58 protein-coding genes and 1 pseudogene (1 of these 59 cut by a window edge) are annotated in these 55,183 nt (G+C 67.6%); 27 read left to right on the forward strand and 32 right to left on the reverse strand.

Features of this window, described 5'->3' with window-relative positions; genetic code table 11:
* From VGV37_RS27170 to VGV37_RS27180, 3 genes and pseudogenes are all read right to left on the reverse strand, one after another.
* A pseudogene (locus tag VGV37_RS27170) lies at positions 1–236 on the reverse strand (MFS transporter); the annotation flags it as partial.
* A gap of 37 nt (positions 237–273) precedes the next feature.
* Complete coding sequence (locus VGV37_RS27175; protein WP_326882946.1) at positions 274–762, reverse strand: peptidylprolyl isomerase; 489 nt, start codon at positions 760–762, stop codon at positions 274–276.
* Between the two features lie 81 nt (positions 763–843).
* On the reverse strand, positions 844–1,401 hold the full coding sequence (locus VGV37_RS27180) for a peptidylprolyl isomerase (protein ID WP_326882947.1): 558 nt from the start codon (positions 1,399–1,401) through the stop codon (positions 844–846).
* Between the two features lie 172 nt (positions 1,402–1,573).
* On the opposite strand from VGV37_RS27180, the gene VGV37_RS27185 reads away from it, so the two are divergent.
* Positions 1,574–2,134: a TetR/AcrR family transcriptional regulator gene (locus VGV37_RS27185; protein ID WP_326882948.1), complete on the forward strand. Its 561-nt coding sequence runs from the start codon at positions 1,574–1,576 to the stop codon at positions 2,132–2,134.
* 9 nt (positions 2,135–2,143) lie between these two features.
* Here VGV37_RS27185 and VGV37_RS27190 read toward each other — a convergent pair whose 3' ends face one another.
* Positions 2,144–2,788, reverse strand: a complete 645-nt coding sequence (locus VGV37_RS27190; RefSeq protein ID WP_326882949.1) for a glutathione S-transferase N-terminal domain-containing protein — start codon at positions 2,786–2,788, stop codon at positions 2,144–2,146.
* The gene (locus VGV37_RS27195; RefSeq protein WP_326882950.1) at positions 2,785–2,919 is read right to left on the reverse strand and encodes a hypothetical protein; all 135 of its coding nucleotides are present in this window, start codon (positions 2,917–2,919) and stop codon (positions 2,785–2,787) included. The genes VGV37_RS27190 and VGV37_RS27195 overlap by 4 nt, the downstream gene beginning before the upstream one ends.
* 66 nt (positions 2,920–2,985) lie before the next feature.
* Here VGV37_RS27195 and VGV37_RS27200 point away from each other — a divergent pair, with 66 nt between their 5' ends.
* Entirely contained in the window at positions 2,986–3,318 is a 333-nt protein-coding gene (locus tag VGV37_RS27200) for a nucleotidyltransferase family protein (RefSeq protein WP_326882951.1), read from the forward strand.
* A gap of 87 nt (positions 3,319–3,405) precedes the next feature.
* On the opposite strand, the gene typA is transcribed toward VGV37_RS27200, so the two are convergent.
* The gene (typA, locus tag VGV37_RS27205) at positions 3,406–5,223 is read right to left on the reverse strand and encodes a translational GTPase TypA (protein ID WP_326882952.1); all 1,818 of its coding nucleotides are present in this window, start codon (positions 5,221–5,223) and stop codon (positions 3,406–3,408) included.
* 19 nt (positions 5,224–5,242) lie between these two features.
* Positions 5,243–6,226 (reverse strand): adenosine kinase, encoded by a 984-nt coding sequence (locus VGV37_RS27210; RefSeq protein WP_326882953.1) that lies wholly within the window; start codon positions 6,224–6,226, stop codon positions 5,243–5,245.
* A 144-nt stretch (positions 6,227–6,370) separates the two neighbouring features.
* On the opposite strand from VGV37_RS27210, the gene VGV37_RS27215 reads away from it, so the two are divergent.
* The 3 genes from VGV37_RS27215 (at position 6,371) to VGV37_RS27225 (ending at position 8,525) form a co-directional block, all read left to right on the forward strand.
* Entirely contained in the window at positions 6,371–7,039 is a 669-nt protein-coding gene (locus VGV37_RS27215) for an EI24 domain-containing protein (RefSeq protein ID WP_326882954.1), read from the forward strand.
* Positions 7,040–7,138: 99 nt separating this feature from the next.
* Positions 7,139–7,873 (forward strand): polymer-forming cytoskeletal protein, encoded by a 735-nt coding sequence (locus VGV37_RS27220; protein ID WP_326882955.1) that lies wholly within the window; start codon positions 7,139–7,141, stop codon positions 7,871–7,873.
* 235 nt (positions 7,874–8,108) lie between these two features.
* Positions 8,109–8,525 carry a hypothetical protein gene (locus tag VGV37_RS27225; RefSeq protein ID WP_326882956.1) on the forward strand — a complete coding sequence of 139 codons (417 nt, stop codon included), beginning with the start codon at positions 8,109–8,111 and terminating at the stop codon, positions 8,523–8,525.
* A gap of 1 nt (position 8,526) precedes the next feature.
* Here the strand turns inward: VGV37_RS27225 and nth are convergent, their stop codons facing one another.
* Positions 8,527–9,165, reverse strand: coding sequence for an endonuclease III (gene nth, locus VGV37_RS27230; protein ID WP_326882957.1), 639 nt, complete (start codon positions 9,163–9,165; stop codon positions 8,527–8,529).
* Between the two features lie 108 nt (positions 9,166–9,273).
* On the opposite strand from nth, the gene VGV37_RS27235 reads away from it, so the two are divergent.
* On the forward strand, positions 9,274–9,780 hold the full coding sequence (locus tag VGV37_RS27235) for a DUF2244 domain-containing protein (protein WP_326882958.1): 507 nt from the start codon (positions 9,274–9,276) through the stop codon (positions 9,778–9,780).
* Here the strand turns inward: VGV37_RS27235 and dapB are convergent.
* Positions 9,747–10,553 (reverse strand): 4-hydroxy-tetrahydrodipicolinate reductase, encoded by an 807-nt coding sequence (dapB, locus tag VGV37_RS27240; RefSeq protein WP_326882959.1) that lies wholly within the window; start codon positions 10,551–10,553, stop codon positions 9,747–9,749. The two genes, VGV37_RS27235 and dapB, sit on opposite strands and share 34 nt — an antisense overlap.
* Before the next feature lie 111 nt (positions 10,554–10,664).
* Between dapB and murJ the strand changes: the two genes are divergently transcribed.
* Positions 10,665–12,215 (forward strand): murein biosynthesis integral membrane protein MurJ, encoded by a 1,551-nt coding sequence (gene murJ, locus VGV37_RS27245; RefSeq protein ID WP_326882960.1) that lies wholly within the window; start codon positions 10,665–10,667, stop codon positions 12,213–12,215.
* Positions 12,216–12,302: 87 nt separating this feature from the next.
* Positions 12,303–13,301: a tryptophan--tRNA ligase gene (gene trpS, locus VGV37_RS27250; protein WP_326882961.1), complete on the forward strand. Its 999-nt coding sequence runs from the start codon at positions 12,303–12,305 to the stop codon at positions 13,299–13,301.
* A gap of 27 nt (positions 13,302–13,328) precedes the next feature.
* Here trpS and VGV37_RS27255 read toward each other — a convergent pair whose 3' ends face one another.
* Positions 13,329–13,499, reverse strand: a complete 171-nt coding sequence (locus tag VGV37_RS27255; RefSeq protein ID WP_326882962.1) for an entericidin A/B family lipoprotein — start codon at positions 13,497–13,499, stop codon at positions 13,329–13,331.
* Positions 13,500–13,693: 194 nt separating this feature from the next.
* Here VGV37_RS27255 and VGV37_RS27260 point away from each other — a divergent pair, with 194 nt between their 5' ends.
* Positions 13,694–13,978 carry a hypothetical protein gene (locus VGV37_RS27260; protein ID WP_326882963.1) on the forward strand — a complete coding sequence of 95 codons (285 nt, stop codon included), beginning with the start codon at positions 13,694–13,696 and terminating at the stop codon, positions 13,976–13,978.
* A 52-nt stretch (positions 13,979–14,030) separates the two neighbouring features.
* On the opposite strand, the gene VGV37_RS27265 is transcribed toward VGV37_RS27260, so the two are convergent.
* From VGV37_RS27265 to VGV37_RS27285, 5 genes are all read right to left on the reverse strand, one after another.
* Positions 14,031–14,756, reverse strand: a complete 726-nt coding sequence (locus tag VGV37_RS27265) for an ABC transporter permease (RefSeq protein WP_326882964.1) — start codon at positions 14,754–14,756, stop codon at positions 14,031–14,033.
* Positions 14,757–14,766: 10 nt separating this feature from the next.
* Positions 14,767–15,438 (reverse strand): ABC transporter permease subunit, encoded by a 672-nt coding sequence (locus VGV37_RS27270; protein WP_326882965.1) that lies wholly within the window; start codon positions 15,436–15,438, stop codon positions 14,767–14,769.
* 60 nt (positions 15,439–15,498) lie between these two features.
* The gene (locus VGV37_RS27275) at positions 15,499–16,266 is read right to left on the reverse strand and encodes an ABC transporter substrate-binding protein (protein WP_326882966.1); all 768 of its coding nucleotides are present in this window, start codon (positions 16,264–16,266) and stop codon (positions 15,499–15,501) included.
* A gap of 106 nt (positions 16,267–16,372) precedes the next feature.
* On the reverse strand, positions 16,373–17,146 hold the full coding sequence (locus VGV37_RS27280) for an ABC transporter substrate-binding protein (RefSeq protein ID WP_326882967.1): 774 nt from the start codon (positions 17,144–17,146) through the stop codon (positions 16,373–16,375).
* 199 nt (positions 17,147–17,345) lie between these two features.
* Positions 17,346–17,567, reverse strand: a complete 222-nt coding sequence (locus tag VGV37_RS27285) for a hypothetical protein (protein WP_326882968.1) — start codon at positions 17,565–17,567, stop codon at positions 17,346–17,348.
* A 356-nt stretch (positions 17,568–17,923) separates the two neighbouring features.
* Between VGV37_RS27285 and VGV37_RS27290 the strand changes: the two genes are divergently transcribed.
* Positions 17,924–18,472, forward strand: coding sequence for a GNAT family N-acetyltransferase (locus VGV37_RS27290; RefSeq protein ID WP_326882969.1), 549 nt, complete (start codon positions 17,924–17,926; stop codon positions 18,470–18,472).
* 10 nt (positions 18,473–18,482) lie between these two features.
* Here the strand turns inward: VGV37_RS27290 and ccmI are convergent, their stop codons facing one another.
* The 14 genes from ccmI to acnA all read right to left on the reverse strand — a co-directional run bounded on the left by ccmI (position 18,483) and on the right by acnA (position 33,005).
* A complete protein-coding gene (gene ccmI / locus VGV37_RS27295; RefSeq protein WP_326882970.1) occupies positions 18,483–19,748 on the reverse strand; it encodes a c-type cytochrome biogenesis protein CcmI in 1,266 nt (421 codons plus the stop codon).
* Positions 19,745–20,206 (reverse strand): cytochrome c-type biogenesis protein, encoded by a 462-nt coding sequence (locus VGV37_RS27300; RefSeq protein WP_326882971.1) that lies wholly within the window; start codon positions 20,204–20,206, stop codon positions 19,745–19,747. Before VGV37_RS27300 ends, ccmI begins: the two co-directional genes overlap by 4 nt.
* A complete protein-coding gene (locus VGV37_RS27305; protein ID WP_326882972.1) occupies positions 20,203–20,760 on the reverse strand; it encodes a DsbE family thiol:disulfide interchange protein in 558 nt (185 codons plus the stop codon). Before VGV37_RS27305 ends, VGV37_RS27300 begins: the two co-directional genes overlap by 4 nt.
* Entirely contained in the window at positions 20,750–22,732 is a 1,983-nt protein-coding gene (locus tag VGV37_RS27310; RefSeq protein ID WP_326882973.1) for a heme lyase CcmF/NrfE family subunit, read from the reverse strand. The genes VGV37_RS27305 and VGV37_RS27310 overlap by 11 nt, the downstream gene beginning before the upstream one ends.
* Positions 22,729–23,226: a cytochrome c maturation protein CcmE gene (gene ccmE, locus VGV37_RS27315; RefSeq protein WP_326882974.1), complete on the reverse strand. Its 498-nt coding sequence runs from the start codon at positions 23,224–23,226 to the stop codon at positions 22,729–22,731. Before ccmE ends, VGV37_RS27310 begins: the two co-directional genes overlap by 4 nt.
* Entirely contained in the window at positions 23,223–23,396 is a 174-nt protein-coding gene (gene ccmD / locus VGV37_RS27320) for a heme exporter protein CcmD (RefSeq protein ID WP_326882975.1), read from the reverse strand. Before ccmD ends, ccmE begins: the two co-directional genes overlap by 4 nt.
* The gene (locus tag VGV37_RS27325; RefSeq protein WP_326882976.1) at positions 23,396–24,121 is read right to left on the reverse strand and encodes a heme ABC transporter permease; all 726 of its coding nucleotides are present in this window, start codon (positions 24,119–24,121) and stop codon (positions 23,396–23,398) included. Before VGV37_RS27325 ends, ccmD begins: the two co-directional genes overlap by 1 nt.
* Before the next feature lie 44 nt (positions 24,122–24,165).
* Positions 24,166–24,828, reverse strand: coding sequence for a heme exporter protein CcmB (gene ccmB / locus VGV37_RS27330; protein WP_326882977.1), 663 nt, complete (start codon positions 24,826–24,828; stop codon positions 24,166–24,168).
* Complete coding sequence (gene ccmA / locus VGV37_RS27335; RefSeq protein WP_326882978.1) at positions 24,822–25,466, reverse strand: heme ABC exporter ATP-binding protein CcmA; 645 nt, start codon at positions 25,464–25,466, stop codon at positions 24,822–24,824. Before ccmA ends, ccmB begins: the two co-directional genes overlap by 7 nt.
* 112 nt (positions 25,467–25,578) lie before the next feature.
* A complete protein-coding gene (locus VGV37_RS27340; protein ID WP_326882979.1) occupies positions 25,579–27,129 on the reverse strand; it encodes a DUF1800 domain-containing protein in 1,551 nt (516 codons plus the stop codon).
* Between the two features lie 11 nt (positions 27,130–27,140).
* Positions 27,141–28,358 carry a DUF1501 domain-containing protein gene (locus VGV37_RS27345; protein ID WP_326882980.1) on the reverse strand — a complete coding sequence of 406 codons (1,218 nt, stop codon included), beginning with the start codon at positions 28,356–28,358 and terminating at the stop codon, positions 27,141–27,143.
* Positions 28,359–28,540: 182 nt separating this feature from the next.
* Entirely contained in the window at positions 28,541–29,257 is a 717-nt protein-coding gene (locus tag VGV37_RS27350) for a DUF1223 domain-containing protein (protein WP_326882981.1), read from the reverse strand.
* Between the two features lie 66 nt (positions 29,258–29,323).
* Positions 29,324–30,157 carry a universal stress protein gene (locus VGV37_RS27355; RefSeq protein WP_326882982.1) on the reverse strand — a complete coding sequence of 278 codons (834 nt, stop codon included), beginning with the start codon at positions 30,155–30,157 and terminating at the stop codon, positions 29,324–29,326.
* Positions 30,158–30,302: 145 nt separating this feature from the next.
* Positions 30,303–33,005, reverse strand: a complete 2,703-nt coding sequence (gene acnA, locus VGV37_RS27360) for an aconitate hydratase AcnA (RefSeq protein ID WP_326882983.1) — start codon at positions 33,003–33,005, stop codon at positions 30,303–30,305.
* Between the two features lie 261 nt (positions 33,006–33,266).
* Here acnA and VGV37_RS27365 point away from each other — a divergent pair, with 261 nt between their 5' ends.
* The 8 genes from VGV37_RS27365 (at position 33,267) to VGV37_RS27400 (ending at position 42,659) form a co-directional block, all read left to right on the forward strand.
* Positions 33,267–34,241: a magnesium transporter CorA family protein gene (locus tag VGV37_RS27365; RefSeq protein WP_326882984.1), complete on the forward strand. Its 975-nt coding sequence runs from the start codon at positions 33,267–33,269 to the stop codon at positions 34,239–34,241.
* A 237-nt stretch (positions 34,242–34,478) separates the two neighbouring features.
* Positions 34,479–35,285, forward strand: coding sequence for an ABC transporter ATP-binding protein (locus VGV37_RS27370; protein WP_414638116.1), 807 nt, complete (start codon positions 34,479–34,481; stop codon positions 35,283–35,285).
* A complete protein-coding gene (locus VGV37_RS27375; protein ID WP_326882985.1) occupies positions 35,282–37,225 on the forward strand; it encodes an AMP-binding protein in 1,944 nt (647 codons plus the stop codon). Before VGV37_RS27370 ends, VGV37_RS27375 begins: the two co-directional genes overlap by 4 nt.
* 9 nt (positions 37,226–37,234) lie before the next feature.
* The gene (locus VGV37_RS27380) at positions 37,235–38,128 is read left to right on the forward strand and encodes a branched-chain amino acid ABC transporter permease (protein ID WP_326882986.1); all 894 of its coding nucleotides are present in this window, start codon (positions 37,235–37,237) and stop codon (positions 38,126–38,128) included.
* A 4-nt stretch (positions 38,129–38,132) separates the two neighbouring features.
* Positions 38,133–39,206, forward strand: coding sequence for a branched-chain amino acid ABC transporter permease (locus VGV37_RS27385; RefSeq protein ID WP_326882987.1), 1,074 nt, complete (start codon positions 38,133–38,135; stop codon positions 39,204–39,206).
* A 36-nt stretch (positions 39,207–39,242) separates the two neighbouring features.
* Complete coding sequence (locus VGV37_RS27390; RefSeq protein WP_326882988.1) at positions 39,243–40,526, forward strand: ABC transporter substrate-binding protein; 1,284 nt, start codon at positions 39,243–39,245, stop codon at positions 40,524–40,526.
* A gap of 24 nt (positions 40,527–40,550) precedes the next feature.
* The gene (locus VGV37_RS27395; protein WP_326882989.1) at positions 40,551–41,387 is read left to right on the forward strand and encodes an ABC transporter ATP-binding protein; all 837 of its coding nucleotides are present in this window, start codon (positions 40,551–40,553) and stop codon (positions 41,385–41,387) included.
* 45 nt (positions 41,388–41,432) lie between these two features.
* Positions 41,433–42,659, forward strand: coding sequence for a phenylacetate--CoA ligase family protein (locus tag VGV37_RS27400; protein WP_326882990.1), 1,227 nt, complete (start codon positions 41,433–41,435; stop codon positions 42,657–42,659).
* A 192-nt stretch (positions 42,660–42,851) separates the two neighbouring features.
* Here VGV37_RS27400 and VGV37_RS27405 read toward each other — a convergent pair whose 3' ends face one another.
* Entirely contained in the window at positions 42,852–44,696 is a 1,845-nt protein-coding gene (locus VGV37_RS27405) for a UvrD-helicase domain-containing protein (protein ID WP_326882991.1), read from the reverse strand.
* Positions 44,697–44,739: 43 nt separating this feature from the next.
* Positions 44,740–46,605, reverse strand: coding sequence for a molecular chaperone HtpG (gene htpG, locus VGV37_RS27410; RefSeq protein ID WP_326882992.1), 1,866 nt, complete (start codon positions 46,603–46,605; stop codon positions 44,740–44,742).
* Between the two features lie 142 nt (positions 46,606–46,747).
* Here htpG and VGV37_RS27415 point away from each other — a divergent pair, with 142 nt between their 5' ends.
* The 3 genes from VGV37_RS27415 (at position 46,748) to VGV37_RS27425 (ending at position 50,049) form a co-directional block, all read left to right on the forward strand.
* Entirely contained in the window at positions 46,748–49,237 is a 2,490-nt protein-coding gene (locus tag VGV37_RS27415; protein ID WP_326882993.1) for a helicase-related protein, read from the forward strand.
* Positions 49,234–49,563: an RNA-binding S4 domain-containing protein gene (locus VGV37_RS27420; protein WP_326882994.1), complete on the forward strand. Its 330-nt coding sequence runs from the start codon at positions 49,234–49,236 to the stop codon at positions 49,561–49,563. The genes VGV37_RS27415 and VGV37_RS27420 overlap by 4 nt, the downstream gene beginning before the upstream one ends.
* Positions 49,564–49,719: 156 nt before the next feature.
* Positions 49,720–50,049, forward strand: coding sequence for a hypothetical protein (locus tag VGV37_RS27425; RefSeq protein WP_326882995.1), 330 nt, complete (start codon positions 49,720–49,722; stop codon positions 50,047–50,049).
* Positions 50,050–50,059: 10 nt separating this feature from the next.
* On the opposite strand, the gene VGV37_RS27430 is transcribed toward VGV37_RS27425, so the two are convergent.
* Entirely contained in the window at positions 50,060–50,701 is a 642-nt protein-coding gene (locus VGV37_RS27430) for a DUF938 domain-containing protein (protein WP_326882996.1), read from the reverse strand.
* 115 nt (positions 50,702–50,816) lie between these two features.
* Between VGV37_RS27430 and VGV37_RS27435 the strand changes: the two genes are divergently transcribed.
* The 6 genes from VGV37_RS27435 to VGV37_RS27460 form a co-directional block, all read left to right on the forward strand.
* Positions 50,817–51,272 carry a TerB family tellurite resistance protein gene (locus VGV37_RS27435; RefSeq protein ID WP_326882997.1) on the forward strand — a complete coding sequence of 152 codons (456 nt, stop codon included), beginning with the start codon at positions 50,817–50,819 and terminating at the stop codon, positions 51,270–51,272.
* Between the two features lie 111 nt (positions 51,273–51,383).
* Entirely contained in the window at positions 51,384–51,719 is a 336-nt protein-coding gene (gene fdxA, locus VGV37_RS27440; RefSeq protein WP_326882998.1) for a ferredoxin FdxA, read from the forward strand.
* A 353-nt stretch (positions 51,720–52,072) separates the two neighbouring features.
* Entirely contained in the window at positions 52,073–52,570 is a 498-nt protein-coding gene (locus tag VGV37_RS27445) for a CarD family transcriptional regulator (protein WP_326882999.1), read from the forward strand.
* A gap of 139 nt (positions 52,571–52,709) precedes the next feature.
* Positions 52,710–53,525: a hypothetical protein gene (locus VGV37_RS27450; RefSeq protein WP_326883000.1), complete on the forward strand. Its 816-nt coding sequence runs from the start codon at positions 52,710–52,712 to the stop codon at positions 53,523–53,525.
* Between the two features lie 113 nt (positions 53,526–53,638).
* On the forward strand, positions 53,639–54,523 hold the full coding sequence (locus tag VGV37_RS27455) for an RNA polymerase factor sigma-32 (RefSeq protein ID WP_326883001.1): 885 nt from the start codon (positions 53,639–53,641) through the stop codon (positions 54,521–54,523).
* Positions 54,524–54,580: 57 nt separating this feature from the next.
* Positions 54,581–55,183, forward strand: the 5' portion of a protein-coding gene (locus tag VGV37_RS27460) for a thermonuclease family protein (protein ID WP_326883002.1). The gene runs 225 nt beyond the window's last position; only the first 603 of its 828 coding nucleotides appear in the window; it begins with the start codon at positions 54,581–54,583; its stop codon lies beyond the right edge, outside the window.

A 55,183-nucleotide genomic window follows, 5' to 3' on the forward strand; every position in this document is an offset into this window, starting at 1 on the left:
AGCGCAGTCAGGCCGGGAATACCCAGCCGATCGACCAGCGGTGCCCATAGGAACTTGAAATTATAGGAGACGGCGACCAGGGCGAAGACGCCGATCTCCTTCAGGGAGATATGCGCGTCGGCGAGCCAGAGGGCCAAGGTCGAGCCGCTGAGGGCCAGGGGCAGGCCGCTCGAAAAGCCCATGCCCAGGATCGCCAGCAGACGCGGGCGGCCGTAGATCTTGATCGTTTCAAGCATCGATGGCCGCCCGCCGGTGTCTTGTCGTGACGGCGGATCAGGCCGCCTCGACGTCGGCGGCGACCTTGAAGCTGACGATCTTGTCCGGATCGGTCACGCTGCCGTTGCGGGCGGAACTGCCCTTCTTGATCGCGTCGATGAATTCCATGCCCGACACGGTCTTGCCCCAGATGGTGTACTGGTTGTCGAGATGGGCGGAATCGCCCAGCATGATGAAGAACTGGCTGTCGGCCGAGTTCGGATCCGACGAGCGCGCCATGGAGCAGACGCCGCGCAGGTGCTTCTCCTTCGAGAATTCCTGCTTCAGCTTGCTGCCCGAGCCGCCGGTGCCGTCGCCGCGCGGGCAACCGGTCTGCACCATGAAGCCGTCGATCACGCGATGGAACGGGATGCCGTCGTAGAAGCCTTCACGCACCAGGCGCTTGATCTGGGCGACATGGTTCGGCGCCAGGTCGGGGCGCATTTCGATGACGACCCGGCCGGCCGGCACGTCGAGATAGAGAGTATTTTCGAGATCGGCCGCCATCGCGGTTCCTCCGGAGTTCTGGGATATGAAAATAACGCGGGACCTTAGCGGCCCCGCGCCGGGCTCACAAGCGACGAAGCCTCAGCTCTTCTTCTTGTCGGCGTCGGCGGCGACCTGCAGCCGGACGATCTTGTCCGGGCGGGCGACGGCGCCGTTGTTGGCCTGGGTGCCGGCCTGCAGCTTGTCGACGAACTCCATGCCCGACGTTACTTGGCCAAACACGGTGTATTTGCCGTCGAGGAAGCCCGCATCGCCGGTGGTGATGAAAAATTGGCTATCGGCGGAATCAACCGAACTCGAGCGCGCCATGCCGACGATGCCGCGGGCGAAATGCTCCTTGGAGAACTCGGCCTTGATGTTCTTGCCCGAGCCGCCCGAACCGTTGCCCAGCGGATCGCCGGTCTGGGCCATGAAGTCGGGAATGACGCGATGGAAGGTCAGGCCGTCGTAGAAGCCACGGCGGACCAGATCCTTGATGCGCGCCACGTGGTTGGGCGCCAGGTCGGGGCGCAGCTGGATCACGACGCGACCGGCCGGAATGTCGAGGTAGAGCGTATTCTCCGGATCGGCTGCCTGGGCGCCGAGCGGCGCCATGACGAGAGTTACGAGAAGGAGCAGGACGCGGAACAGCTTCTGCATGATCGATCCCTGGAGGGGTGATGAAAGGCCGCGACGATAGCGGAGCCTGCGCCGGCGGGAAAGCGCGGCATCTCGTCATCGGGCACCGCTGGCTTCCGCATTCCGCGCCGTGCTAGCCTCGCATGCTATGGCAACACAGGAAGAACGCACGGCCGCCTCGCTGGCCAGATTGATGGATGCCGCCCGCACCTTGTTCCGGGCCGAAGGCTATGCTGCGACCTCGGTCGACGACATCACGCGCCACGCGGCCCTGACCAAGGGCGCCTTCTATCATCATTTCACCGACAAGAAGGCGATCTTCCACGCGGTGTTCGAGGAGGCCGAGCGCAAGCTGATGGCCGACATCCTGGCGGCGGCCAAGCCGGGCGATCCCTGGACCATGCTGCGATCCGGCTGTCTCGCCTTCCTGGACCTGACCCTCGAGCCCGGCCTGCAGCGGCTGGTGTTGCGCGAGGGGCCGTCGGTCCTCGGCTGGGACGTCTGGCGCAGTGTCTGTACGACCTATTCTCTTGGCGTGATCTCCGGCGGCATCCGCGCGGCGATCAAGGCCGGCCTGATGCCGCCGCGGGCGCCCGAGCCGCTGGCGGCGGCGATCTATGGTGCGCTAACCGAGGCGGCGCGCTATCTGGCGCAGCTCGACGACCCGGCTGCCGCCTTGCCGGGCGTCCGGGCCGAGATCGAGCTGATGCTGCAGGCCCTGCGCACGCAGCCGGGAACCGTCCCGGCCGCGTGAGCGGAGATGCTAGGGACGCTGGCCGGCGAAGCGCACGTCGCGTTCCTCGGCCAGCACCGGCGCGATGGCCGGCCGTGCCGCCAACCGGGCGGAATAGGCGCCGATGCCGGGCCAGGGCGTCAGGTCGACCTCGGCATAGCGCGCCCAGATAAGCATGTTGAACAGGTAGGCATCGGCGACGGTGAAATATTCGCCCATCAGGAACGAGCCCCGGTCGAGCGTCCGGGCGATGTGGTCCAGCCGGGGCGGCAGCAGATGCTGGGCCAGGCGCCGCGTCGCGTCGGCGCCGGTCGGATCGAAAGCCGGCCCGGTGATCAGCAGCACGCCCAGAGTCTTGTGCACTTCGCCGGCGATGAAGCTCAGCCATTCCTGCAGCCGGTAGCGTTCGAACGAGGCGGGCGGCGGCACCAGCGGCAGGCCGGGCACCCGGTCGCCGACATATTGCAGGATCGCGCCGACCTCGGTCAGTACCGCCCGGTCGTCGAGCACCAGGGTCGGCACCTGGCCTTTGGGGTTGAGCGTGCGCAGGTCGCTGCCGTCCTGGGCCTGCTTGGTCTTGAGATCGACCCACACCACGTCCGCGGCGAGGCCGGCCTCGGCCAGGGCGACCCGGACGGTGAACGAACAGGCGAAGGGGCTGGCATAGAGTTTCATGGTGCTGCCCCCGGCGGCACGGCATCGACCGACGCTGTGGCCGAGACATTGGAGGGTGCCGGATCCTTGGCGACGCTGGCGGCGGTATCTCCGGCCGCGAACAGGGCGATTACAATCCATATGACGATCATCGGAAGCTCCCAGGCTATGCCCCGGATCGACCAGACCCAAGGTACATACCTTGAGTATGTATTATCATGCCGATGGTACGCAAGCGCCTCTTCCGTTCTCCGGGCTGCCTGTTTCAGGCGGTGTGGAACCGCCGGTCGGCGCGGCCGGTCGATGCCGGCATCAAGGGCTACGACGTGTTCTATTTCGACGATGGTGATCTCGGCTCGGAGGCGGAGGATCGGGTCATCCGGCGCTTCGGTGCCGGCTACCCGCCGCTGGTCTCGACCGAGGACGGGATCGGCCGCTATCTGGTCGCCTGCACCTGCGTCGGCATCCGCGTGGCGGACCTGTTCCAGGCCAAGGCTGAAAGCTACCGCGCCCGCTGGCCCTGGTCGCGGATTGCGCCTCCGGGACCGTGACGGGAGCATCACCAGAGAAGGGAGGCAAAGAAAAAGGAGCCGCGATCACTCGCGGCCCCTTCGTTCGACCGGCGCGCGAAACGCGCTTTACGAGGCTTCGGCCGACCGGCTGGCGCGCTTGCGCTCGTTCGGGTCCAGCAGCTTCTTGCGCAGGCGGATGCTTTTCGGCGTCACCTCGACCAGCTCTTCGTCCTGGATGTAGGCGATGGCCTGCTCCAGCGTCATGACGCGCGGCGTGGTCAGGCGGATCGCCTCGTCCTTGGACGTGGTGCGGATGTTGGTCAGCTGCTTGGCCTTCAGCGCGTTCACTTCGAGATCGTTCTCGCGGTTATGCTCGCCGATGATCATGCCTTGGTAGATCGCCGCACCCGGCACGATGAACATCGGGCCACGGTCTTCCAGGTTCCACAGCGCGTAGGCCACCGCATTGCCGTCGCCGTTCGAGATCAGCACGCCGACCCGGCGGCCTTCGATCGGGCCCTTGAAAGGTGCGTAGCCATGGAACAGGCGGCTCATCAGGCCGGTACCGCGCGTGTCGGTCATGAACTCGCCCTGATAGCCGATCAGGCCACGGGCCGGCGCCAGGAACGTCACGCGGGTCTTGCCGCCGCCCGACGGGCGCATATCGGTCAGGTCGGCCTTGCGCTGGCTCATCTTCTCGACGACGACGCCCGAGAACTCCTCGTCGACGTCGATCTGCACTTCCTCGATCGGCTCCATGCGCTGGCCGTTCTCGGTCTTGTACAGCACGCGCGGCCGCGAGATCGACAGCTCGTAGCCTTCGCGGCGCATGTTCTCGATCAGCACGCCCAGCTGCAACTCGCCGCGGCCGGCCACTTCGAGCGCGTCCTTGTCCGCGGTCTCGCGCACCTGGATGGCGATGTTGCCCTCGGCCTCGCGCATCAGGCGCTCGGCGATCATGCGCGAGGTGACCTTGGTGCCCTCGCGGCCGGCGAGCGGGCTGTCGTTGACCGAGAAGGTCATGGCCAAGGTCGGCGGATCGATCGGCGTCGAATGGATCGCGTTCATCACTTCCGGCGAGCAGATCGTGTCGGCCACGGTCGTCTCGGTCAGTCCAGCGACCGCGATGATGTCGCCGGCCTCGGCGAACTCGACCGGCACGCGCTCCAGGCCGCGGAACGACAGCAGCTTCGACAGGCGACCGCTCTCGATCGTCTTGCCGTCGCGATGCATCGACTTCACCGGCATGTTGACGCGCGCCGTGCCGGACAGGATGCGGCCGGTCAGCACGCGGCCCAGGTACGGGTCGGCCTCGAGCGTGGTCGCCAACATCGCGAACGGCGCATCCTTGTCGCCCTTCGGCGGCTCGACATGGCGCACGATCAACTCGAACAGCGGCGACAGGTCTTCGCGCGGCGCGTCCAGCGACTCGGCGGCCCAGCCGTTGCGGCCGGACGCGAACAGGGTCGGGAAATCCAGCTGCTCGTCGGTCGCGTCCAGCACGGCGAACAGGTCGAACACCTCGTTGTGCACTTCCTGCACGCGGGCGTCGGGCCGGTCGACCTTGTTGACCAGAACGATCGGCTTCAGGCCTTGCTTCAGCGCCTTGCCGACGACGAACTTGGTCTGGGGCATCGGGCCCTCGGCCGCATCGACCAGCACGACGACGCCGTCGACCATGCTCAAGATCCGCTCGACCTCGCCGCCGAAGTCGGCATGGCCCGGGGTGTCGACGATGTTGAGGCGCGTGTTCTTCCAGACGACCGAGGTGCATTTGGCGAGGATGGTGATCCCGCGCTCGCGCTCGAGGTCGTTCGAGTCCATGGCCCGTTCGGCCACCTGCTGATTGGTGCGGAAGGTGCCGCTCTGTCGCAGCAGCGCGTCGACCAGCGTGGTCTTGCCGTGGTCGACGTGGGCGATGATGGCGATGTTACGGATGTCCATGGGAATCTCGGATCTCTACTCAGGCCTGAATGAGGGCCGCGAGCGGCGTCTCGGGGCGGGCGCCGTAATGGCTGATGATTTCGGCGGCGGCGATGCTGCCGATCCGCCCGCATTCGGCGAGCGGCAGGTTGCGGGTCAGGCCATAGAGGAAACCCGCGGCGTAAAGGTCGCCCGCCCCGGTCGTATCGACGACACGGGTGACGGCGGCGGCCGGCACTTCGACGATCTGGTCGCGCGTCACGACGACCGAGCCCCGGGCGCCGCGCGTCACGGCGGCAAGCTCGGTCAGGCGACGGATCTGCGAGACCGCCTGGTCGAAATCCTCGGTCTCGAACAGCGCGGTCAGTTCCGCCTCATTCGCGAACAGCACGTCGACATGCCCTTCGATGAAATCGAGAAAGGCCTGGCGATGGCGATGGACGCAGAAGGAGTCGGACAGCGACAGCGCGACCTTGCGGCCGGCGCCATGGGCGATCTCGGCCGCCTTGCGGAAGGCTTCCTGCGCCAGCGGCGGATCGTAGAGGTAGCCTTCGAGGTAGGTCACCTGGGCGCTCGCCACGAAATCGGCGTCGACGTCGTCCGGACCCAGGTTCACGCAGGCGCCAAGGAACGTGTTCATGGTGCGCTGGGCATCCGGCGTCACCAGGATCAGGCAGCGCGCGGTCGCGGGGCCGGAGGTCGCGGCCGGCGTCGGAAACGTCACGCCCGTGGCGGTGATGTCGTGGCGGAACACCTTGCCCAGCACGTCGTCGCGCACCTTGCCGATGTAGCCGGCCTTGCCGCCGAGCGACGCCAGGCCGGCGATCGTATTGCCGGCCGACCCGCCGGACGCCTCGATGCCCGGGCCCATGGCGCCGTAGATCGCCTCGGCACGCGGCTCGTCGATCAGCATCATGGCGCCCTTGTCCATCGCCTGGGCGGCGAGGAAGGCGTCATCTGACTGACTGATCACGTCGACAATGGCATTGCCGATGCCGACGACGTCGAGCGGTGCGGTCGTCATAGACGGATATTTCCTGGTATGAGGGCGTATTTTGCGGCGCAGTATATGAATTTCCGCTCCGCTGGCAACCGACCCGGGCGCAGGGGTAGTATCCGCTAACCGCGACACCCTGCTTTCCCTTGCCGGTCGAGGCCCGTTTCGCCCATGGTTTCAGCTCTTTCCCGTGCTTTCGCTCAATTGCCCCGGCCCGAAATGCGCGGGCCGCTGCTGCGCTCGGTCGCGTGGGCCTGCCTGGTCTTCGCGGCCCTGTGGTGGCTTCTCGCCGTCCTGTTGCATCATTGGCTGGCGCAGACCCATTGGGTCGAGGTGCTCGCGGCCTTCCTCGGCGCGTTCGCGGCCCCGGTCCTGACCTGGCTGCTGTTCCCGAGCGTCGTCGTGATGATCCTCGGACTATACGCCGAAGCGATCATCGAGGCGGTCGAGCGCCGTCATTACCCCAATCTTGCCACGCCGCCCCCATCCCGCCAGATGGCAAACCTGTGGAGCGGCATCCGGCTGGCCCTGCTCGGCCTGGTGCTGAACATCGTCGCGTTGCCTTTCTACCTGCTGTTTCCGGGCTTGAATCTGGTTCTATTTCTCGGCCTGAACGGCTACCTTCTCGGCCGTGAGTATTTCGATGTCGTGGCGCTCCGCAGGGTCGATTGGCGCGGCACACAGCGGCTGTGGCGGGAACACCGGCTGAGATTCATCCTCACCGGCGTGGTCGTCGCGGGGCTGTTCGCTCTGCCGGTCGTCAATCTCGTGGCGCCGATCATCGGTCTCGCGGCTGCCGTCCATCTGGTCGAACGGTTCCGGGGGCTGGATCCGGTGTGACCCGGCCGCTACCGCATCATCTCGCCGGCGTTCGCCGGGCCGAAGTCGCTTCGAGTTCGGTATTCGACAATCGTACGACAAACTTTGGGGATCGAATACATGTTCCGCCGCAAGAAGACCGAAGGCGAAGACGGAGCGTCCGACCAGGCGCTCGCGCCGGAAAATCTCGTGGCCCCGGCCGCCAAGGTCGGACCGCGGCCGGGCTTCGGCCCCGGCGCATCCCAACCCGCTCAACCCACTCTGCCGAACCGCATCCCGGCCACGCCGTTGCGTCCCGTCACACCTGAGGTAATCCGTCCTATGGCTACTGAACTGCCCCGCCGCCCGGCCGAACCGTTGCCCACCGCGCCCGGCTCCAACGCCGCTTTCGGCGCCATGCCCGCCCCGGCTCCGGCGCCCGTCCGCCAGCAGCCGGAACTGCGGCAACTGCTGGTCGGCCGCGAGATCACGCTGTCCGGCGAGATCACGACGTGCGACCGCCTGCTGGTCGAAGGCAGCGTCGAAGCGAACCTGTCGAACTGCAAGGACATCGAGATCGCCCATACCGGCCTGTTCAAGGGGACGGCGTCGGTCGACCATGCCGAAATCCACGGCCGGTTCGAAGGCTCGCTGACGGTCAAGACCCGCCTGCTGATCAAGGCGACCGGCCGGGTGTCCGGCACGATCCGCTACGGCCAGCTGGAGGTCGAATGCGGCGGCCAGGTTTCCGGCGACGTGCAGTCGACCGGCCTGGACGCGATCGAGGTCAAGCCGTCGGGCAGCGCCTCCTCGGCCTCGAGCGCCACGAACAGCGATCTGCCGCTCCACGACCTGAGCGCGACCCGGATCGTCTGATCCGTCATCCTCCCCGGCATCCGCCGATGCCGGGGAGGATGACCCCTCAAATCACGTTCCCATTAGTCAAATTTAAAGGCCTGTTCCCTACCGTCCTGGGTTGTGGCGAAAAAGATCGTTGGGGGCCACGATTCCCGTTGCATCGGGGGATCGGATTCCGGCAAGTACCGATGGGGTGATTTTAGGGGATTTCATTGTGCATGCCACGTCCGGCTCGGCCGCGGGCATAGTCGAGATGGCGCGTCGGAACCTTCGGAATCCGGTCGGCGCCATCCTGCTGGCGACGCTGCTTGCCGCCTGCTCCACCGGGGTCAATGCGCCCGGAAATGCCGCCCTGTCTCCTACCGACGTCACCTACCGCACGCCCCAGGCCGCCCGTCCGCACTTCGCGCTGGCCGAGATGGCGTCGCTGCATGACATGTCCGACCGGCAGTTGATGCAGCGCCTAGGCTCTCCCGACTTCACCCGGCGTGATCCTCCGGCCGAGATCTGGCAATATCGCAGCGCGTCCTGCGTGCTCGACGTCTTCCTGTATCCGGAAGCCGGCGGCCTCAAGGTCGCCCATGCCACGACGCGGGACCGGGCCAGGCTCGGCACCCCTGACGATGGCTGCTCGCCCTTCCCCGATCAGCGCTCCGCCTCGGCCGAATAGCTCACGCGACCAGGGTCTTGGCCTTGTAGCGGCAGACGTCCGCGACCGGACAGGTCGGGCATTCCGGTTTGCGCGCCTTGCAGGTATAGCGTCCGTGCAGGATCAGCCAATGGTGGGCATGCAGCCGCCAAGGGGCCGGCACCCGCTTCATCAAGCCATCCTCGACGGCGCGCGGCGTCTTGCCGGGCGCCAGTCCGGTACGGTTGCCGACCCGGAAAATATGGGTATCGACGGCGATGGTCGGTTCGCCGAATGCCACGTTCAGCACCACGTTCGCGGTCTTGCGGCCGACGCCCGGCAGCGCCTCCAGCGCGTCCCGGTCGCGCGGCACGGCGCCGCCATGCTGGGCCACCAGCATCTCCGACAACTTCAGCACGTTCTTGGCCTTGGTATTGAACAGGCCGATCGTCTTGATGTGGCTGCGGATCGTCTCTTCGCCGAGCGCCGCCATCCCGGCCGGGGTGTCGGCGATCTCGAACAGCGCCTTGGTCGCCTTGTTGACGCCGATGTCGGTCGCCTGGGCCGACAGCACGACCGCGACCAGCAGGGTGAACGGATTGGAATAGACGAGTTCCGTCTCGGGCGCCGGCATCCGCTCGGCCAACCGTTGGAAGAACCTGTCGATGTCGGCTTTGGGCATCAGGGCGGCGGTCATGGCGCGCAGGATATAGGGCGACCGAACGCCGCGCCAGGGTGCCGCCGTGTGGCTTTACCCGCCCGCGCCGCCGGCCCTATGCTTGGGGCCATCATGAGCGAACCGGCATCCTCGCCCGATCCGACGCCCCGATATGAGGCGGTCCTGCGGCCGCACCGCAGCCTGCCGCCGCGCGGGTTCTTCTTTTTCATGCTGGCGGTGGCCGGGGTCAGTTTCGTGACCGGCGTCGGCTTCGTCATGATGGGCGCCTGGCCGGTGACCGGCTTCTTCGGGCTCGACGTGCTGCTGCTCTACGGCGCCTTCCGCCTGTCCTACCGCAGCGGCCGGATGCGCGAGACCATCCGGCTCGCCGGCGACGACGTGACGGTCGAGCGGGTGAGCGTGCGCGGCGAGATCCGGACCTGGCGCTTCCAGGCCTTCTGGCTGCGCATCCGCATGATCGAGCTGGGCAACCGCGGCAATCGGCTGCTGCTGGCGTCCCATGGTCGCGAGCTTGCCGTCGCCGGGTTCCTGACCCCGGAGGAACGGCGCGCGCTCGCGGCCGACCTGGACGCGGCCCTCGTGCGCTATCGCAACCCGAGCACGTCCTTCATGCCGTAGAGACCCGGGGGCCGGCCCACGGCCCACAATGCCGCGCGCACCGCCCCCCGGGCATAGATGCGCCGGTCGGCCGCCTTGTGGGTCAGTTCCAGCCGTTCGCCCAGCCCGGCGAACATCACGGTGTGATCGCCGACCACGTCGCCGCCGCGCAGGGTGGCGAAGCCGATGCTGCCGCCCGCGCGCGCGCCGGTATGGCCGTCGCGGCTCTTGACCCAGACATCCTCCAGCGGCACCCCGCGACCGGCCGCGGCCGCGCGGCCGAGCGCCAGCGCCGTGCCAGACGGCGCGTCGATCTTCATGCGGTGGTGCATTTCCTGGATCTCGATGTCGTAGTCGGGCCCGAGCCGGGCGGCAACCTGCTCGACCAGGCCCAGCAGCAGGTTGACGCCCAGGCTCATGTTGGCCGACCAGACGATCGGCGCCTGCCGGGCCGCCGCCTCGATCGCCCTGGTCTGGGCGGCGTCGAGCCCGGTCGTGCCGATGACCAGGATCTTGCCGGCGGCGGCGGCCAACTCGGCATGGCGCACGGTCGCGGCCGGCACGGTGAAATCGATGATGGCGTCCGAGGCGGCGATCAGTGCCGCCGCATCCGTACCGGCGGCAACGCCGAGCGGCCCGAGGCCGGCGAGCGTGCCCAGGTCCTGACCCGCCAACGTCGCGGTCTGCTCCGTGCCGCCGGCGACGACGGCGCCTTCGGTCTGGGCGATCTCGGCGATCAGCATGCGGCCCATCCGCCCGCCACAGCCGACGATACCGATCCGGCACTGATTCATCTGAACGCTCCCAAGATGTCCGAGGCCGGCTTTGCGCGGGCAATGGCCATGTGTATGGTTGCGCCCGCCGCTAGACAAGCCCCGTCACCGACCGGAAGCCGTCCCTTTTCCATGTCCCTGTTCCGCTCCGTCGCGACCATCGGCGGCAATACCATGATCAGCCGCGTGCTCGGCCTGGTGCGCGACATGCTGACGGCACAGGCGCTGGGGGCGGGGCACCTGTCCGACGTGTTCGTGGTGGCACAGCGCCTGCCCAACATGTTCCGGACGATCTTCGCCGAGGGCGCGTTCTCGACCGCCTTCGTGCCGCTGTTCGCCCATCGGATCGCCGACGAGGGCGAGGCGGCGGCCCGGGCCTATGCCGAGCGCGCCATGGCGGTGCTGCTGACCGGGCTGCTGGCGATCACGGTCTTGGCCGAGGCGTGCATGCCGCTGCTGATCCCGGCCATCGCCTGGGGCTTTACCGAACGGCCGGAGCAGTTCGCCGCCGCCACCTCGCTCACCCGCATCACCTTTCCCTACCTGCTGTTCATCTCCCTGGTCTCGCTCCAGGGCGGGATCCTGAACTCGCTCGGCAAATTCGGCGCGGTCGCCTTCACCCCGGTGCTGCTGAATGTGTTCATGATCGCGGCCGTGTTCTGGGGCCGGCGGTTCGGCCATGTCGTCGAGGCCTTGGCCTGGAGCGTCAGCATCGCCGGGCTGGTCCAGTTCCTGTGGCTTGCCGTGTCCTGCACGCGCGCCGGCATGGCGCTCAAGTTGCCGATGCCGCGGCTGACGCCCGACATCCGGCGCCTGCTGGCCCTGATGGGGCCGGGCGTGTTCGGCGCCAGCGTCAACCAGATCAACCTGTTCGTCTCGACCAACGTCGCCTCGATGCTGCCGGCCGGCTCGGTCACGTACCTCTATTACGCCGACCGGCTGAACCAGTTGCCGCTCGCCGTGGTCGGCATCGCGGTCGGCACGGCGATCCTGCCGACCCTGTCGCGGCAATTGCGCGGCGGCGACGTCGCGGCGGCCGCGGATACGCAGAACCGCGGGCTGGAATTCGCGTTCCTGTTCACCCTGCCGGCGGCGGCAGCGCTGGCGATCATCGCCGAACCGATCCTGTCGGTGCTGCTGGTCCGAGGCGATTTCACGCTGCATGCCGCGCATGAAACCGCCCTGGCGCTGATCGTCTATGCCTTCGGCCTGCCGGCGCTGGTCGCGGTCAAGGTGCTGGTGCCGGCGTTCTATGCCCGCCAGGATACGCGCACCCCGGTGCGGATCGCCGTCGCCTCGCTGGTCGTCAACCTGGTGCTGACCCTGATCCTCAGCCGCTTCTTCGCCCATGTCGGCAATGCGCTGGCGACCATGACCGCGGCCTGGGTCAATGTCGGTCTGCTGGGCCTGGCCTTGCGGCGGCGCGGGCACCTGAGCCTCGACCGGCGGCTGCTGTCGACCGTGCCGCGCCAGATCCTGGCGGCGCTCGCGATGGCTGGCGTGCTGCTGGGCGTCGATCGTCTGCTGGGCTCGGCGCTGGGCGATGGATCGGGCACGGTGCGCGTCCTGGCGCTGGTCGGCCTGATCGCGAGCGGCCTCGCCAGCTATGCGCTGTTCGTGTTCCTGTTCGGCGCCGCCCAATGGCGCGACCTGAAACGGCTGCTGCGACGACAGCCGGCCTGAACCCCGGGATCAAGTCGCTTGACCCGCCCGGGTCATCGGGCTAACCGAAACACCTTTCCCGTCCTCGAACCGCTCGGTCTTCGTCTCATGAACCGCATTCTCTCAGGCATCCAGCCGACCGGAAATCTGCATATCGGCAATTATCTGGGCGCGCTGAAGAACTGGGTGCGGCTGCAGGCGGAGTACGAGTGCATCTTCTGCATCGTCGATCTCCACGCGATCACCGTGCCCCAGGATCCCGTGGCTCTGCGCACCAGCACGCGCGAGGTCGCGGCGACCTATATCGCCGCCGGCATCGATGCGGAAAAGGCCACGATCTTCAACCAGTCGACCGTCTCGGCCCATGCCGAACTCAGCTGGATCCTGACCTGCCTGACGCCGCTCGGCTGGCTGAACCGCATGACCCAGTTCAAAGACAAGGCCGGCAAGAACAAGGATTCGGTCGGGCTCGGGCTTTATGCCTATCCGGTGCTGATGGCCGCCGACATCCTGATCTACCAGGCGACCCACGTGCCGGTCGGCGAAGATCAGAAGCAGCATCTGGAGCTGGCACGCGATCTGGCGCAGCTGTTCAACCGGCAATTCGGGACGGATTTCTTTCCCTTGCCGGAGCCGCAGATCATGGGTGCCGCGACCCGCGTCATGAGCCTGCGCGACGGGACCAAGAAGATGTCGAAGTCGGATGCGTCGGACTACTCGCGCATCAACATGACCGACGACGCGGATACGATCGCGCTCAAGATCCGCAAGGCGAAGACCGATCCGCTGCCCCTGCCGGACAGCATCGAGGCGGCGGCGGCGCGGCCCGAGGCCGAAAATCTGCTGAGCATCTATGCGGCGCTGACCGATGCCAGCCTGGCCGAGACGGTGGCCCAATTCGCCGGCAGCGAGTTCTCGCGGTTCAAGGAAACCTTGGCGGAAGTCGCGGTCGCGAAGCTGGCGCCGATCGCGGACGAACGCGCCCGCATCCTGTCGGATATCGGCCAGCTCGACGCGCTGTTGCGCCGGGGCGCGGAACGGGCCAATGCGATCGCCCAGCCGAACCTGGCGGCGATCAAGGATCTGGTCGGGTTGCTGCGGCCGTAGCGAAACGGCCGCAGCGGTCCCAGGTCGTTACTGCGGCATATTCTTGTCGGCAGCCTTGGTGATCACGTGGCCGGTATTGCTGATGTCCTGGCCGGCGCCGGCGGTCGTGTTGCAGGCGGCGAGCGTGGAACCGAGCGAGCCCAGCAGAACCAGCGTCAAAAGGGCCTTGGCAGCGCGATCCTTGAGGGTCGAGCGCATGTCGTTTCTCCTGTGCGACGACCTCGGGATCGAGGTCTCTCGCCGTCAACCCATGCCGGGCGCTTTCGTTCCCTTTCGTCACTATATGCTGGACATATAGTTTGTTACCTAATCGATGTTGGATGTCTGAACCGGGCGTTGCCACTTCTGAAATGTCGAGCGATTTACGCTCTGCATCTTCAAGGAGATGGATGATGAACAACTCTATGCTTGCCGGGCTTTGTGCCGTTGCCGGGCTCATGACCGGCGCGGCGGCCTCCGCCGCCCAACCCTATCACCGGGAACCGTTGCCGCCGCTCTATGTCGTGCAGTCGGCAGCACAGGCGGCATGTCCGACCGATCAGGTTCTTTGGGTCAACTGGGTCGCCCGCAAGTCCCATGTCCCGGGCGATCGCTGGTACGCCGCCACGAAGACCGGCGCCTATGCCTGCGCCCAGCCTTCGGCCGCCGTGGGGATCCAGCCGGGCGGCGCCGACTGAACGATCGACAAAACCGGCCCGGGCGCGGTGCCCGAGCCGGCTTCGGTCCGGTTCACGAGCCCAGCGGCACCAGGCTCGGCACTTTCGCCAGATCCTCCCGCTGCAGGTGACGCATCAGCCGCCCTTCCGCCGCGCCGACCGCCCGGGTGATCAGGAAGGTCAGGATCAGATAGACCGCACCGGCATCGAGGAACGCCTCGTAGACCGCGAAGCTCTCGGCCACGATGCTGCGGGCGACCCCGGTGATGTCGAGGAGCGTGATCGTGCTGGCGAGCGACGAGGATTTCACCACCAGGATGATTTCGTTGCCATAGGCCGGCAGGGTCAGCCGCAGCGCCTGAGGCAGCACGATCTTGCGCAGGATCAGCCATTCGCTCATGCCCAGCGCGCGTGCCGCCTCGACCTCGCCCACCGGCACCGCCATGATGCCGCCGCGCAGGATTTCCGCCTGGTAGGCCGCTGTGTTGATCGCGAATGCGATGACGGCACAGCCGAACGGCTGGCGCAGCAGCGGCCACAGCCAGCTGTCATGGACCCAGGCAAACTGGCCCGCCCCGTAATAGATCAGGTACAGCTGCACCAGCAGCGGCGTGCCGCGGAAGCAGAAGGTATAGGCAAAGGCCGGCATCCACAGGACCCGCCGGCGGCTGGCCCGGGCGAACGCGATCGGCAGCGACAGCACGGCGCCCGCGACGAGCGAGATCCCGATGAGTTTCAGGCTTAGCCAGGCACCCGCGAGGAAGCGCGGCAGGCTGTCGAGCATCAATTGCCAATCCATCGCCGCCTCCTCAGGCCCGAGCCAGGCCGCGCCGCGCGCGCCGCTCGAGGGCCGAGATGCCGAGGACGGAAACGGTGGTGAACAGCAGATAGACCCCGGCCGCGACGGCGTAGAACGTGAAGGGCTGGTGGGTAGCTCCCGCGGCAATCGCCGACTTGCGCATCAGCTCTTCCAGGCCGACGACGGAAATCAGCGACGTATCCTTCAGCAATACCAGCCAGGTGTTGCCGAGGCCCGGCAGCGCCAGCCGCCAGACCTGGGGCAGCATGACCAGGCGCACGACATGGGCCTGACGCAGGCCCAGCGCACGGGCCGCCTCCAACTGGCCCCGGGGCACGCTCTGGATCGCGGCGCGCAGCACCTCGGTCGTATAGGCTCCGCACAGGAGCGACAGCGCGAACAGGCCGGCGCCCAGCCCATTGACCTCGACATATTCGCCGGCGACCCAGGTCAGGAGAACCGTGCCGCCGAAATAGAGCAGCAACAGGATCAGCAGTTCGGGCACGCCGCGCATGAGGGTGGTGTACGCGTCGGCAATCACGCGCAACGGCCGGGAACCGGACAGCTTGGCGGCGGCACCAAGGCCGCCAATGGCGAGGCCGATCACGAGGCTGAGTGCCGCCACGAGCAGGGTCAGTCCCGCGCCGGTCGCGATCTGGGCGCCGAAGCCCTTCAAATCCATCCAGCTGTCATCCGGTAAAGGAGCCCGGGGCGGGCAAGGGGCCCGCCCCGGTCTTCAGGCTCAGTAGATCGAGAACGGGAAATATTTCGCGTCGATCTTTTCGTAAGTGCCGTCCTTGCGGATCTCGGCCAGCGCCTTGTTGAAGGCATCCTTGAGCTTGGCGTCGCCGGGGCGGACCGCGATGCCGGCACCGGCACCGAACCATTTCGGGTCCTTCAACTCGGGTCCGATGAATTCGAACCCCTTGCCGTCGGGCTTGTTGAGGAAGCCTTCGAGCAGCACGATCGAGTCTGCCAGCACCAGATCGAGCCGTCCGGCCGTCAGGTCCAGGTCGGCGTTCTCCTGGCTGTCGTACAGCTTGATGTCGGCCACGTCGGCGTAATTGTCCTGCAGGTATTGGGCATGGATGGTCGAGCGCTGGGCGCCGATCGTCTTGCCCTTCAGCCCGTCCTTCGAGATGGTGAGATTCGCCCCCTTCTTCTGCACGAAGCGGGCGGGGGTCTGGTAATACTTGTCGGTGAAATCGACCTTCTTCTTGCGCTCTTCGGTAATCGACATGGAAGCGACGATGGCATCGTACTTCTTGGCAAGCAGGCCGGGGATGATGCCGTCCCAATCCTGCGCCACGATGGTGCATTCCAGGTGGGCGCGCTCGCACAGCACCTTGGCGATGTCGACGTCGAAGCCCTGCAGCGTGCCGTCGGGCGCCTTGAAATTGAACGGCGCATAGGCGCCTTCGGTGGCGATGCGGACCTTGTCCTGGGCCTGAGCCTGGCCTTGGAACCCGATCGTGGCCGCCACGAGGGCGGCGATGAGGAAAAGGCGCATGGGGAACCTCCTGTTCTCTTGTTCGGCCCTTGGTTGGGCTCTCGTGCGCCCGGAGCCTCGCCGCCCCGGTCCTCTCCGTCAAGGCTGGCCGACGTCGCGCCGCCGGTCAGTAGATCGAGAAGGGGAAATATTTCGCGTTGATCTTGTCGTAGCTGCCGTTCGCGCGGATCGCGGCGATCGCCTTGTTGAAGGTCTCGCGCAGCGCGTCGTCGCCCTGGCGCACGGCGATGGCGGTGCCGGCACCGAGCTTCAGCTCCGGGCCGGTCAGCTCGTAGTCGGCACCCTCGGGCTTGTTGAGGAAGGCGCCGAGGATCACGCCCGAGCTGGCCAGAACCAGGTCGAGCCGGCCGGACGTCAGGTCGAGCGTCACGTTCTCCTGGGTGTCGTAGAGCTTGACGTCGGCGACGTCGGCGTAGGTTTCCTGCAGGTAGTTGGCATGGATGGTCGCGCGCTGGGCGCCGAGCGCCTTGCCCTTCAGCCCTTCCTTCGAGATCGTGAAGTTGGCGCCCTTCTTCGCCACGAAGCGGGCCGGCATCTGGTAATATTTGTCGGTGAAGGCGACCTTCTTCTTGCGCTCCTCGGTGATTGCCATCGAGGCGACGATCGCGTCGTATTTCTTGGCGAGCAGGCCGGGAATGATGCCGTCCCAGTCCTGGGCCACGACCGTGCAGTCGAGATGCGCCTCGTCGCAGACCGCATGGGCGATGTCGACGTCGAAGCCTTGCAGCGTGCCGTCGGGCGCCTTGAAATTGAACGGCGGGTAGGCGCCCTCGGTCGCGATGCGGATTTTCTGCGGCGCGTCGGCCGCGGCGGCAGGGGCGGCGCCCGTGACGAGGGCCAGCAGGCCGGACAGGAACAGGGAAGCGGAGCGAAGATGCATGAGGACCTCGGCCGAAGGGAACGCGATGCCGAGCCTCAAGGGCCGCGCGGTCCGCGTCAAGCCCTGCCGCAAATTCATCCGACATAAGTCAAAAAGAACCGCCGTCGGGAGGGGCTGGGACTGGGGGAACCAACGGCCCGACGGCGGCAGGGCGAAACCGGATCCGGCGTGCGGATCCGGCCCGAACCAAAGGGATCGGTCAGTCGGCCAGACCCAGCGAATAGAAGCGGACCCGAGGCTGCTTGCGGCGCCGGCGGATCGGCTCCCGGTCGAGCGTCGTACCGAACAGCTTGTAGGCTTCCTGGCGGATGGCGTTCTCGCTGCGGCCCAGCTGGTGGGCGATCGCTTCGATGGGGACCCGGCCCCAGGAATGACCCAGCAGACGGCGCTCGTCGTCCTGCCACTTCGGGAAGCGTGCCATGGCCTTGGCCTCAGCGGATCGCGTAGAGCGCGAGGCCGAGCGACAGCAGGCCCAGCAGCAGCGGCATGGTGGTCGCGATGTCGCGAGGCAGCAGAGGGGCGAAAAGCGCGCGCATGATCGACAAGCTCCCAATGGGGTGGATGGTTGGGATCGATGGTTCGTACCGCCAGGAATACGCCCGTTCTGTACCGCGATGATGTCGGCCGGCGCGTCGGTTTGTATCGAACTGTTTCATCGGGGCCGGCGTTCATCGAACGCAATCAATTTCCGTGCACCCGCAGTTCGCGCTTGCGACCGGGCCGGCATTGCCTGCTACGATCGGGGCTCAGAGCGGCCGTCGACCGAGGGAGACGCGCATGTTGTCGATCAGATCCGCCCGGGCATCGGATGTTCAGTCGATCGCCCAAATCGATGTCGAGACGTGGCGGGCGACCTACCCGGGCATGTTGCCGGACGACCTGCTGACCGCGCTCGACCCGGGCCAGCGGGCGCGCCAATGGTCCCGCTTCATCACGCATCGGCCCGACGACGCGATGCTGGCCTTCGACGAGCGCGAGCGCGTGCTGGGTTTCGGCAGCTGCGGCATCCAGCGCGAGACGACGCTGCCTTATGCCGGCGAAATCTTCACGCTCTATGTCGGCCCGGATTTCCAGGGCCAGGGCGTCGGCCGGCAACTGCTGCTGGCGCTGTTCCAGCGGATGATCCGTGGCGGCCTGTCCTCGGCCATGCTGTGGGTCCTGGCGGCCAACCCGTCGCGCTTCTTCTACGAACGGGTCGGCGGTCGCCGGATCGCCGACCGGCAACTCGACATGGGCCCCTTCGGTGTCCCGGCCGTCGCCTATGGCTGGCCCGACCTGGCCGACGCCATCCACCGCCAGGCCCGGGCACGCAGCCGGATCGATTGAAGGCTGCGGCCTATTTCGCCGCCAGCTGATCGATCGCCTGTTGCACCTGGATGGCTTGGGCGGAGCCGGCGGGCAATTGGGCGAGCAAGGCGTGCCAATGGCCGGCCGCCTCGTCCTTGCGGCCGGTCGAGGCGGCGGCCAGGCCCAGCTGCCAGAGCGCGTCGGGCTGCTTCGGGTCGCGTTGCAGCACCTGGCGATAGGCGGCCTCCGCCTTCTGTCCCTCGCCCATGACGACATAGGCGCGCGCCAGTCGCTGCCAGCCCGGCAGATCGTCGGGATTGGCGTCGAGCCGGGCAGCCAAGCCCTCGACCATGCCGCGGATCGCCTGGCCCTGCTCGCCCGGCGGCAGCTTGGCGATCTGGGCGGCCATGGGACCGGCAGGCGTGCCCGACGATGGCGGAGACGACGCCGGCTGATCGTCATCCGTTCCGCCGGCCAGGCGACGCTCGGCCTCCTGGCGCAGCTCGACCACGGTCTGGCGCCAGGGCGCCGTCGACGGTGCATCGGCTTCGAGCGTCTTCCATCCCGCGATGGCCTGGGGCAGGTCGCCGTGCTGGGCGGCGCCCAGCGCCAGGTAATAGCGCGCCTTGATACGATTGTGATCGGCGGCGACGGCGCGGGCGAACAGGTCCTTCGCGGGCTGGGTCACCTCGCCACCGGCGGATCCCACCAGCAGCTCGCCATAGGCTTCGGCAACGTCCGGCCGGCCATTCGACAGGCTCATCGCCTTTTCATACGCCGCCGTGCCATCGGCCCAGGCGCCGAGGCTGGCGTCGGTCCGGCCCAGCAGCAGCCAGCCGTCGAGGCTGGTCGGATCGGCCGCGAGCCGGGCTTCCAGCGCCGTCTTGACCTTGGCCGGATCGAGCGAGCCGTCCTGGGCCAGCAGCGGCCTTTCGGTGACCCGCGCGCTCAAGGGCTGGTCCGGTAGGTCCGGTTCGCCCAGGTCGAGATAGAGCCCGACTGCCGCGACCGGCAGGGCGAGCATGACCAGGATCGCTGCAAACCGGGCCGGCCGCGGCGCCGTGGGCGCAGCGTCGCCCTTCGCCGCCGCCGACAGCAGGCGGCGCTCGATCTCGAGCCGGGCTGCCGCGGCTTCGCCCGGCGACAGGGTGCCGCGCTGCTCGTCGCGGCCGAGCTCGTCCAGCTGGTCGCGATAGACCGCGACGTCGTAGTCGGCGCGACCCGCCGCCGCGCCGCCGACGCGCAGCAGCGGGCGCAGCAGGGCCGCCAGCACGGCGGCGGTCATCAGGGCCAGCACGACCCACAGCAGGATCATTCCTCGGTGCCCGCCATCAACAGGTCGACCCGGGCGCGTTCCTCGGCCGAAAGCGGGACCGGCACCGCCGGCACGGGGCGGCGCCGCAGGATCAGCACGCCGGCGCCGACCAGCAGGACCGCGCCGGGGCCGAACCACAGCACCCAGGTTGCCGGATCGACCGGCGGCTTCAGCAGCACGTAGTCGCCGTAGCGCGCCTGGAGATAGGCCAGCACCTGGGGGTCGCTGTCGCCGGCGGTCAGGCGTTCGCGCACCAGCACGCGCAGGTCATGGGCGAGGTCGGCGTTGGAATCGTCGATCGACTGGTTCTGGCAGACCAGGCAGCGCAGCGACTTGCCGAGCGTGCGGGCGCGCGCCTCCAGCACCGGATCGGCCAGGCGTTCGTCGGGATTGACCGCAAAGGCCGGCGCGGCGAAGGCCAGAAGCAGTCCCAGGGTTGCGGCAAGGCGGGCGGTCATGGCTGAGCCAGCGCTTCCAGCCGCGGCAGGATCTCGGTCTTCAGCACTGCGTCGGTCAGCGCGCCGGCATAGCGGTAACGGATGCGCCCGTCGCGATCGAGGATATAGGTCTCCGGCACGCCATAGACGCCGAAGTCGATCGCGGTGCGGCCGTCGAAGTCGAGCCCGATCCTCTGGTACGGATCGCCCAGATCGGTGAGGAAGCGCCGGGCGTCCTGGGGCTTGTCCTTGTAGGCGATGCCATAGACCGGCACCCCCGCGGCGGCGAGCCCGGTCAAGGTCGCGTGTTCGGCACGGCACGGCGCGCACCACGAAGCGAAGAAATTCACCAGCACCGGTTTGCCGCCCAGATCGGCGCGTGCCAGGCCCGGCCGGTCCTCCAGGATCGGCGACAGGCTGAACGCCGGCGCCGGCTTGTCGATCATCGCCGATTTGAGCGCCGAGGGGTCATGGCCGAGGCCGAACGCGAAGACCGCGACCAGACCGATGAAGGCCGCGACCGGCAGCAGGAACAGCAGGCGTCGGCCGAGGCCGCTGCGGGGCTCAGGCGGCAAGTCCGGCCTCCGCCCGTTTGGCCTTGCGGACCGGCGCGCCGATGCGCAGCCGGCGGTCGCTCAGCGACAGCACGCCGCCCAGCACCATGATGATCGCGCCGAACCAGACCCAGGGCACCAGCGGATTGTAATAGAGCCGGAAGATCCAGCCGCCGTCGGGCTGCGGTTCGCCCAGCACGACGTATTTGTCGCTGAACCCGTCGGTGTGGATCGCGACGTCGGCCGTGGTCATGCGCTGCAGCGGGTAGGTCAGTCGTGAGGGATGCATGGTCGCGAAGGTCCGTCCGTCCCGGCTGACCGTCACGGTCGCCTGCTCGGCCGAATAGTTCGGGCCAGGCAGCGGCTCGACCTTGTCGAAGCGATAGCTGTCGCCGGCCAGGGTGACGCTGTCGCCCGGCTTCAGGGTCTGGATCGCCTCCTGCTGCCAGCCGCTGGCGACGGTGATGCCGGCGATGGTCACGGCCATGCCGGCGTGTGCGATGCTCATGCCCCAGGCGGCGCGGGTGGTATGCGCCAGCCGATTGCGCACGACCTGCCAGGGCGCCTGGAACAGCCGGATCCGCTCGGCAAGCTCGCGCAAAGTGCCGAACAGCAGCCACGCGGCGAGGCCGATCCCCAGCGGTGCCAGCGCCTTGTGGCCCTTGGTCACGATGATCATGACCAGGGCCACCGCCAGAGCGCCGCCGAAGGCGAGCCGTAGCCGCATCAGCACGCCCGTGAGGTCGGCGCGCTTCCAGGTCATCATCGGGCCGGCCGCCATGACCAGCACCAGCGGCACCATCAGCGGCACGAAAGTGGCATTGTAGTAGGGCGACCCGACCGAGACCTTGTCGCCGCCGATCACGTCGAGGAACAACGGGTAGAGCGTGCCCAGGAACACGGTGAGCGCCGCCGTCGCCAGCAGCAGATTGTTCAGCACCAGCGCCGATTCCCGACTGATCGGGGCAAAGGTCCCGGTCGAGCGCAAGGCCGGCGCGCGCAGGGCGAACAACAGGAGCGAGCCGCCGATCGCCATGACCAGCAGCACCAGGATGAAGGCGCCGCGCGCCGGGTCGACCGCGAAGGCATGGACCGACGACAGCACGCCCGATCGGACCAGGAAGGTGCCGAGCAGGGACAGCGAGAAGGTGACGAGCGCCAGGAAGATGGTCCAGCCCTTGAGCGTGTCGCGCTTCTCGACCACGATCGAGGAATGCAGCAGCGCCGTGCCGGACAGCCAGGGCATGAACGACGCATTCTCGACCGGGTCCCAGGCCCACCAGCCGCCCCAGCCCAGCTCGTAGTAGGCCCACCAGCTGCCGAGGCAGATGCCGAGGGTGAGCGCGCACCAGGCGACCAGGGTCCAGGGACGGACCCAGCGCGCCCAGGCCGGATCGACCCGGCCCTCGATCAGGGCTGCGACGGCGAAGGAGAACGCCATCGAGAATCCGACGTAGCCCAGGTAGAGGAACGGCGGATGGAAGGCCAGGCCCGGGTCCTGCAGGATCGGGTTCAGCCCCTCGCCGTCCGGCGGCACCGGCAGCATGCGCAGGAAAGGGTTCGAGGTGAACAGGATGAAGGCGAGGAAGCCCACGCCGATCATGCCGTGGATCGACAGTACGCGCGCCTTCAGGGCCGGCGGCAGGTTGCGGCCGAAGGCGCCGACGGCGGCGCCGTAGAGCGTCAGGATCAGGGCCCACAACAGCATGGAGCCCTCGTGATTGCCCCAGACGCCGGTGATCTTGTACAGCAGCGGCTTCAGCGAATGGCTGTTCTCGACCACGTTCTTCAGCGAGAAGTCCGAGGTTACGTAGCCGTGAGTGAGCGCGCCGAACGCGATCGCGACCGCACCGAACTGCAGCAGCGATGCCATCGGAGCCACATCCATCAGCGGCCGGCTGTTCCGGGTGGCGCCGATCATCGGCAGGATCGACTGCACGATGGCGATCAGCAACGCCAGGATCAGGGCGAAATGGCCGGCTTCGGCGATCATGGCTTGATACTCGCGGATTCCGCCGGCTTGTCGGCGGCGCCGGGGGCGGCCGCCTGCCCGTCGGGACGCCATTCGCCGGATTTCTTCAGCGCGGCGGCGACTTCGGGCGGCATGTATTTCTCGTCGTGCTTGGCCAGCAAGGTGGCCGCAGCGAAGCTGCCGTCGGCGCCAAGCTTGCCTTCGGCGACGACGCCCTGGCCCTCGCGGAACAGGGCGGGCGCCACGCCGACATAGCTCACGGCCATGTCGGTCTTGCCGTCGGTCACCTTGAAATTGAAGCGTTTGCCGCCGTCCGACGTGGTCAGGCTGCCGGTCTCGACCAGGCCGCCGATGCGCAGGCGCTTCGCCGTGCCCGGATGCTTCTGGGCGATGTCGGTCGGGCTGTAGAAGAACACCAGATTGTCGTCGAACGCGTTCAGCACCAGCGCGGTCGCGATGCCGAGGCAGCCCATGCCGGCGAGGACGAAGATCAGGCGACGGCGCTTACGGGTCATGAATCCTCTCCGCGGCGCGCACCGGGGATCCGGGCCAGTCGCCGCTGCGCCATCCGATACCGGCGCACCGATCCGATCGCCAGCAGGCCGAGTGCCGCAGCCGCGACACCATAGGCCGGCCAGACGAAGACGGCATAGCCGCCCATGGCGAGCCAGGTCGAAAGGCCCATCAGCCGAACATCCTCCCGTCGGTGGCCTCGAGTGCCCGGATCTTACGCTCGATCAGGGCCGCGCGCATGCGGACGATGAGCAGGGTTGCAAACAGCAGGGTGAAGGCCAGGCCCATGACCAGCAGCGGCGCCAGGATCGAGGGGTCGATGGTCGGGCCGCCCAGGCGCAGCACGCTCGCCGGCTGGTGCAGCGTGTTCCACCAATCGACCGAGAACTTGATGATCGGCACGTTCACGAACCCGACCAGGGCCAGGATCGCCGCCGCGCGCCGGCCGCGCGTCGGATCGTCGAACGCGTTCAGCAGCGCCATGTAGCCGAGATAGAGGAAGAACAGCACCAGGACCGAGGTCATGCGCGCGTCCCAGGCCCACCAGGTGCCCCACATCGGCTGGCCCCAGAGCGCGCCCGAGACCAGGCAGAGCCCGGTGAAGACGGCGCCCAGCGGTGCCGTCTCCTCGGCCGCGATCTCGGCCAGCGGGTGGCGCCAGACGAGTGCCGCGGCACTGGCGGCGGCCAGGCTGGTATAGGCGCACATCGCCATCCAGGCGGCCGGCACATGGACGAACATGATGCGCACGCTCTCGCCCTGCTGATAGTCGGGGGGGGCCACGACGAGCGCCAGCACCAGCCCGATCGCCAATAGGGCGACGGTCACCACGGCGAGCCAGGGCAATACGACCTGGCTCAGGCGCATGAAGCGGGCGGGATTGGCGAAACGATGCATCAGGAACCTTCTACCGCACTATATCGGCGTCCGACCATCCGGCGCTATTCGAGCGCTTGTCGCAGGGCTGCCGCGGCAGCCCAGGGGCACAGCGGCAAGGCAAGCGCCAGCAGCGCGCCCAATACCATGATCTGGGTCGATCCGTCGCCCATCGTGGCTGGGTCGGCTGCGGCGACGCCGAAGATCAGCACCGGGATTTCGAGCGGCAGGACCAGCAGCGAGACCAGCACGCCGGCCCGGCGCGCGCCCAGGGTCAGGGCGGCGCCGACGGCACCCAGCAGGCTGAGGGTCGGCGTACCCAACCCCAGTGCCAGAACCAGGCGCGGCAACCCGGCCGGATCGAACTGCAGCATGGAGGCGACGAGCGGCGCCGCGACCAGCAGCGGCAACCCGCTGACCAGCCAATGGGCCAGCGCCTTGGCCAGCACCGCCAGTTCGAGCGGCAGCGGCGACAGCGCGACCAGGTCGAGCGAGCCATCCTCCCAATCGCCCTGGAACAGCCGGTCGAGCGCCAGGAGCGAGGCCAACAGCGCCATGACCCAGACGATGCCGACGGCATCGCGCGCCAGTGCCTCGGGCTCCGGCCCGAGTCCGAACGGAAACAGCAGGGCGGCCAGCACGAAGAAGATCACCGCCAGCGCGCCGTCGCCGCCCTGCCGGAATGCCAGGCGCAGGTCGCGCCACAGCAGCGCCTTGAAGCTCACCATTCCGCCAGTGCCAGGGGTCGGGCCGGCGGAAAATCCGCAAGCGACAGGGATTGCGCGCCGGCGAGCGCCAGCGGCTGGTGGGTCGACAGTACGACGATGCCTCCGCCCGCACGATGTTGTCGGATCAGGTCGGCGATCAGGCCCAGTGCCTCGTCGTCGAGCCCGACCGTGGGTTCGTCCAGCAGCCAGAGCGGTGCGTCCCAGGCGAGCAGGCGGGCGAGCGCTAGGCGCCGACGCTGGCCCGACGACAGGAACCGGCACGGCAGCTCCGCCTGGGCTCCCAGGCCCAGCGCGGCCAGCGGCCTGTTGCCATCCTGCGAGGGGCGGCCCGCCAGGTCGCCCCAGAAACGCAACGTCTCGGCCACGGACAGCGCCAGCTTCAGCGCCTCCTGATGGCCGACGAAATGCAACTCGGCGCGATAGGAGTCCAGATCGTCGCCCAGGGGCTTACCGTCCCGGCGGATCGTGCCGGCGGTCGGGCGGCCGAAGCCGGCCAGCAGCCGCAGCAGGCTCGACTTGCCGCTGCCGTTCGGCCCGGTCAGCACCAGCGCGTCGCCGGGGGCGAGCGCGAAGCCGAGCCCGCTGAACAACGGCCGCTCGCCCCGCGCCGCGCCCAGCCCCTCGGCCGTCAGCTGCATGCGCCCTGTCCGATCAGCCTGTCGATGTCCATGAGTCCGCCCGCGGGGAAAGGGGCGAAACTCATAGCATCGGCAAGGGCTTTTGTCGCCGGTCGGTGCCGGGAACCGCTCGTTATCCGCGGAACTGGAATTCCAGGGTCGCCGCCGTGGTGGCGACGAGCGCGCCCAGGGCGGCCCGCAGCTTCGTCGCGTCCTTGAAGGTGGCGGCCGTGCCCAGGACATGCGGCGAGCTCGCATAGGCGAGCAGCGCGTTGCGCGTCGTCTGGCCGGCGCCGGGCACCATCGCGCTCACCACCCGGTTGACCGCCTGGGCGGCCGTCGTCAGGTTGATCGGACCACCCGGCATGTCGCGCTGCAGCGTGTCGAAGATGCCGGCCAGGGTGCCCGGCAGGATTTCCGCACCGACGGCCATGATGGTCTCGGCGGTCCGCCACCGCTCCAGCAGCGATCCGTTGCTCATCCAGGGTCCGGCAATATCCGGCCGACCGTTCGGCGGCACCCAGGCGAAGCGTGGATCGCCCATCTGGCTCACCAGGGAATTGAGGGTGGCGTTCGGATTGATCGGCAGGTTGGCGGCGCGCAGCAGCGAGACCACGAATTCGAACGGCGTCTTGACCTTGCCGCCGGTCGACGCCGCGAATTCGGGCGACAGGATCAGGGTCTGCAGCACGAGCGCGATCTGGTTCGGCGCCTGCAAGTTGGCGAGGAAGGTCTTGGCCATGGCTGCGACCACGGCGCTGGTCGCCGGCGGCGTATCGCCGATGAAGCGCCGATAGAGCTTGGTCGCGATCGTGTTGGCCGTGCCGGGGTGGCTGGCCAGGATGTCGAGCATCGTCTCGCCCTCGGCCTGGCCGCCCGATGCGATGGTATGGCCCAGATAGCGCTTGCTGCCGGCCGCGTGCGCCGACGCCTTGAACAGGAAGGCGCCGGTGTCGTTGTCGATCGTCCAGCCCGACAGGATCAGGGCGCCCTGCACCACGTCGGCATCCGAATAGCCGGTGCCGACCGCGTTGGCCGGCGTGGTCAGGCCCAGGTAGCGCTGTACGCCCAGCGTATGCAGCTCCATGACCTCGCGGGCGTAATTCTCGTTCGGTGCCTTGCCGGTCGATTGGTCCTGGTTCAGATAGAACATCATCGCGGCCGTTTTCGCGACCGAGCCCAACAGGCTGCGGAAGTTGCCGAGTGCGTTGGCACGCAGCGCCGCGTCGAACGCCGGATAGGTCGATCCGGTCTGCTGGTGCGAATCGACCTGCACGTTGAAATGGCAATGCCAGAACTCGACCATCTGTTCGGCAAGCTGGTTGGGCGACTGCGCCGCCCGGACGTAGGACGCGGCCTGCATCTCCGCCCCCGGCCGCATGGCCTGGGCGGAATCCATGCCGGCGGTCTTGAAATTTGCCCAGAGCGCCGCTTCGCCGGCGTGCAGCCAGGTGAGCGGCAGCAGGGCCGCCGCGACGGGATCGCCGGTCGTCGGGTTCCTGCCGGTGAATTTCAGCAGGACCGCGCTGAGGGATTGCGCCACGCCGGCCGTATCGGTCGCGGCGGCCGTGAGCTGGCTGCCGAGCCAGGCATTGAGCGTGACGCCGGTGGGCGCCGCCGGGTCGTTGTACCTGGCACCGAAGGTCAGGCGATCGTACGCGAGGGTCGCCGAGGGCATGGTCATGGCGGGATCCTCTAATGGAACAGGTTCAGCGGATGCTGGGCCTGCAGCCCGGGAAACAGGTTGGCCGGGGCGTCGTGCCGGCGCGCGGCGATGGCCTCCAGGATCACCTGCCGGGCGTCGGTCGTGATAGCGAGGTCGCCCAGGTCGGTCTGGGCGGCCGCCAGGCCGGGCCAGGTGCCGTACATTCTGCCGCCGATGACGGCATTGCTCAGCACCAGCATGACGTTGCCGTGGCCATGGTCGGTACCGCCGCTGGCGTTGGAGGCGATGCGGCGCCCGAACTCGCTCATGACGATCATGGTCACGTTGGCGCTCGTGCCGGCATTCACGTCGCCCCAGAAGGCGCCGAGCGCCTTGGACAGGGTCGCGACCGCCGGGGCGAACCGGCTGTCCTGGTTCACGTGGGTGTCCCAATTGTCATATTCGAACACGCCCAGCTGCAGGCCCGCGCCCTGCTTCATCAGTTCGGCCGCGATCGACAGGCCGGTCGAGAGCGTGTCGGTGCCATAGGCGGCGGGTTTGACGAAGCCGGCGTTGATCGCGGCGAAGCGCTGCACCGCATTGACGCCGGCCATCGCCTGGGTCGCCAGCGCGGCGGCGAGCCCGCCCCCGCCGGTCGCAGCACCATATTCCTGCTGGAGGAAGGCCAGCTTTTCGGGACTGCTGACCGAGAAGCTGCTGCTGTTGGCGATGCAGAGCGCCGAGAGGTCGTCGCTGATCGACAGCGGCAGGGTCGCCTCGCCGCACGCCATCGCCGCGAAAGTGCCCTGGACCGAGCTGGCGCCGGCATAGCGGCCGACCCAGCCGCCGAATTGGCTGGTCGCGCTGAGGTCGGTAACCCCGCATTCGGCCAATTGCTGCATCTCGAAATGCGAGCGCGAGGCCGCCGGCGTCCCGGACGCGGGAACGAGGGCCAGATGGCCGGCCTGATAGAGCGCCTGCAACTCGGGTGCGGACGGATGCAGCCGCCAGTCCTGCCGGGTCAATCCGTTCGCGAGTGAGAAGCCCGTCGCCGGGATGAGGGTCTTCGGGCGTGCCGCATTCAGGTTGGCATCGTCGACCGGCGCCACCAGATTGAGCCCGTCCATTCCACCGCGCAGGATGACGAACAGCAGGGCATCCTTGGTACCGGTCGTGGCGCCCAGCGCGATCCGGGCGCCGGACGGCAGGCCGGCCAGCAAGGTCCCCAGGGCGGCGCCCCGCAGGAAGTCGCGACGGACCAGGCCCATGGGAAGGTACTCCTGCCAACAACAAGCCAATGAAATGACCGCCACGATGTTTCTACCGGCTGTCACCGGTAGTCAATGGCAAGTATTACGGCAATATCTCAAAATTTATCACGCCTTTTAAGGAAAATTATTTACGTCTACTTAATACGGGAAGTATCGGCTCAGTCGATCGGGAGATGATTTCAGCCCGTGATGTCCAGCGCCGCCAGCATCGGGCCGGGCTGGTCGGGCTGGACGAACAGGATGGCGCCCTCGGCCTCGAGGTCGGGGATGGCATATTGGCTCGCGGTTCCCGTCCAGTCGCCGAGCCGGACCAGGGAGCGGACGACCTGGTATTCGGTCAGGGTCCGGCCCCCATTCTCGCCGCGCCCGACCGGCGTCACGCGGCTACGATCGTAGCCGGCGAGCCACACCGTACCGCGCGCGGCCGCGCCGGCGCCCAACCGGGCGATACGACCGCCCGCCTCGTCCCGGACGATCTCGATCGACGGGCCGGAGGCGGCGCGGCGGCGGGCGGCGGCGATCAGCGCGTCGACATCGTCCCGATCGGACCCGACCGCGTCGGCGGCGCCGTCGACCACGAGCTGCGGCGTATAGATCGACCGCTTGCCCAGGCGCTGGGCATAGTCGTGCTGTCGCGTCGTGGCGTCATGGCTGGAGAACGGGTCCTTCCAACCGAGGCCGTTCCAATAGTCGACGTGAAACGCCAGCGCCAGAATGCCCGGGCGGCGCGCCAGCTCGCCCAGCAGGGCGTCGGCCGGCGGGCAGGAATTGCAGCCCTGCGAGGTGAAGAGTTCGATCAGCACGGGCCGATCGGCGCCAAGGGCCTGATCGACACGGGCGGCACCGGCGAGCGCGAAGCCGGCGGCGGAGAGGGCAAGGCGGCGGAACAGGGTCATGATGGCCGGATTAGGCGCCCGAACCGGCATCCCGGCCAGTCAACTCGCCTCACGTTCCGGTGAGCGTCAGTGCGACATCAGCACCGGCAAGGTCATGTGATCCAGGATCGCCTTGGTGACGCCGCCCATGATCAATTCGCGCAGCCGGCTGTGGCCATAGGCGCCCATGACCAGCAGGTCGGACGAGAGGTCGGCCGCGAGCGACAGCAGCAGGTCGGGCACCGTAATGGTGCCGCCGCCGTCGTTACGCGCCTCGGCGACGATGCCGTGGCGGGTCAGGTGGGCGGCGAGAGCGTTCGCGCCTTGCGCCGCGGAGCCGCCGCCTTGCAGCCGGTCGCCGATGGTCACGATCGTGACCCGCTCCGCCCGCCTCAGCAGCGGCATCGCGTCATTGACCGCGCGCGCCGCCTCCCGGCCGCCGTCCCAGGCGACGAGCACGCGCCGGCCCAGGGTCGGGAACCGGCCGGCATAGGGCACGATCAGGCAGGGACGCCCGGACGACAGCGGCACGTGCTCGGCCAAGCCCGGCGCGGCGCCGAACGGGGCTGCGTCCGGTTCGGTCTGCCCCAGCACGATCAGGTCGGCATAGCGGCCATGGAGCGCCACGGTGCGGTCGGCGAGGCCGCTCGCCTCGCGCCATTCGCTGGTGATCGCCCGGCCGGCGACCTGCCGCTCGAAGAGGTCGCGGGCCTTGGCCCGATCGGTCTCCGCACGCTCGGTCGCGTAGCGGATCACCATTTCCGTGGCATAGCCCTCGATCCAGGGCATTTCCTCGGCCGCGGACGCGACATGCAGGCCGACCAGATGGGCCTCGTTCACCTCGGCCAGCACGGCCGCCGCTTCGATGCGCCGCTCAGCCGCCTTGCCGCCGTCGACGATGACCAGGATGTCCTTGAGCATGGTTCGGTCCTCCAGGGGAGACGTCACGATACCAACGCTTCGTATATGGGAACGGTACGCCACAAGGGCAGGGCGGCCAAAAGAAAACGGCCGGGGCGTCGCCACCCCGGCCGATCTCATCACTTCATGAAGACTGCCGCCCGGGTCAGGCAGCGTCCTTCATCATGTTGCGCAGCACGTAATGCAGGATGCCGCCGTGGCGGTAATACTCGACCTCGTCCAGCGTATCGATCCGGCACTTCAGCGTCACTGCGGTCTGGGTGCCGTCGAGCCGGGTGATCGTGCAGGCGACGTCCATGCCCGGCTTGATGCCATGCTCGACGCCGGTGATGTCGACCGTCTCGGTGCCTTCCAGCTTCAGGGTCTGGCGGGTCATGCCATCCTTGAAGACCAGCGGCAGGATGCCCATGCCGACCAGGTTCGAGCGGTGGATGCGCTCGAAGCTCTCGGCGATGACCGCCTTGACGCCCAGCAGGCGCGTGCCCTTGGCCGCCCAGTCGCGCGACGAGCCGGTGCCGTATTCCTTGCCGGCGAATATCACGAGCGGCGTGCCCGCCTTCTGGTATTCCATCGCGGCGTCGTAGATCGCCTCGACCTTGCCATTGCGCTTGGTGACGCCGCCCTCGACACCAGGCACCATCTCGTTCTTGATGCGGGTGTTGGCGAAGGTGCCGCGCATCATGACTTCATGATTGCCGCGGCGCGAGCCGTAGCTGTTGAAGTCGGCCGGACGCACCTGGTAGCTCAGCAGGTACTGGCCCGCCGGGCCGTCCTTCTTGATCGAACCGGCCGGCGAGATATGGTCGGTCGTGATCGAGTCGCCGAGCAGCGCCAGCAGCTTGGCGCCCCGGATGTCAGAGACCGGACCCGGCTCCTTCGGCATGTTCTCGAAGAACGGCGGATGGGCGATGTAGGTCGAGCCCTCGACCCATTTGTAGGTCTTTCCCTCGGTCGTCTGGATCTTCTGCCAGGCTTCCGGACCCTTGAACACGTCGGCATAACGGCTCTTGAACATCGCGGCCGTCAGGTTCTGGTGAACCGTGTCCGAGATCTCCTCGTTCGACGGCCAGATGTCCTTGAGATAGACCGGCTGGCCGTCCGACCCGTTGCCGAGCGGCTGGGTCGTGAGGTCGATGTTCATCGAGCCGGCCAGCGCATAGGCCACGACCAAGGGCGGCGAGGCCAGGTAGTTGGCGCGGATATGCGGGCTGATGCGGCCCTCGAAATTGCGGTTGCCCGACAGCACGGCCGCCACGGTCAGGTCGCCGTCCTCGATCGCCTTGGTGATCGGGTCGCTGAGCGGGCCCGAATTGCCGATGCAGGTCGTGCAGCCGTAGCCCACCAGGTTGAAGCCCAGCGTATCCAGGTCCTTGTCCAGGCCCGACTGGGACAGGTACTCGGTCACGACCTGGCTGCCCGGGGCGAGCGAGGTCTTGACCCAGGGCTTGACGGTCAGGCCCTTGCGGACCGCGTTGCGCGCGACCAGGCCTGCCGCCAGCATGACCGACGGGTTCGACGTGTTGGTGCAGCTGGTGATCGCCGCCAGCACGACATTGCCATGGGCCAGTTCATAGTTGGTGCCGTCGACCTTGATCGACCGCGCGAGCACGCCCGGGTCCTCGGAATTGGCCAGCTTCGGCAATTCGGTCTTGAACGAACCGGCCGCGGCCGACAGCAGCACCTTGTCCTGCGGGCGGCGCGGGCCGGCCAGCGACGGCTCCACCGTCGAGAGGTCGAGTTCCAGCGTGTCGGTGAATACCGGATCCGGGGTGTTCTCGTCGCGCCAGAAGCCCTGGGCTTTGGCATAGGCCTCGACCAGGGCGACCCGGTCCGGCTCGCGGCCGGAGAAGCCCAGGTAGCGCAGCGTCTCGCGATCGATCGGGAAGAAGCCGCAGGTGGCGCCATATTCCGGCGCCATGTTGCCGATGGTGGCGCGATCGGCGATCGACAGCGCGGCCAGACCCGGCCCGAAGAATTCGACGAACCGGCCGACCACGCCCTTCTTGCGCAGCATCTGGGTGACGGTCAGCACGAGGTCGGTCGCGGTGGCGCCTTCCTTCAGCGCACCGATCAGCTTGAAGCCCACGACCTCGGGCAGCACCATCGAGATCGGCTGGCCCAGCATGGCGGCCTCGGCCTCGATGCCGCCGACGCCCCAGCCCAGCACCGCCATGCCGTTCACCATGGTGGTGTGGCTGTCGGTGCCGACCAGCGTGTCGGGGTAGGCCACCAGCGTGCCGTCGTCTTCCTGGCCGACCCACACGGTCTGCGCCAGGTATTCCAGGTTCACCTGGTGGCAGATGCCGGTGCCGGGCGGCACGACGCGGAAATTATCGAACGCGTCCTGGCCCCAGCGCAGGAAGGAATAGCGCTCGCCGTTGCGCTCGAACTCCATGTCGACGTTCTCGCCGAACGCCTGCGCCGTGCCGAAATGATCGACCATGACCGAATGGTCGATGACCAGGTCGACCGGCGACAGCGGATTGATCCGCTCCGGGTCGCCGCCCAGCTCGACCATGGCCGCGCGCATCGCGGCCAGATCGCAGACCGCGGGCACGCCGGTGAAGTCCTGCATCAGCACGCGGGCCGGGCGGAACGCGATCTCGCGCATCGAGGTCCGCTCGTTCAGCCAGGCGCCGACTGCCTTGATGTCGTCGACGGTCACGGTGCGGCCGTTTTCCAGCCGGACGAGATTCTCGAGCAGCACGCGCAGCGAGAAGGGCAGGCGGGAGATATCGCCCAGGCCGGCAGCCTCGGCCGCGGCCGGCAGGCTGTAATAATCATAGGTCTTGCCGCCGGCTGTAAGCTGGCGACGGGTCTTCAGCGTATCATGGCCGGAATATTTCACGGCGAACTCCTCTGGCTCGGCAAAGACATGGGGGTTGGCTGACGGCGCGGGCCGGAAGACGGCCGAAGGCGCCCGCATCCCTCACGGGTTCGGAAGCTGGCGTGCTGTTCCGTTGATATCGCAGAAGCGAGCGGAACAACAGTGCTTTGGCGGTGACGGATCCCGGAACGCAAAACCTTCTCGTTTCGGCAGGGCCTGCGTCATCCGATCCCGGTTATGCTATCGCTCGCCCCAGTCCAATGCCCGCCCGACGGAGACGCCATGCTCGCACTTCAGACCCGCGACCTCGCCCTGCACGAAACGGTCGACGATCTTGTGGCGGCGACCCTGCCACCCGACGTCATCTGGATCGACATGTGCTCGCCCACGCCCGACGAGATCGCCTTCGTCGAGCGGGTGACCAAGCTCACGGTGCCGAGCCGGGCCGACGTCAGCGAGATCGAGACCTCGAGCCGGCTCAACATCGAGAATGGCGTGCTCTATCTCAGCACGCCGATCTCGTTCCGTGCCGACGGCAGCCGGCCATCCGCGACGCCGGTCGGCTTCGTGCTCGCCCCGCACCTGCTGATCACCGTCCGGTTCGAAGACCTGCCCGCCTTCTCGACCTTCAAGCAGCGCTGCTTTGCCGGCCATGACGTGCACCCGAGCAGCGGCGGCCTGTTCATCGGCCTGCTGGAGACGGTGGTCGACCGGATGGCCGACGTGCTGGAGCATGTCGGTGCCGAGCTGGACGCGGTGTCGCACCGGGTGTTCCGGCCGGCGAAGGGTGAAACTGAGGGCGATGCCGACCTGCGCGCGACGCTGCAGTCGCTGGGCCAGGGTGGCGAGCTCCTGTCCAAGATCCGCGACAGCCTGTTGGGCATCGGCCGGATCGTGCCGTTCGTCACCGGCCTCTCCACCGACTGGATGCCGGCCGACGTCGGCACGCACCTGAAGACGCTGCGCGACGACGTCGCGTCGCTCAGCGACTATGATTCCTACCTGAACACCAAGGTGCAGTTCCTGCTCGACGCCACGCTCGGCCTCATCAACATCGAGCAGAACAACATCATGAAGGTGCTGACGGTCGTCTCCGTCGTCGGCATGCCGCCGGTGCTGATCGCCGGCATCTACGGCATGAACTTCAAGGTGATCCCGGAACTGGACTGGGCGTTCGGCTATCCCTATGCGATCGGGCTGATGGTGGTGAGCGCCATCATCCCGCTGATCTGGCTGAAGCGCCGCCGTTGGTTCTGATGGCGCTCGCATAATTCCCGCACAATTCCCTGCCATGCTCGCTTCCGAGAGTCCGCCCAGCCGATCCGATCGGTTCGAGAGCGGGTCCATGAGGGGAGTGCGGCATGTCTTCGAGCGTAGATTACCGGAGTGCGCGTCGCCTTGACCGGGTGATGGGCATCACGCATGCTTCCTCCCAATAAAATCCAGGGCCAGAGCCAGAGCGATCTTCGCGACATGGGGGGAGGCGGCACTCCGGTGACACCAGATCCGGTTCTGGTCGCGCGCGACGTCTCGATCCGCTTCGGCGGGGTCAAGGCCTTGACCGACGTCAGCTTCGACGTGCGCCCGGGCGAGCTGTTCTCGATCATCGGTCCCAACGGCGCCGGCAAGACCTCGCTGCTGAACTGCATCTCCGGCCGCTATCTGCCGACCTCGGGCTCGATCCATCTGGACGGCCGCGACATCACCCGCCTGAAGCCGAACAAGCGGGCGGCGATCGGCATCGGGCGAACGTTCCAGAACTTGGCGCTGTTCGGCCATATGTCGGTGCTCGACAACATCATGGTCGGCCGCCACCACCTGCTGAAGAACAACTTCCTGAACGGTGCCTTCTACTGGTTCGGCGGCGCCCAGAAGGAAGAACTCGCCCATCGGCGCGAGGTCGAAGAGATCATCGACTTCCTGGAGATCGAGGCGGTGCGGCACGCGACCGCCGGCACCCTGTCCTATGGCTTGCGCAAACGGGTCGAGCTCGCCCGCGCGGTGGCGTTGAAGCCCAAGCTGCTGCTGCTCGACGAGCCGATGGCCGGCATGAACCTTGAGGAAAAAGAGGACATGGCCCGCTATATCCTCGACCTCAACGAGGAATGGGGCATGACCATCGTCATGATCGAACATGACATGGGCGTGGTCATGGACATCTCGCACCGGGTCATGGTGCTGGATTTCGGCCGCAAGATCGCCGACGGCCTGCCGGCCGAGATCATGGAGAATGCCTACGTCAAGAAGGCCTACCTGGGCGAAGAGCTGCCGGGCCTCGAAGAGGAGGAGGCCGCGGCATGAAGCCATCGGTCCTGCCGCCGCTGCCCGATCTCGACCGCTGCGATACCTTGCCCAAGTTGCTGGCGCACAATGCCGAACGGTTCGGCCGCACTGTGGCGCTGCGTGAAAAGCGGCTGGGCCTCTGGACCGAATTCACCTGGGAACAGTACCAGGACGGCGTCGTAAAGCGCGCTTACGGTCTGTCAATTCTGGGCGTCGTCCGCGGCGACGTGGTCGGCCTGATCGGCGACAACCGGCCGGGCTGGCTGATGGGCGAGATCGCGGCGCATGCGCTGGGCGCCATGAGCCTCGGCATCTATCGCGACGCGCTCGACGAGGAAGTGGCCTATCTGGTCAACCATGCCGGCGTCCAGGTGATCCTGGTCGAGGACGAGGAACAGGTCGACAAGCTGCTGGCGCTGGGCGACCGCATCCCGTCGGTCCGCCACATCGTCTATGCCGACCCGCGCGGCATGCGCAAATACGACGACGACCGGCTGCTGGACGAGGCCGTGCTGCTCGAGCGCGCGGCGGCGGCCCGGGCGGGCGATCCGGAATTCTATGCCCGCTCGGTCGCTGCCGGGTCGGCGGACGACGTGGCGATCCTGTGCACGACCTCGGGCACGACCTCGCACCCGAAGCTGTCGATGATGCGCGGCGGCGGGCTGATCCGCCATTGCGCCGCCTATCTGCGGGTCGATCCCAAGGGGCCGGACGACGAATATGTCTCGGTCCTGCCGTTCCCCTGGATCATGGAGCAGATCTACGCGGTGGTGAAACCGCTCTTGTGCCGCATGCGCGTCAACTTCGTCGAAGAGCCCGAGACGATGATGCAGGACATGCGCGAGATCGGGCCGACCTTCATCCTGCTGGCGCCGCGCGTCTGGGAACAGATCGCCGCCGATGTGCGCGCCCGCATGATGGATGCCTCGCCGTTGAAGCGCTTCCTGTTCGAGCGCGGGCTGAAGCTGGGCATGGCGGCGCTCGGCCGCGGCGCACGCTCGTCGGCCGCCGAGGCGCTGCTGTTCGGCGCGCTTCGGGATCGCCTGGGATTCTCGCGCCTGCGCTCGGCCGCGACCGGCGGAGCGGCGCTGGGCCCGGACACGTTCCGCTTCTTCCTGGCCCTGGGCGTGCCCCTGCGCCAGCTCTACGGCCAGACCGAGCTGGCCGGTGCCTACACGATCCATCGCGCCGGTGCCGTCGATTTCGACAGCGTCGGCGTCGCGTTCGACGACACGATCGAGATCGAGATCCGCGAGCCGGACCAGAACGGCGTCGGCGAGATCGTGACGCGCCACCCGAACATGTTCACCGGCTATTGGAACCAGCCCGCGGAGAGTGCGGCCGCGCTGCCGGCGGGCTGGATGCCGACCGGCGACGCCGGCTATTGGAACAAATCCCACCAGCTCGTCGTGATCGACCGGATCCGCGACATCGCCACGACCGAGGGCGGCGACCGGTTCTCGCCGCAATATATCGAGAACAAGCTCAAATTCTCGGCCTTCATCGCCGAGGCGGTCGTGCTGGGCCATGGCCGGCCGTTCCTGGCCGCTATGGTCTGCATCCGCTTCGACATCCTGTCGAAATGGGCGGAGAAGCACCGCATCGGTTTCACGACCTACACCGACCTCGCGGGCAAGCCCGAGATCCGCGCCATGATCCGGCGCGAGATCGAGGCGATCAACCGCACCCTGCCCGAAGCCCAGCAGATCCGGCGGTTCCTGCTGCTCTACAAGGAACTCGATGCCGACGATGGCGAATTGACCCGCACCCGCAAGGTCCGGCGCGGGGTCATCGCCGAGAAATACGGCGATATCATCCAGGCGATCTATCGCGGCGACCATGCCATCGCGATCGACACGACGATCGCGTTCCAGGACGGCACCCGGCAGCGCATCCGCACCAGCTTGACGGTCGAGGACCTGACCGCGGCGCCGGTCGCGGCCCTGGCAGCGGAATAGGAGCGGCCCATGGATCTCCACCTGCTGTTCCAGCTCTCCATGAACGGCCTGATCGTCGGCACGCTCTACGGCGTGGTCGGCATGTGCTTCGTGCTGATCTACAAGGCCTCGCAGATCGTCAATTTCGCCCAGGGCGAATTCCTGCTGATCGGCGCCTGGGTGTGCTGGTGGCTGCTGACCAAGTATCAGCTGCCGTTCGTCTGGGGCTTCCTCGCCACGCTCGTGTTCATGATGGTGTTCGGCTTCCTCTTACAGGTCATCGTGCTCCGGCCGATGATCGGCGAGCCGGTCATCTCGGTCATCATGATGACGATCGGCCTGTCGATCTTCTTCCAGGCGCTGATGAAATGGATCTTCGGCGTGCTGCCGCAGCCCTATCCGCCGGTGTTCACCGTGAAGTCGGTCGATATCCTGGGACTGCAGGTCCAGACGGTCTACCTGATGGCCATGGCGGTCAGCCTGGTCATCATGGTGGGCTTCGCCTGGTTCTTCAAAATGTCGCGCATGGGGCTGGCGATGCGCGCGACCTCGTACGACCAGCAGGTCGCCCAGTCGCTCGGCATCTCGGTGCGCCAGGTCTTCGCCTTGAGCTGGGCGATCTCGGCCATGGTCTCGGCCGTCGCCGGCGTCGTGGTCGGCGTGGTCAACGGCGTCTCCAGCGCGCTGTCGTTCTTCGGCATCAAGGTGTTCCCGGCCGTGATCCTGGGCGGGCTCGATTCGATCGTCGGTTCCGTGCTGGGCGGGCTCATCATCGGCGTCTTGGAGAATTGGGCGCAGTTCGCCGACAGCCAGTTCCTGAAGTGGGGCAATCTCTACGAGGTGGCGCCCTTCTACGTCCTGATCGTCATCCTGATGATCAAGCCCTACGGGCTGTTCGGCAAACGCGACATCGAGCGGGTCTGACGCCATGGCAACCCAAGCGCTCCGGCCGTGCGGCGACTTCAAGTCGAGCTATGCGACCGACCAGACGATCTTTCCCACGGTATGGTCGCGCAATTTCTGCATTCTGGGCGTCCTGCTGGTCGCGGCGGCACCGTTCCTGGTCGACCGCTATGTGCTGACCCTGCTGATCCAGATCGGCTACCTGGGCATCGCGGCGCTCGGCCTCAACATCCTGGTGGGGTTCACCGGCCAGATCTCGATCGGCCATGCCGTGTTCTTCGGCTTCGGCGGCTTTGCCTCCTGCTTCCTCAACAACAAGGCGGGCATCCCGCCGATCCTGTCGATCCCGCTCGCCGGCCTCATGACCACGGCGGTGGGATTGGTGTTCGGCATTCCGGCGGCGCGGCTCAAAGGGCTGTACCTGGCGATCGCGACCCTGGCCGCGCAGTTCATCCTGCTCGATTTCTTCGGTCGGGCCGAATGGTTCACCGGCGGCTCGAACGGCACGGTCGCCGACCCGGTCAGCCTGTTCGGGTTCAAGTTCGATCACGACGAAAGCTTCCTCTACGTCGTGCTGTTCTACGTCGTCGTGCTCTATGTCGGCGCGGCGAACCTGATGCGGACGCGCGACGGCCGGGCGCTGGTGGCCGTGCGCGACTATTACCTGGCCGCGGAAATGATGGGTGTGAACCTGACGAAATACCGCACGCTCTCGTTCGGCATCTCGTCGTTCTATGCCGGCATCGGCGGCGCGCTCTATGCTCACTACCTGGGTTTCATGTCGATCGAGGGGCTCGACATCAGCTTCTCGATCCAGTTCCTGGCGATGGTCATCATCGGCGGGCTGGGTTCGATCATGGGCACCCTGATGGGCACCGCCTTCATGGTACTGCTGCCCCAGGCGGTGAATTTCTGCGCCCGTGCGCTCGACGGCAGCGCCATCGACCATGCGCTGGGCCTGCACGAAGGACTGCCGTTCCTGCGCGAAATGACGATCGGCGCCGCGATCATCCTGTTCCTGATCTTCGAACCCGACGGGCTCGCCCATCGGTGGAAGCAGATCAAGGCCTACTGGAAGCTCTACCCGTTCAGCTACTGACAAGAATAACGAAGCACCTCTAGGGAGGACTGGGACATGAACACGCTCAAACTGACGCTGTTGCTGACGAGCGCCTTGGCGCTCGCCCCCTCGCTGGCCCGCGCCGATTATCCGATCGGCCATCTGAACGATTTCTCCGGGGGCACCGCCGACGTCGGCAAGCCCTATGGCCAGGGCGTCGACGATGCGCTCGCCTATATCAACGCCCATGGCGGCATCGCCGGCACCAAGCTGGCGGTCGATGCGACCGACTATGGCTACCAGGTGCCGCGCGCGCTCTCGACCTACAAGAACTGGACCGGCGCCAACAAGGTCGTCGCCATCATGGGCTGGGGCACGGCCGATACCGAGGCGCTGGTCAAGAACGTGACCGACGACCAGATCCCCTACATTTCCGGCTCCTATGCCGGCACCTTGACCGATCCGACCGGAAAGGGCGGTCCGTCGAGCGAGCGTGCCGCCCCCTATAATTTCTTCTACGGCCCGTCCTACTCGGACGCGGCGCGGGCGCTGGTGCAATGGGCGGCCGACGATTGGAAGAAGAAGGGCGGCCAGGGCAAGCCCAAATGGGTCCATATGGGCGCCAACCATCCCTATCCGAACGCGCCGCGCAAGGCCGAGGAAGAATACGCCAAGCAGCTGGGCTTCGAGGTGCTGGATCCGGTCGTCTTCGCGCTGACGCCAGGCGACTATACCGCGCAATGCCTGACCCTGAAGCAGTCCGGCGCCAACTATGCCTATCTGGGCAATACCGGCGCCTCCAACATCGCCGTGCTGAAGTCGTGCGAGACGGCCGGGGTCAAGGTGCAGTTCGTCGGCAATGTCTGGGGCATCGACGAGAATTCGCTGAAGGCCGCGGGCTCGGCCGGCAACGGCGTGGTCTTTCCGGTCCGCACCGCGGCGCTCTGGACCGACAAGGTGCCGGCCCTGGCGCTGTTCAAGGATATCGCCAAGAACTCCGACCCGTCGGGCACGGAATATAAGCCGGTGCATTACCTCAGCGGCGTGTGCGCGGCCTTCTACCTCAAGGAAGCGATGGAATGGGCTGCCGCCAACGGCGGCGTGACCGGCCCGAACATCGCCAAGGGCTTCCAGGCCAAGGCCAATTGGGTGCCGAAGGGCACGGAAGGCGTGTGCAAGCCATCGACCTGGACCGCCGAGGATCATCGCCCGACCCTGTCGGTCGACCTCTACCAGACCCAGGTCACCGGCCCGACCGACAATGGCACGATCAGCGAGCTGATCGCCAAGGGCACCATGAAGCTCAACAAGGTCGCGACCATCGACCTGCCGCGCAAGAAGGAGTGGATCGGCTACTAGCCGGTCCATCGCCTGGAAGCCCCGATGAGTTTCGAACCCGCGCAGATGCCGACGATCGCGGCCCCGGTCGAACCGGCGCCGCTGCTCGCCGTCAACAATCTCGAGGTGGTCTATAGCGACGTCATCCTCGTGCTGCGCGGGCTCAATCTCAAGGTGCCCGAAGGCGAGATCGTGGCCCTGCTCGGCGCCAATGGTGCGGGCAAGTCCACGACCCTCAAGGCCATCTCGGGGCTGCTGAAGGCCGAGGACGGCCAGATCACCCGGGGCGACGTGCTGTTCCGGGGCGAGCGCCTGAATGGCCTCGAACCGGATCAGATCGTCCGGCGCGGCATCTTCCAGGTCATGGAGGGGCGCCGCATCGTGGCCGACATGACGGTGCACGAAAACTTGCGGCTGGGCGCCCATACCAGGCGCGACAAGGGGGCCAAGGACGACCTCGACATGGTCTACGGCTATTTCCCACGCCTCAAGGAGCGCACGGGCCTCGCCGGATATCTGTCGGGTGGCGAGCAGCAGATGCTGGCGATCGGCCGGGCGATCATGGCGCGGCCGAAACTGGTGCTGATGGACGAGCCCTCGATGGGCCTGTCGCCGCTGCTGGTCAAGGAAGTCTTCCAGATCATCCGCCGGCTGGCCAAGGAGCTTGGCCTGACCATCCTGCTGGTCGAGCAGAACGCGCGGCTGGCGCTCGAAGCGGCCAGCTACGGCTACATCATGGAGCAGGGCAAGATCGTGCTCGACGGCACGGCGGACGCTCTCAAATCCAACGAGGACGTGAAGGAATTCTACCTGGGCCAGGGCGACGCCCGGAAATCCTTCAAGGGCCTCAAATCCTTCAAGCGCCGCAAGCGCTGGCTCTAGCCGTCTGACGGCTGGCTGAAGCTTGCCTTTCCTAAGGGTCTCGACATGACCGACTATTACGACGCGCTGGAAACGCGGCCGCCGGAGGTGCGCGAGGCCGCCCTGCTCGCGGCCTTGCCGGGCCAGGTCGCCCATGCCCAGTCGCGGGCACCCGGTTTCGCCCGACTGCTCGACGGCATCGACCCGGCGACCATCACCAGCCGGGCGGCGCTAGCGGCCTTGCCGGTCACGCGTAAATCCGACCTGATCGAGGCGCAGAAGGCCGTGCGGCCGTTTGCCGGCCTGAATGCCACGGCCCCGGGCCGTCTCGCCCGGATCTTCCAGTCGCCCGGACCGATCTATGATCCGGAAGGGCGGGGGCCCGACTGGTGGCGTTTCGCCCGTGCGCTGCATGCCGCGGGTTTCCGGCCGGGGGAGATCATCCACAACGCGTTTTCCTATCACATGACCCCGGCCGGCTCGATGTTCGAGACCGGCGCCCAGGCGCTCGGCTGCGCGGTCTTTCCGGCCGGCGTCGGCCAGACCGAACAGCAGGTGCGCGCCATCGCCGACATCGGTCCGGCCGGCTATGTCGGCACGCCATCCTTCCTGACCCTGATCCTCGACAAGGCCGCCGAAATCGGTGTGCCCGTACCGTCGCTGACCAAGGGGCTGGTGTCGGGCGAGGCCTATCCGGAGGCGGCGCGCGCCCGCTTCGCCGAGGCGGGCATGGCAGTGCTGCAATGCTACGCCTCGGCCGATCTGGGTCTGATCGCCTATGAAACCCGGCCGCGCGGCGGGCTGATCATAGACGAGGGCGTGCTGGTCGAACTGCTGCGTCCCGGCACCGGCGATCCGGTCGGGCCGGACGAGGTCGGCGAAGTGGTGGTCACCAGCTTCAATGCCGATTATCCGCTGATCCGCTTCGCAACCGGCGATCTGTCGCAATTCCTCGATGGCGACAGCCCGTGCGGCCGGACCAACCGGCGCCTGAAGGGCTGGCTCGGCCGCGCCGACCAGACGACCAAGGTCAAGGGCATGTTCGTCCATCCGAGCCAGGTGGCGGAGATCGTCCGCCGCCATGCTGGGATCGCCCGGGCCCGCCTCGTCGTCGAGCACGACGGTCAGGGCGATCGGATGACCCTGCTGTGCGAGCCGGTCGATCGTGCCGGCGACATGGCCGCGATCCAGGAAACGATCCAGGCCGTCACGAAATTGCGCGGAACGGTCCGTTTCGTCGCCTTGGGTACCCTTGCCAACGATGGCAAAGTGATCGACGACCAGCGGTCGTGACCATTTCGCCTGCGGGCGCTCAATCACATTTTTGCCACATTTTTGCCGGTGCGGCGCCGCAATTGAATCGTGCACTGTGCGGGCTGCGACGCCGTTTCGACGGTGTCACGGCATCAGCGTAGCCTTGCGCGTGCCTTGCGGTCGGCGCTCGGGCGGCCAGGGGTCCGAACGGATCCGGCCGCCCGTTTTTCTTCAGGGACGCCGGAGCGCCGTCAGCGCCGCGCGATCGGCGCGGGCCAGAACGACCACCCGCGACAGCTCGCCATAGGGGCGCTGGATCAGGCCCTGCAGGGTACCCAGGCTGCGGCCCAGATGCTCGTCCAGCAGGGCAATCTCGGCCGGGCTCCAGCCGGCGAGCCATTCGGTCAGCGACTTGGGCGGCTGCGGCCGGCCGGCCTTGGGCAGGATCGGTGCCGTCGCCTGGCTGCGCGGCACGGTGCGAGTGATCGGGCCGTCACGTCGGGCGTTCCTGCCCTGGCGCGCGAGCCAGCCGGCGAGCCGGCCCGGCCCCTGCCAGTCGAGCTCCAAAGCCTCGTCGAGCCCGGCCAGCCCGTCGATCAGGAACGGGCTCGGTCGAACGGCTTCGAGATCGCCGTTCCGCTTGGTCCGGCTGCGCGGCCAGCTGAGATAGAGCCGCGACTCGGCCCGGGTCAGCGCCACGTAGAACAACCGGCGCTCTTCGGCCCGGGCGGAAGCGTCGGTCGCGCGGTAATGCGGCAGCACGCCCAGCAACAGGCCGGGCAGGAACACGGCGTCGAACTCCAGCCCTTTGGATTCATGGATGGTGCGGAACGCCACGCCGGGCTTGCTGCCCTCCTCGACCGGGATGCGGCGCCGGCGCAATGCCGCCTTGACTGCATCGAGCACGGTTTCGGCCGACGGGCGTGCGCGATAGAGCACGGCGATCCGTTCCGGCGGCATCGCCTCGTCATCGATCAGGGCGGCGAGGCGGGTCGCGATCCAGCTGCCTTCGGCCTCGGCATCGTCCGCCTCGTGGCATGCGACGCGGCCGGGGTTGAGATAGGCGCCGGTACCGTCGCGTCGTTCGTCGAGTTCGATCGGCCGGGCGCCGCGCTTGGGATCGCTCTCGATCACGGCGCGCGCCAGCCCGGTGATCGCCCGGCCGCAGCGCAGGTTGATACCCAGCCGGTAGGTGGCGGCGTCGGGGAAATCGCGTCCGAACCGGCGGATACGCTCGATCTCGGCATGGCGGAAGCCGAAGATCGCCTGATCCTCGTCGCCGACCGCCCAGATCCGTCCGCCGCCGGTCAGGAACAGCTTGAAGAACCCGACCTGGGCCGAGGTCACGTCCTGGTATTCGTCGACCAGCAGATCGGTGAAGCGCCCGAACAGCTTGGTGGCGAGCGCCGGGTCGGCCTGGCAGCGCTCGATGATCCGATGCTGGATCTCGGCATGGTCGTAGAGCGCCGCCTGGTCCATGGCGGCCTGGTATTTCGGATAGGCCTGGGCCGCGCGTCGCCACACCTCGCCGACATCGGCCGACGTTGCGAGCCGGCCGATCTCGGCCTTGCCCATCAGCCGGGCGCGAAACCCGTCGAAGGCGCCCAGCAGGTTGACGCCGTCTTCGTCGACATCGAGCGCGCTGCGGCCGAACAGGCGGGTCACGAAGCCTTCGCGGCTCTCGCCCGGGCGTTCCTCGTCGCCCCGCCGGCGCTCGTCGATCAGCAGGCCGAAATCCGCAACGACACCCAGCGACCCGGCGGCGGCGCGCAGGATGGCTTGCGCGAAACCGTCGATCGTCCGCACGCGCCGTTCCAGGGACCGGCGATCCTCGATGAACGTGTCCAGCCGGTCCAGCATCTCGGCGGTCGCGCGCCGGGTGAAGGTGACGAGCGCCATCCGGTCGGGCTCGGCGCCCTGCTCGCGCCGGTGCAGGTAGCGGGCGACGAGCGTGCGCGTCTTGCCGGCGCCGGCGCAGGCCTGCACCAGGGCATGGCCGTGCGGTCCGGTCGCGGCGGCGAATTGCTCGTCGGTCAGGTCGAGCGCCGGGCGTCCGGCAAAGTTCAGGAGCGGCATGGATCGGGATCTCGGCCGCCGCCCGGGGACGGCGGCCGATCGATCAGGCGGCCAGGCCGCGTTCCAGGCAGCTCGCGAGCCGCTTGGCGAACGCGACCGGGTCGGGCAGCGGCTCGCCCTCGACGATGCGGGCCTGATCCAGCAGCAGCCAGGCGGCATCCTCCAGCGCCGGGCCGGTTCCGCCCTGGCCCAGGCGCTCGGCCAGGCGCGCGATCAGCGGATGGCGCGGATTGACCTCGAGCACCCGCTTGCTCTCTTCGCCCAGCTGCTTGTGCTGCTTCAGCAGGCGCGCCAGATGCATGTCCATGTCGCCTTCGTCCGCGACCAGGCAGACGGCACTCTCGGTCAGGCGATCGGTCGAGCGCACGTCCTTGACCGCCTCGCCCAGCGTCAGCTTCAGGAGCGCGATCAGGTCGGTGGTGCCGGCCGGCGCCGGGGTCTCCGCCGGCTTGGCCGCATCCTTGTCGCCGCTTTCGATCGCGCCCAGGTCGGCACCGCCGCGCGTGACGGAGCGGAATTCGTGCTCCTTGAACTTCGCGACCATCGGCAGCCAGAACTCGTCGACCGGGTCGGTCAGCAGCAGCACCTCGACGCCCTTGGCCCGGAAGCCTTCGAGCTGCGGGCTGCGCAGTGCCGCTTCCGGCGAATCGGCCGTGATCGTGTAGATCGCGGTCTGGCCCGGCTTCATCCGGCCGACATATTCCTCGAGGCTGGTCAGCCCTTCGGCGCCGGTCGAACGGAAACGGGCAAGGCCCAGGATCGCGTCGCGCTGTTCGAAATCCTCGTACAGGCCTTCCTTCAGGACCGCGCCGAAATTCTCCCAGAATTTGGCATAGTCGGCCGGCGCATCCGCCGCCTTCTTGGCCAGCTCGCCCAGCACGCGCTTGGTGACGCCCTGGCGGATCTTGGCGATCAGCGGGCTCGCCTGCAGCGTCTCGCGGCTGATGTTGAGCGGCAGGTCCTCGCTGTCGACCACACCTTTCAGGAAGCGCAGGTAGGCTGGGATCAGCTCGGCACAATCGTCGGTCACGAACACGCGGCGGACGTAGAGCCGGACCGAATGCTTGCGCGTCGGATCGAACAGGTCGAATGGCTTCGATCCCGGCACGAACAGCATGCTGGTATATTCGATGACGCCTTCGGCCTTGTAGTGCAGCGTCAGCCAGGGCTCGTCATAGGCATGGGCGACGGAGCGGTAGAACTCGGTCGACTGCTCCGGCGTCACCTCGCTCTTGGACCGGGTCCACAGCGCCGAAGCGCTGTTCAGCGTCTCTTCCTTGCCGTCCTCGTCGAGCACGATCGGCAGCGCGATATGGTCGGCATAGGTCTTGACCACATGCTTCAGGCGGGCGGCCAGCATGTAGTCGGTCTCGTCTTCCTTCAGGTGCAGCGTGATGCGCGTGCCGACCTCGGCCGTCTCGACCGGTGTCACCGTGAACGCGCCCTTGCCGTCGGATTCCCACTGGTGTGCATGGGCCTCGCCGGCCTTGCGCGAGACGACCTCGACCCGGTCGGCGACCATGAAAGCCGAATAGAACCCCACGCCGAACTGGCCGATCTGGCTGACGTCGCGCTTGGAATCCCCTTCCAGGCCCTTCAGGAACGCGGCCGTGCCGGAGCGCGCGATCGTGCCCAGGTTCTCGATCAGCTCGGCCTCGCTCATGCCGATGCCATTGTCGAGGATGGTCAGCGTCTTCGCGGCCGCATCGGGCTTCAGCACGACGCGATACTTGCCGTCCGGCGCGCTCAGCGCGGGTTCGGTCAGCGCCAGGTAACGGCGCCGATCGCACGCGTCCGACGCGTTCGAGATCAGCTCGCGCAGGAAGACTTTCTTGTCGCTGTAGAGCGAGTGGGCGACGATGTCGAGCAGGCGGGAGACTTCAGCCTGAAAGCTATGGGTTTCTGCCATCCTTAGAACCATTGACCTGATTGCATGAAACGGGCCCCTCATATGTAGGACGGACGCCGCGACCGCAAGAGCCGGCTGGCGCAGGCCCGTCGCTCCGTCGGCGGTGCTTGCATTTGCGCATCATCGGCCCGATCTTCGGGGCATGGGATCGACCCTCGAGTCCGGGCGGATCACGGCGGTATTGGGCCCGACCAATACCGGCAAGACCCATCTCGCCATCGAACGCATGCTGGGCCACGCCTCCGGCATGATCGGGTTTCCGTTGCGCCTGCTCGCGCGCGAGAATTACGACCGGATCGTGCGCGAGAAGGGCGTGCGCGCCGTGGCCCTGATCACGGGCGAGGAAAAGATCGTGCCGCCGAACCCGAGCTGGTTCGTCTGCACCGTCGAATCCATGCCGCTCGACCATCAGGTCAATTTCCTCGCGATCGACGAGATCCAGCTCGCGGCCGATCCTGAGCGCGGCCATATCTTCACCGACCGGCTGCTGAACGCGCGCGGCCGGTACGAGACGATGTTCCTGGGTTCCGACACGATCCGGCCGCTGCTGCGCAAGCTGGTGCCCTCGGCGGAGCTGGTCTCGCGCCCGCGCTTTTCCACCCTCACCTATACCGGCCCGCAGAAGGTGACGCGCCTGCCGCCGCGCAGCGCCATCGTCGCCTTCTCCGTCTCCGACGTGTTCGAACTGGCGGAGCTGGTCCGGCGCCAGCGCGGCGGTACGGCCGTGGTGCTGGGCGCCTTGAGCCCGCGGGCGCGCAACGCCCAGGTCGCGATGTATCAGGCCGGCGAGGTCGACTACATGGTCGCGACCGACGCGATCGGCATGGGGCTAAACATGGACCTGGACCATGTGGCCTTCGCCCGCCTCACCAAATTCGACGGCCGGGGTCCGCGCCGCCTGACCGCACCCGAGATCGCCCAGATCGCCGGCCGCGCCGGGCGGCACATGAACGACGGCACGTTCGGCACGACGGCCGAGGCCGGCCCGCTCGACGAGGAACTGGTCGAGGCGGTCGAGGCTCATCGCTTCGATCCGCTGACTGCGCTGTGGTGGCGCAATCACAAGCTGGATTTCCGCACGGCCCCGTCGTTGCTGAAGAGCCTCGAGGCCCGTCCGCCCTCGCCCGTGCTGCTGCGCGCCGAAGGCGGCGACGATCAGGTGGCCCTGCAGGCGCTGGCCCGCCAGCCGGACATCGCGAAGAAGGCGACCAACCCGGGCGCGGTGCGGCTGCTGTGGGAGATCTGCCAGATTCCGGATTTCCGCAAGGTGATGACCGAGGACCATGCCCGGTTGCTGACCCAGATCTTCCGCCACCTGACCGGTCCCGACGAACGCCTGCCGCCCGATTGGGTCTCGAGCCAGATCGCGCGCATCGATCGGGTCGACGGCGATATCGATACGCTCGTCCAGCGCATCGCCCATATCCGGACCTGGACCTACATCACCAACCGCATCGGCTGGCTTGCCGACGGCGCCGCCTGGCAGGAGCGGACGCGCACGGTCGAGGACAAGCTGTCCGACGCCCTGCACGACCGCATCACCCAGCGCTTCGTCGACCGGCGCTCGGCGTTCCTGGTGCGCAGCCTGCAGGAGGCCCGCGAGCTGCTGGCGACGGTCAGCGACGAGGGCGAGGTCTGGGTCGAGGGCCATTTCGTCGGCGCCATGAAGGGCTTTTCGTTTCATCCGGATCCTGCCGCATCCGGCGAGGGCGCCCGGACCCTTATGGTGGCGGCGAACCGCATGCTGCGCGGCGAGGTCCAGGCCCGCGGCCGGCGGTTGGTCGCGGCGGACGATGCCGCCTTCACGTTGGCGCCGGACGGCACGCTGGCTTGGCTGGGCGAACCGGTCGCCCGCCTGGTCGCCGGCGATCGGGCGCTGACCCCGCGGGTCGACCTGCGGACGGTCGATTTCCTCGAAGGCGACACGCGCGAAGCGGTCAAGCGCCGGCTCGAGCGTTATGTCCGCGGCGTGACCGACCGGGTGATGGCGCCGCTCGAAGCAGCACTCGCGAGCCCGATTGCCGCCGCCGCCCGGGGGCTGGTGTTCCAGTTGGGCGAGGGGCTGGGGTCGATCGACATCGAGCCGGTCCGGTCGCTGATCGCCGACCTCGACGCCGACGAGCGCAAGGCGCTGGCGCGGTTCGGCATTCGTTTCGGTACCGAGACGATCTATTTCGAGCGGTTGCTGAAGCCGGCGGCGGTGAGCTTGCGGGCCCTGCTCTGGACCGTTCATCACGGCACCGGCCCGTTGCCGACGCCGCCCGCAGGCCGCCTGTCGATGGCGCGCGAGAGCTTGCCCACGGCCTATCTCGATGCGGTCGGCTATCGGCCGGTCGGACCGCGCGCGATCCGGGCCGACCGGCTGGAGACGCTGGCGGCCGCGCTCCGGGCCAAGGCGCGGGACGGGCGGTTCGCGCTCGACGGCGCGCTCGCGGCGCTGGTCGGAGCCCCCTCGGGCGATCTGCCCGGCATCGTCACGGCGTTGGGCTATCGGGGCGTGGTCGAAGACGGGGTCACCAGCTATGTCGCCAGGCGGAGGCCGGCCCGGCGCAAGGAGGCGCGGTCGGTTCCGCCGGCCGCGGTCGATCATCATCCCTTCGCGAAGCTCGGCGTGCTACGAGGCCGTGGTTGAGCGGCGACGGCGTCGCGACGCTGCGTATCGACAAGTGGCTGTGGCATGCCCGCCTGGCCAAGACCCGCTCGCTGGCGGCCCGGCTCTGCGCGGCGGGGGCCGTCGAACTGGCCGACCGGCCAGTGGCGAAGCCCAACCAGGCGGTTCGCATCGGCAGCCGGATCACGGTCGTGCAAGGGCGCCAGCGTCGCCGGATCGAGGTGCTCGCTCTCGGTAGCCGCCGGGGCCCGGCCGTCGAGGCCCAAAGTCTCTACCGCGAGCTGGCGCCGCCCGAACCGTTGGCCCGCATCCCCGACGACTGGGTGCCGCTCCTGGCCGACGAGTGACAGAATTTCTGCAACTTATTTGCGCGAAGTTTAGACGTCATGCATCGACCGGTGTACGGTAGATCCGTGGGATCCTTCCTCCGGCCGAGCGCTTTGGGGACCGGCGGACGTGCTCGATCACGGCGCCAACGACTCATCTGACGGAGTTTTGCGGCGATGGTGGATTGGAACGACGACATTACTCTCGGGACCTACAAATACGAGGGCCGAGAGATCCATCTGCAAGGTCTCTATCGAGGCTTCAGTATCCAGAGAAAGCGGTTGGGCACGACCAACACGAGTTCGGCCTACTATTATTTCCTGGGGAATCCCCACACGGTGGGTGCCTACACCGCCGATACGAGCGACTGGTACACGAGGCTGCTGCGCTCGATCGCGACGGCTTGGGGCAACAATGCGGGCGGAACACCGCCGACCGGCCATGTCAACGCGCCGAACGGGCATGAAGCCTACTACCGGGGAACCAGCATGTGGGACGGTTCCTGAACCCATCGATCTATCGCCGACGGAACACCAGGCCCAGGTTGTTGGCCGGCATCGGGGCGGTTTCGGTCAGTGCCAGGCCGGCGGCGTGGGCCGTTTCCACGACGGTTTCCAGGTCGCGCACACCCCAGGACGGGTCCTGGCGGCGCAGGTTCTGATCGAACGCCTCGTTGCTGGGCGCCGTATGTCGGCCGTCGCGCTTGAATGGGCCGTAGAGGATCAGCGGCGCACCCACGGCCAGGATCCGCGCAGCGCCGCCCAGCAGGCCGACCGCGGCCGCCCAGGGCGCGATATGGATCATGTTGACGGCGACGATCGCATCCGCCCGATCGATCGGCCAGTTCGACTGCGCGGCATCGAGCGCCAGGGGTGGGCGCACATTGTCCAGGCCGGCCTCGGCCGTCCAGGCGACGATGCTGGCGCGTGCGGCGGCATCGATGTCGGTCGGCTGCCACGACAGATGGGGCAGGCGGCGGGCGAAGAATGCGGCATGCTCCCCCGTGCCGCTCGCGATCTCCAGCACCAGGCCGGCAGGCGGCAGAACGCGCGTCAGCAGTTCCAGGATCGGCGCCCGGTTGCGCTCGGTTGCGGGGGCGAACCGGCGCGGATCGATCGGCGGTTGGGCGGGGCGGCGGGGATCGGGCGTTGGCGTCATGATGGCCGGACGATAGCAGCTTCGCCCCGGCCTGCCGATGCGCTTCGGCCGCCCGACGGCGCTTTCGGCGCCATCGCAGTTGAACGGGTTTGCCGCTCATGATACGGACCGCTGCATGTTCGACCGTATTCTCGATCTGCTGATGCCCGGTGGCGCGCCGCGGGGGGAGCCGGAGATCCATGTCGCGGTCGCCGCCCTGCTGGTCGAAGCCGCGCGGATGGACGATCGTTTCGATCCGGCCGAGCGGAGGGCCATCCGCCGGGTGCTGGGTCGGCGCTTCGCCCTCGACGAGGCATCGATCGATCAGCTGATCGCGACGGCGGAGCAGGCGGTCGAGGGCTCGAGCGCGCTCTATCGCTTCACCCGCGTGGTGGCCGAGCGGTTCGACCCGGCGGCGCGGGTCGGCATGATCGAGATGCTGTGGGAAGTTGCCTATGCCGATGGCACGCTCGACCCGGACGAGGATGCGCTGATCCGGCGGATCGCCGGCCTGATCTTCGTCGAAGACCACGAGCGCGGCGTCGCGCGCCAGCGGGTCCTGGCCCGGTCGGGCAACGTGCCGCAGGGCTGACGCGCCTATTTTTGGACTTGCGGGATTGTCTCCCGCGCTTTTTCAATGCGGGGCGGCCACCCCTGGGGAAAATCATCGGCCGCTTCAGCCGCAACACGGGAAACGAGACCGATGAGCTACGTCGTCACCGAAGCCTGCATCAAGTGCAAGTATATGGACTGCGTGGAAGTCTGCCCGGTCGATTGCTTTTACGAGGGTGAGACCATGCTGGTCATCAATCCCGACGAATGCATCGATTGCGGCGTGTGCGAACCGGAATGCCCAGCCGAAGCGATCATTCCGGACAGCGACGGGCAGGCGGAGAAGTGGCTGGGCGTCAATCGCGACTATTCGTCCAGCTGGCCGAACATCACGCGCAAGGGCGAGGCCCCGGCCGATGCCGATGCGTGGAAGGGCGTCGACGGCAAGTTCGACAAGTATTTCACGCCGACGCCGGGCAAGCGCTAATCCCCGCCAGCCCCGGGCGCGCCCAGGCCTCACGCGTAACGTAGAGGGCACTTGCGACGCCTCGCCGCACAGTAAAGCGGCCCAGATCGTCCGGTTCATGGTTGCCATGCCGGCGCCGTATGGCGTTTGGCTGGCAATTGTCGTGACTTTTGTGTTACTGTTCTTCTCGAACGGAGCATCGTAGACGTCTCAGACGGTCTAAAATTTCTGGGCATCTCGCGAGTGCGGCCCGGTCACCCCCATCCGTACGGTCGGATTGCATCCCTTGGTGCCGGCGAGCCGGTTTGTTCGCTAGCCGCCGGATTTGTGACGAGCGCCCTGCCGACCTGGCCACAGGCTTTTGAGAGAATCGGATGTCGGAAAAACTAGCTTTTGCTGAAGGCGATTTCGTCGTTTACCCGAGTCATGGCGTCGGCAAGATCCTGGGCATCGAGGCCCAAGAGATCTCCGGTTATCGGCTGAACGTTTTCGTCGTGCATTTCGACAAGGACCGCATGACGCTCCGGGTGCCGGTCACCAAGGCCAAGGCATCCGGCCTGCGCCGTCTTTCGACCCAGAAAGAGATGCAGGTGGCGCTGGTCAAGCTCAAGGGGCGCTCCAAGGCGAAGCGCACCATGTGGAGCCGCCGCGCCCAGGAATACGAGGCGAAGATCAATTCGGGCGATCCCGCGTCGATCGCCGAGGTGGTGCGCGATCTCTATCGCAACGCCGGCCAGCCGGACCAGTCCTACAGCGAGCGCCAGATCTACCAGGCGGCGCTCGACCGGCTGGTGCGCGAGTTTGCCGCCGTCGAAGAGATCGACGAGAGCACCGCGACCGAGCGTCTGGAGCAGATGCTGAACGCAGCCTGAGTTCGATCTCGGGTCTACGATCGGCGTGCCGTGAAACGGGGCCGGCCCTGATCCTCGCGAGAGGCATCGGGGCCGGCCTTTCGCTTTTCGCCGTCAAGCCTATGGCGTGGCCCGGGGGCGGCGCGCTAAACTTCCGGGGATGAGCCAGCCTCGCACTCCGCCCCGTCGTCGCTTCGGCATCCTGGTCGGCCGGCGACGCGTCTGGGCCGTCTCGTCGATCCACGCCGAAATCGACCGGCTCCGCACCATCCACACCGCCATCGAGCGCCGCCTGCAGCCGGGCGATGCGCTGGTCTATCTGGGCAACATGATCGGGCGCGGCACGGCGGTGCGCGAGACGCTCGACGAGCTGCTGGCTTTCCGCCGCGCCTTCATCGCCCGTCCGGGTGCCTTCGCCAGCGATCTGGTGTACCTGCGGGGTAGCCAGGAAGAGATGTGGCAGAAGCTGCTGGAGCTGCAGTTCGCGCCAAATCCGGCCGAGGTCTACCGCTGGATGCTCGACCACGGGCTGGCCGCCACGCTCGAAGGCTACGGCATCAACCGCAACCACGGCTCGGTCGCGACCCGCGACGGGCCGGTGGCGATCACGCGCTGGACCAACGAGGTGCGTGCCGCGGTCAATGGCGCGCCCGGCCATGGCAACCTGCTGACCGCCTTGCGCCGCGCCGCCTATACCGCCGACAACGAGTTGCTGTTCGTCCATGCCGGCATCGATCCCAGTCGGCCGCTGACCGCCCAGCACGACAGTTTCTGGTGGGGTGGCGCCGGCTTCCTCGACCTGACCGAGCCTTATGGCGGCTTCGCCAAGGTCGTGCGCGGGTTCGACAAGCATCATGGCGGCCTGCAGCAGGCGCCGTTCGCGGTCTCCATGGACCGGGGCTGCGGCTTCGGTGGGCCGCTCGCCGCCGCCTGCCTGACCCTCGACGGCCAGATCGCCGAGGCCTACGAGGCCTGAACCCCGAATACTTGCATCGGAAATTTTTTGCGACGCCCCTGATCCGGCGCCGTGCGTCGCGCGTATTGCCTTCGGAGGCCGGCTTGGACCCGGTGCCTCGGAGGTAAACCGTCATGGCGCATATCGACGATCCGGAGACGCAGCGGGCCAACCTGACCTTCATCAAGGCGTCGATGAAGGTGCCGCTGCTGAGCCGCGAGACCGAGTTCGAACTGGCGTGCCGCTGGCGCGAGCAGAACGATACGCGCGCGCTGCATGATCTGGTCGGCGCTTATACCAGGCTGGTGGTCTCGACCGCCGGACGCTTTCGCAATTACGGCCTGCCGATGGGCGATCTGGTGCAGGAGGGTAATGTCGGGCTGATGCAGGCCGCGGCGCGCTTCGAACCGGCGCGCGACGTGCGCTTTTCGACCTATGCCGCCTGGTGGATCCGCTCCGCGATGCAGGATTACGTGCTGCGCAACTGGTCGATCGTGCGCACCGGCACGACCGCGGCCCATAAATCCCTGTTCTTCAACCTGCGCCGCCTGCGCGCCCGGATCGAGGACGTGTCGGGCCGGCCATTCGGCGACGAGGGCCGCCGCAAGATCGCCCAGGAACTGCGCGTCGATCTCCACGACGTCGTCACCATGGAGCGTCGCCTGTCGGGCAGCGACCAGTCGCTGAATGCGCCGATCGGCGAGGGCGGCGACGATGACTGGCAGGATTTCCTGGCCGACGTCCGGCCGAACCCGGAAGAGGTCGTGATCGGCCTCCGCGACGCCCGGACCCGGTCGAAATGGCTGGCCGAGGCGCTGTCCGAACTCTCGCCGCGCGAACGGACCATCATCGCCGAGCGCCGCCTGCGCGACGAGGGCGCCACGCTCGAGGAACTGGGCCGCGAGTTGGGCGTGTCCAAGGAACGGGTCCGGCAGCTCGAACATCGCGCGCTCCAAAAGCTGCGGCAGTCGATGGCGCGGCATGTCGATCGTCCCCAGGATCTGCTGATCGACGCCTGACGAGTGGCGCCGCCTCTGCTAGACCTCGTGCCGGATCATCGATCGGGGGGAGGCGGCATGGCGGGACGGTGGCTGATCGGCATGGCCGCCGCGTTCCTCGCCGTCACGGCACCGGCCGGCGCCCGGTCGCGCAGCGGGGCGAGCGTCGCGTTGGATCTGCCTGAAATCGCCAACGGCATCGTCGCTTCGGTCGAGGATGGCGTGACCCTCACCCTCGACGACGGGCGGGTGCTGCGGCTGGCCGGCCTGCTGGCCCCGGCACCGCCCCTGACCATGGGCCAGGATGCGTCCTGGCCCAGTGCGGAAGCCGCCCGGCGCGCTCTGGCCGACCTGACGCTCGGCAAGAATGTCAGTCTCCATGCGGCCCAGCCGGCGCCCGATCGCCACAACCGGCTGGTGGGCCAACTCGTCGCCGCCGACGGCACCTGGCTGCAGCCGGTGCTGCTGCGCCAGGGCGCCGACCGGGTCGAGCCGGCGCCCAATGCCGGCACCGTCGCGGCGCCGCTGCTCAAGGCCGAGGCGGAAGCGCGCCGTCGCCACAAGGGCCTCTGGCGCCTGCCAGCGTACGGGGTGCGCACGCCGGAGACATTGACCGCGCGCGATACCGGCAGCTTCGTCCTGGTCGAGGGCCGGGTGCTGTCGATCGCACCGACCCACGAA

This window comes from Aliidongia sp. (assembly GCF_035943795.1).
Taxonomy (GTDB): Bacteria; Pseudomonadota; Alphaproteobacteria; order ATCC43930; family CGMCC-115725; genus Aliidongia.

Bases quoted from the DNA above. Each gene is read 5' to 3' on its own strand.
- VGV37_RS27175 (WP_326882946.1), bottom strand. From the start codon at position 762: ATGGCGGCCGATCTCGAAAATACTCTCTATCTCGACGTGCCGGCCGGC.
- VGV37_RS27180 (WP_326882947.1), bottom strand. From the start codon at position 1,401: ATGCAGAAGCTGTTCCGCGTCCTGCTCCTTCTCGTAACTCTCGTCATG.
- VGV37_RS27185 (WP_326882948.1), top strand. From the start codon at position 1,574: ATGGATGCCGCCCGCACCTTGTTCCGGGCCGAAGGCTATGCTGCGACC.
- VGV37_RS27190 (WP_326882949.1), bottom strand. From the start codon at position 2,788: ATGAAACTCTATGCCAGCCCCTTCGCCTGTTCGTTCACCGTCCGGGTC.
- VGV37_RS27195 (WP_326882950.1), bottom strand. From the start codon at position 2,919: ATGATCGTCATATGGATTGTAATCGCCCTGTTCGCGGCCGGAGATACC.
- VGV37_RS27200 (WP_326882951.1), top strand. From the start codon at position 2,986: ATGCCGATGGTACGCAAGCGCCTCTTCCGTTCTCCGGGCTGCCTGTTT.
- typA (WP_326882952.1), bottom strand. From the start codon at position 5,223: ATGGACATCCGTAACATCGCCATCATCGCCCACGTCGACCACGGCAAG.
- VGV37_RS27210 (WP_326882953.1), bottom strand. From the start codon at position 6,226: ATGACGACCGCACCGCTCGACGTCGTCGGCATCGGCAATGCCATTGTC.
- VGV37_RS27215 (WP_326882954.1), top strand. From the start codon at position 6,371: ATGGTTTCAGCTCTTTCCCGTGCTTTCGCTCAATTGCCCCGGCCCGAA.
- VGV37_RS27220 (WP_326882955.1), top strand. From the start codon at position 7,139: ATGTTCCGCCGCAAGAAGACCGAAGGCGAAGACGGAGCGTCCGACCAG.
- VGV37_RS27225 (WP_326882956.1), top strand. From the start codon at position 8,109: ATGGCGCGTCGGAACCTTCGGAATCCGGTCGGCGCCATCCTGCTGGCG.
- nth (WP_326882957.1), bottom strand. From the start codon at position 9,165: ATGCCCAAAGCCGACATCGACAGGTTCTTCCAACGGTTGGCCGAGCGG.
- VGV37_RS27235 (WP_326882958.1), top strand. From the start codon at position 9,274: ATGAGCGAACCGGCATCCTCGCCCGATCCGACGCCCCGATATGAGGCG.
- dapB (WP_326882959.1), bottom strand. From the start codon at position 10,553: ATGAATCAGTGCCGGATCGGTATCGTCGGCTGTGGCGGGCGGATGGGC.
- murJ (WP_326882960.1), top strand. From the start codon at position 10,665: ATGTCCCTGTTCCGCTCCGTCGCGACCATCGGCGGCAATACCATGATC.
- trpS (WP_326882961.1), top strand. From the start codon at position 12,303: ATGAACCGCATTCTCTCAGGCATCCAGCCGACCGGAAATCTGCATATC.
- VGV37_RS27255 (WP_326882962.1), bottom strand. From the start codon at position 13,499: ATGCGCTCGACCCTCAAGGATCGCGCTGCCAAGGCCCTTTTGACGCTG.
- VGV37_RS27260 (WP_326882963.1), top strand. From the start codon at position 13,694: ATGAACAACTCTATGCTTGCCGGGCTTTGTGCCGTTGCCGGGCTCATG.
- VGV37_RS27265 (WP_326882964.1), bottom strand. From the start codon at position 14,756: ATGGATTGGCAATTGATGCTCGACAGCCTGCCGCGCTTCCTCGCGGGT.
- VGV37_RS27270 (WP_326882965.1), bottom strand. From the start codon at position 15,438: ATGGATTTGAAGGGCTTCGGCGCCCAGATCGCGACCGGCGCGGGACTG.
- VGV37_RS27275 (WP_326882966.1), bottom strand. From the start codon at position 16,266: ATGCGCCTTTTCCTCATCGCCGCCCTCGTGGCGGCCACGATCGGGTTC.
- VGV37_RS27280 (WP_326882967.1), bottom strand. From the start codon at position 17,146: ATGCATCTTCGCTCCGCTTCCCTGTTCCTGTCCGGCCTGCTGGCCCTC.
- VGV37_RS27285 (WP_326882968.1), bottom strand. From the start codon at position 17,567: ATGGCACGCTTCCCGAAGTGGCAGGACGACGAGCGCCGTCTGCTGGGT.
- VGV37_RS27290 (WP_326882969.1), top strand. From the start codon at position 17,924: ATGTTGTCGATCAGATCCGCCCGGGCATCGGATGTTCAGTCGATCGCC.
- ccmI (WP_326882970.1), bottom strand. From the start codon at position 19,748: ATGATCCTGCTGTGGGTCGTGCTGGCCCTGATGACCGCCGCCGTGCTG.
- VGV37_RS27300 (WP_326882971.1), bottom strand. From the start codon at position 20,206: ATGACCGCCCGCCTTGCCGCAACCCTGGGACTGCTTCTGGCCTTCGCC.
- VGV37_RS27310 (WP_326882973.1), bottom strand. From the start codon at position 22,732: ATGATCGCCGAAGCCGGCCATTTCGCCCTGATCCTGGCGTTGCTGATC.
- ccmE (WP_326882974.1), bottom strand. From the start codon at position 23,226: ATGACCCGTAAGCGCCGTCGCCTGATCTTCGTCCTCGCCGGCATGGGC.
- ccmD (WP_326882975.1), bottom strand. From the start codon at position 23,396: ATGGGCCTTTCGACCTGGCTCGCCATGGGCGGCTATGCCGTCTTCGTC.
- VGV37_RS27325 (WP_326882976.1), bottom strand. From the start codon at position 24,121: ATGCATCGTTTCGCCAATCCCGCCCGCTTCATGCGCCTGAGCCAGGTC.
- ccmB (WP_326882977.1), bottom strand. From the start codon at position 24,828: ATGGTGAGCTTCAAGGCGCTGCTGTGGCGCGACCTGCGCCTGGCATTC.
- ccmA (WP_326882978.1), bottom strand. From the start codon at position 25,466: ATGCAGCTGACGGCCGAGGGGCTGGGCGCGGCGCGGGGCGAGCGGCCG.
- VGV37_RS27340 (WP_326882979.1), bottom strand. From the start codon at position 27,129: ATGACCATGCCCTCGGCGACCCTCGCGTACGATCGCCTGACCTTCGGT.
- VGV37_RS27345 (WP_326882980.1), bottom strand. From the start codon at position 28,358: ATGGGCCTGGTCCGTCGCGACTTCCTGCGGGGCGCCGCCCTGGGGACC.
- VGV37_RS27350 (WP_326882981.1), bottom strand. From the start codon at position 29,257: ATGACCCTGTTCCGCCGCCTTGCCCTCTCCGCCGCCGGCTTCGCGCTC.
- VGV37_RS27355 (WP_326882982.1), bottom strand. From the start codon at position 30,157: ATGCTCAAGGACATCCTGGTCATCGTCGACGGCGGCAAGGCGGCTGAG.
- VGV37_RS27365 (WP_326882984.1), top strand. From the start codon at position 33,267: ATGCTCGCACTTCAGACCCGCGACCTCGCCCTGCACGAAACGGTCGAC.
- VGV37_RS27375 (WP_326882985.1), top strand. From the start codon at position 35,282: ATGAAGCCATCGGTCCTGCCGCCGCTGCCCGATCTCGACCGCTGCGAT.
- VGV37_RS27380 (WP_326882986.1), top strand. From the start codon at position 37,235: ATGGATCTCCACCTGCTGTTCCAGCTCTCCATGAACGGCCTGATCGTC.
- VGV37_RS27385 (WP_326882987.1), top strand. From the start codon at position 38,133: ATGGCAACCCAAGCGCTCCGGCCGTGCGGCGACTTCAAGTCGAGCTAT.
- VGV37_RS27390 (WP_326882988.1), top strand. From the start codon at position 39,243: ATGAACACGCTCAAACTGACGCTGTTGCTGACGAGCGCCTTGGCGCTC.
- VGV37_RS27395 (WP_326882989.1), top strand. From the start codon at position 40,551: ATGAGTTTCGAACCCGCGCAGATGCCGACGATCGCGGCCCCGGTCGAA.
- VGV37_RS27400 (WP_326882990.1), top strand. From the start codon at position 41,433: ATGACCGACTATTACGACGCGCTGGAAACGCGGCCGCCGGAGGTGCGC.
- VGV37_RS27405 (WP_326882991.1), bottom strand. From the start codon at position 44,696: ATGCCGCTCCTGAACTTTGCCGGACGCCCGGCGCTCGACCTGACCGAC.
- htpG (WP_326882992.1), bottom strand. From the start codon at position 46,605: ATGGCAGAAACCCATAGCTTTCAGGCTGAAGTCTCCCGCCTGCTCGAC.
- VGV37_RS27415 (WP_326882993.1), top strand. From the start codon at position 46,748: ATGGGATCGACCCTCGAGTCCGGGCGGATCACGGCGGTATTGGGCCCG.
- VGV37_RS27425 (WP_326882995.1), top strand. From the start codon at position 49,720: ATGGTGGATTGGAACGACGACATTACTCTCGGGACCTACAAATACGAG.
- VGV37_RS27430 (WP_326882996.1), bottom strand. From the start codon at position 50,701: ATGACGCCAACGCCCGATCCCCGCCGCCCCGCCCAACCGCCGATCGAT.
- VGV37_RS27435 (WP_326882997.1), top strand. From the start codon at position 50,817: ATGTTCGACCGTATTCTCGATCTGCTGATGCCCGGTGGCGCGCCGCGG.
- fdxA (WP_326882998.1), top strand. From the start codon at position 51,384: ATGAGCTACGTCGTCACCGAAGCCTGCATCAAGTGCAAGTATATGGAC.
- VGV37_RS27445 (WP_326882999.1), top strand. From the start codon at position 52,073: ATGTCGGAAAAACTAGCTTTTGCTGAAGGCGATTTCGTCGTTTACCCG.
- VGV37_RS27450 (WP_326883000.1), top strand. From the start codon at position 52,710: ATGAGCCAGCCTCGCACTCCGCCCCGTCGTCGCTTCGGCATCCTGGTC.
- VGV37_RS27455 (WP_326883001.1), top strand. From the start codon at position 53,639: ATGGCGCATATCGACGATCCGGAGACGCAGCGGGCCAACCTGACCTTC.